This is a genomic window from Mariniflexile sp. HNIBRBA6329 (genome assembly GCF_043558645.1).
Taxonomy (GTDB): Bacteria; Bacteroidota; Bacteroidia; order Flavobacteriales; family Flavobacteriaceae; genus Mariniflexile.
The window spans coordinates 1-53389 of the sequence record NZ_JBIFXS010000016.1; the positions used below are offsets into that span (position 1 = coordinate 1).

Annotated in this window: 31 protein-coding genes and 2 pseudogenes; 5 read left to right on the forward strand and 28 right to left on the reverse strand. The window is 33.7% G+C overall.

Features of this window, described 5'->3' with window-relative positions; genetic code table 11:
• The coding region (locus ACGK9U_RS14190; protein WP_394467138.1) for a hypothetical protein at positions 1-108 on the forward strand (108 nt) is incomplete at its 5' end.
• A 63-nt stretch (positions 109-171) separates the two neighbouring features.
• On the opposite strand, the gene ACGK9U_RS14195 is transcribed toward ACGK9U_RS14190, so the two are convergent.
• From ACGK9U_RS14195 to ACGK9U_RS14250, 12 genes are all read right to left on the reverse strand, one after another.
• Positions 172-1107 carry a glycoside hydrolase family 43 protein gene (locus ACGK9U_RS14195; RefSeq protein WP_394467086.1) on the reverse strand — a complete coding sequence of 312 codons (936 nt, stop codon included), beginning with the start codon at positions 1105-1107 and terminating at the stop codon, positions 172-174.
• Between the two features lie 62 nt (positions 1108-1169).
• A complete protein-coding gene (locus ACGK9U_RS14200) occupies positions 1170-4088 on the reverse strand; it encodes a sugar-binding domain-containing protein (RefSeq protein ID WP_394467088.1) in 2919 nt (972 codons plus the stop codon).
• 31 nt (positions 4089-4119) lie between these two features.
• Positions 4120-6537 carry a beta-galactosidase gene (locus tag ACGK9U_RS14205; RefSeq protein ID WP_394467090.1) on the reverse strand — a complete coding sequence of 806 codons (2418 nt, stop codon included), beginning with the start codon at positions 6535-6537 and terminating at the stop codon, positions 4120-4122.
• A 51-nt stretch (positions 6538-6588) separates the two neighbouring features.
• Complete coding sequence (locus tag ACGK9U_RS14210; RefSeq protein WP_394467091.1) at positions 6589-9507, reverse strand: glycoside hydrolase family 2 TIM barrel-domain containing protein; 2919 nt, start codon at positions 9505-9507, stop codon at positions 6589-6591.
• A 375-nt stretch (positions 9508-9882) separates the two neighbouring features.
• On the reverse strand, positions 9883-10968 hold the full coding sequence (locus ACGK9U_RS14215; RefSeq protein WP_394467093.1) for an aldose epimerase family protein: 1086 nt from the start codon (positions 10966-10968) through the stop codon (positions 9883-9885).
• 41 nt (positions 10969-11009) lie between these two features.
• The gene (locus ACGK9U_RS14220) at positions 11010-12626 is read right to left on the reverse strand and encodes a family 43 glycosylhydrolase (protein ID WP_394467095.1); all 1617 of its coding nucleotides are present in this window, start codon (positions 12624-12626) and stop codon (positions 11010-11012) included.
• Positions 12623-15916 (reverse strand): DUF5107 domain-containing protein, encoded by a 3294-nt coding sequence (locus tag ACGK9U_RS14225; protein WP_394467097.1) that lies wholly within the window; start codon positions 15914-15916, stop codon positions 12623-12625. Before ACGK9U_RS14225 ends, ACGK9U_RS14220 begins: the two co-directional genes overlap by 4 nt.
• A gap of 110 nt (positions 15917-16026) precedes the next feature.
• Positions 16027-18798, reverse strand: a complete 2772-nt coding sequence (locus ACGK9U_RS14230; RefSeq protein ID WP_394467099.1) for a sugar-binding domain-containing protein — start codon at positions 18796-18798, stop codon at positions 16027-16029.
• 8 nt (positions 18799-18806) lie between these two features.
• Positions 18807-20198, reverse strand: a complete 1392-nt coding sequence (locus ACGK9U_RS14235) for a sugar porter family MFS transporter (RefSeq protein WP_394467100.1) — start codon at positions 20196-20198, stop codon at positions 18807-18809.
• A gap of 37 nt (positions 20199-20235) precedes the next feature.
• Positions 20236-21654 carry a glucuronate isomerase gene (gene uxaC, locus ACGK9U_RS14240; RefSeq protein WP_394467101.1) on the reverse strand — a complete coding sequence of 473 codons (1419 nt, stop codon included), beginning with the start codon at positions 21652-21654 and terminating at the stop codon, positions 20236-20238.
• Positions 21655-21781: 127 nt separating this feature from the next.
• Complete coding sequence (locus ACGK9U_RS14245) at positions 21782-24766, reverse strand: hypothetical protein (protein ID WP_394467102.1); 2985 nt, start codon at positions 24764-24766, stop codon at positions 21782-21784.
• Positions 24767-24817: 51 nt separating this feature from the next.
• The gene (locus tag ACGK9U_RS14250) at positions 24818-27736 is read right to left on the reverse strand and encodes a glycoside hydrolase family 2 TIM barrel-domain containing protein (protein ID WP_394467103.1); all 2919 of its coding nucleotides are present in this window, start codon (positions 27734-27736) and stop codon (positions 24818-24820) included.
• Positions 27737-28201: 465 nt separating this feature from the next.
• On the opposite strand from ACGK9U_RS14250, the gene ACGK9U_RS14255 reads away from it, so the two are divergent.
• Complete coding sequence (locus tag ACGK9U_RS14255) at positions 28202-29347, forward strand: DNA-binding transcriptional regulator (RefSeq protein WP_394467104.1); 1146 nt, start codon at positions 28202-28204, stop codon at positions 29345-29347.
• A 20-nt stretch (positions 29348-29367) separates the two neighbouring features.
• Here ACGK9U_RS14255 and ACGK9U_RS14260 read toward each other — a convergent pair whose 3' ends face one another.
• From ACGK9U_RS14260 to ACGK9U_RS14285, 6 genes are all read right to left on the reverse strand, one after another.
• Positions 29368-30552, reverse strand: coding sequence for a UxaA family hydrolase (locus ACGK9U_RS14260; protein WP_394467106.1), 1185 nt, complete (start codon positions 30550-30552; stop codon positions 29368-29370).
• Between the two features lie 16 nt (positions 30553-30568).
• Entirely contained in the window at positions 30569-30838 is a 270-nt protein-coding gene (locus tag ACGK9U_RS14265; protein ID WP_394467108.1) for a UxaA family hydrolase, read from the reverse strand.
• Between the two features lie 2 nt (positions 30839-30840).
• Positions 30841-32139 carry an MFS transporter gene (locus tag ACGK9U_RS14270; protein ID WP_394467110.1) on the reverse strand — a complete coding sequence of 433 codons (1299 nt, stop codon included), beginning with the start codon at positions 32137-32139 and terminating at the stop codon, positions 30841-30843.
• Between the two features lie 25 nt (positions 32140-32164).
• Positions 32165-32920, reverse strand: coding sequence for an SDR family NAD(P)-dependent oxidoreductase (locus ACGK9U_RS14275; protein WP_394467112.1), 756 nt, complete (start codon positions 32918-32920; stop codon positions 32165-32167).
• A 14-nt stretch (positions 32921-32934) separates the two neighbouring features.
• Positions 32935-33627: an RraA family protein gene (locus tag ACGK9U_RS14280; protein WP_394467114.1), complete on the reverse strand. Its 693-nt coding sequence runs from the start codon at positions 33625-33627 to the stop codon at positions 32935-32937.
• A 382-nt stretch (positions 33628-34009) separates the two neighbouring features.
• Complete coding sequence (locus tag ACGK9U_RS14285; RefSeq protein WP_394467116.1) at positions 34010-35206, reverse strand: DUF4861 family protein; 1197 nt, start codon at positions 35204-35206, stop codon at positions 34010-34012.
• Positions 35207-35849: 643 nt separating this feature from the next.
• Between ACGK9U_RS14285 and ACGK9U_RS14290 the strand changes: the two genes are divergently transcribed.
• Complete coding sequence (locus tag ACGK9U_RS14290) at positions 35850-36539, forward strand: hypothetical protein (protein ID WP_394467118.1); 690 nt, start codon at positions 35850-35852, stop codon at positions 36537-36539.
• A 15-nt stretch (positions 36540-36554) separates the two neighbouring features.
• Positions 36555-36728, forward strand: a pseudogene (locus ACGK9U_RS14295) (helix-turn-helix domain-containing protein); the annotation flags it as partial.
• A 77-nt stretch (positions 36729-36805) separates the two neighbouring features.
• Here the strand turns inward: ACGK9U_RS14295 and ACGK9U_RS14300 are convergent.
• The 4 genes from ACGK9U_RS14300 to ACGK9U_RS14315 all read right to left on the reverse strand — a co-directional run bounded on the left by ACGK9U_RS14300 (position 36806) and on the right by ACGK9U_RS14315 (position 39613).
• Positions 36806-36958 (reverse strand): hypothetical protein, encoded by a 153-nt coding sequence (locus tag ACGK9U_RS14300; protein WP_394467120.1) that lies wholly within the window; start codon positions 36956-36958, stop codon positions 36806-36808.
• 165 nt (positions 36959-37123) lie between these two features.
• Positions 37124-37258, reverse strand: coding sequence for an SDR family NAD(P)-dependent oxidoreductase (locus ACGK9U_RS14305; RefSeq protein ID WP_394467139.1), 135 nt, complete (start codon positions 37256-37258; stop codon positions 37124-37126).
• Positions 37259-37610: 352 nt separating this feature from the next.
• Positions 37611-38450 (reverse strand): 5-dehydro-4-deoxy-D-glucuronate isomerase, encoded by an 840-nt coding sequence (kduI, locus tag ACGK9U_RS14310; protein ID WP_394467122.1) that lies wholly within the window; start codon positions 38448-38450, stop codon positions 37611-37613.
• A gap of 11 nt (positions 38451-38461) precedes the next feature.
• Complete coding sequence (locus tag ACGK9U_RS14315; RefSeq protein WP_394467124.1) at positions 38462-39613, reverse strand: glycoside hydrolase family 88 protein; 1152 nt, start codon at positions 39611-39613, stop codon at positions 38462-38464.
• Between the two features lie 267 nt (positions 39614-39880).
• Here ACGK9U_RS14315 and ACGK9U_RS14320 point away from each other — a divergent pair.
• A pseudogene (locus ACGK9U_RS14320) lies at positions 39881-40056 on the forward strand (IS3 family transposase); the annotation flags it as partial.
• Between the two features lie 429 nt (positions 40057-40485).
• Here the strand turns inward: ACGK9U_RS14320 and ACGK9U_RS14325 are convergent.
• From ACGK9U_RS14325 to ACGK9U_RS14350, 6 genes are all read right to left on the reverse strand, one after another.
• Positions 40486-41967, reverse strand: coding sequence for a RagB/SusD family nutrient uptake outer membrane protein (locus ACGK9U_RS14325; RefSeq protein ID WP_394467126.1), 1482 nt, complete (start codon positions 41965-41967; stop codon positions 40486-40488).
• A 9-nt stretch (positions 41968-41976) separates the two neighbouring features.
• Positions 41977-45060, reverse strand: coding sequence for a SusC/RagA family TonB-linked outer membrane protein (locus ACGK9U_RS14330; protein ID WP_394467128.1), 3084 nt, complete (start codon positions 45058-45060; stop codon positions 41977-41979).
• A gap of 430 nt (positions 45061-45490) precedes the next feature.
• Positions 45491-46102 carry a DUF2225 domain-containing protein gene (locus tag ACGK9U_RS14335; protein ID WP_394467130.1) on the reverse strand — a complete coding sequence of 204 codons (612 nt, stop codon included), beginning with the start codon at positions 46100-46102 and terminating at the stop codon, positions 45491-45493.
• A gap of 189 nt (positions 46103-46291) precedes the next feature.
• Positions 46292-50812, reverse strand: a complete 4521-nt coding sequence (locus ACGK9U_RS14340; RefSeq protein WP_394467132.1) for an autotransporter-associated beta strand repeat-containing protein — start codon at positions 50810-50812, stop codon at positions 46292-46294.
• Between the two features lie 234 nt (positions 50813-51046).
• Positions 51047-51421, reverse strand: coding sequence for a GntR family transcriptional regulator (locus ACGK9U_RS14345; RefSeq protein ID WP_394467134.1), 375 nt, complete (start codon positions 51419-51421; stop codon positions 51047-51049).
• 97 nt (positions 51422-51518) lie between these two features.
• A complete protein-coding gene (locus tag ACGK9U_RS14350) occupies positions 51519-53270 on the reverse strand; it encodes a RagB/SusD family protein (RefSeq protein WP_394467136.1) in 1752 nt (583 codons plus the stop codon).
• Positions 53271-53389 lie beyond the last annotated feature (119 nt).

Here is a 53389-nt window from a genome sequence, read left to right on the forward strand (position 1 = left end):
GCAAGCGTTAAAAAATTTATGGTAGGCTATGAAATGTTCGGGTCGCCACAACGCGATATTACTGCTGAAATTGCTTGCGGTAAATTGAAAGAACTTATTAATCTTTGATAAAATACTGTTCATTTGAATTTTTGATAATATCTACAATACTAAATATCTAAGACATATGGATTATTTAAATACTATTAATAAACTATCTAGTTCTTTTTGAGTAATACCAATTATACTACCATGACGAATACCTTCAGGAAACTCAACATTTTCATTATAATAAGGTTTTTTTTGATTGGTTACTCTATTCCAATTTTCAAAGTCAGAAGAAATTAACAAACCAAATCCATTATTTCCTCTATAGTAATCCCATGTTATACCAAATTCATTTGAATTGTTTAAATGAAAGGCATAGGGTCCTTCAACATTTTCCTTGGTTAGTTGATATGAATCTGAATATGGTCCCAAAGCATTCTTAGAACTAGCTACCCAAATTCCATTTTTACGATAAATTAATTTATACAATCCATTTACTTTGATAATGTTGGCATCTAAAATACCATCATTATCATCACTGTATAAAACTTTAGGTTCTGAGAATTTTATAAAATCCTTAGTGGTAGCATAATAAATAGAAGCTGTTTTCCATTCGTTATTAATTTCTGCTGTCCAATAAATAAAATACAAATCATTTTCCTCATCATAAGCCAACTCTGGAGCCCAAGTTTTTGAAGCGTTTTTAGGAGCAACATCAACAAGACGTTCATTTTCCCAATGAATTAAATCATTTGAATCCCAAACCGTCAATGGGCGGTTTTTCCACGATACAGTTGCCACCATGTGATAAACGCCATTTTGATCTTGAAAAACCATAGGATCTCTAATTAATTTATCATCAAAAGATGCAGATAAAATTGGTTTACCGTTATTAATTTCTTTAAATAAAAACGTATCTGTTGCTATAGCATAATACATGTGTTTTTCATCTTTAGCTTTCATATATGCTGCTAAATACGCTACTTTGGGTTCTTTTTTATCATTACTGTTTTTTGTGATTTTGCAACTAAAACAAACTACTATAAAAATAAACGTTACACTTTTTTTTATGAATGTCATTATTTTCAGATTATTACTATTGACTTCTTTTTATGATTATAATTATAACCTATATTAAAACCTTACTTATTTTGATTTGAATCTGGTTTCAATTCATCGGGACTATCTTTGGTATATGTATTAAATATTTCCTTTGATGGCGTCTTAAATAAGTGTTCAATCACTTCCATATCCAATTTATTTTGAGGTTGAAATTCATCGGAATCCATATAAGTTATAAGTGATTGATACAATTGTAACTTAGTAAGTTTGTTATTTATATTTGAAGAAATATCTGCACTAGAAACTATTATTTTTCCATTTCCTACTTTGGCCTCAAAAACCAAAGCCAAACGTCTGTTCATAAACCAAGTGTCTATAGGCTGAATTAATGGACGGAAATCTGCTGGAAAATCTTCAAGATTCATTACTTGTGCCCTATTCTGAATATCCCACCATTGTAAATCACTATGATAACTTGTAGGGAAATCTGCAAAAGCAGGACTTTCTTCCTGAATCAACATTCCGGTAACATGTGGCGGCCTCATTTTAAACCATGAAGTATTCCAAAACACTGGCTGAAAGTACATTTGTACTTCTTTTCCTTTTACTACTTTACCAGCAGCATTTAAAAATACGTTTCCTCCATTTTTCAAAACCTCTTTTGCTTTTGTATCTAACTCTGTGGTATAATAAACCGAAGAAGCTCCTTTTTTAAAGTCGGTTGGATAGACCCAAAAATCCCAATCATTTACAAAATCGGTTCCTTGAACACTGACTTCTAAATTTAATTTAGAAGCTTTTTTTATTTTATGTAAATCAAAATCTATTTTGCCAACAACTATTCCATTTCCATTGTGATAGGTCTTAGGCTCAAATTGATCAGAGTTTAAAATTTTTCCTTCTTCGTTTTTAATAGTCCAACCAATAATTGCATTTTGTAGAGGTGTTTTTCCTGAATGAAACAATACAGTCTCTGCACTAAATTTCTCATTGTTCTGATAAACAAACTTTTCAATTTTTGCTAAAGGAACAGTTTGGTTACAAAACCTCCTGTACTCTTTAGCTGTTATATAGCCTTTCTCTTGCCAAAAGGCATCCAACACACCCACAATAGCAGATCCTTGTCCAGGGAAATCTTGTAATCCTAACAATTGAAACCCTGCATAATCAGGAGTTCTTAGCATCTTTTCTATTTCCGTTTTATAACTCAACACTTGTAATTTCCCTGAAGCATTTAAAAAGTCTTTTGCCTGATCTCCCATATGATGGTCTATCAAATCTTGTTGAAACATTTGGAAGTTTTTGGCTTTGTAAACACCTGTATATTTCTTGATTTCATCAAAATTTGGAAACACACAATACTGACCAATTTCATGAGCTACAAAAGGCACTTTAAAAGGAGTAATCCCTTCAGTAAAATCAGACACCGTTTCGGGTCTGATATCTTTCCAATTCAATCCTCTGACACCACCTCGTACTTGAAATTCGGCATTTGGAACTACTGGCCAACTCCCTCCTACGGACATTCCCGTATAAACACGTCTAGGGTCTCTCTCTTTCCAAAAATCCACAAAATCATTTAGGTACTCCACTTGGTTTCCTGCCGGTTCATTCCCAGCAGACAACATGGTAAAAGAAGCATAATTTCCAAAGTTTTTTACAATACGTTTTGTTTCATCATATAAATAGGTATCTATAGGCTCCCCCCTTCCTATTTTAGGTCCATGGTTTGGCCAACTTGGTCCTTCTGGTTGTAAATACAACCCGACTCTATCAGCAGCAATAAACGCTGCTTCTGGGGGACACCAAGAATGAAAACGAACATGATTTAAACCAAATGATTTTATTTTCTTTAAAATTGTCTCCCATGCCTCTACCGTAGTCGTAGGATAACCTGTTAACGGAAATTCACAATTATTTAAAGTTCCTCTTAAAAAAACAGGATTTCCGTTAATTAAAAATCTATTTCCTTCAATGTTAAAAGATCTCATTCCGAACTGAACCTCTTTAGTTTCTTTACTTTTTTTTGAAACCAATTGTACCTCTAAATGATATAACGCAGGATCAAACTCATCCCAAGTTAACATCCCATTTCCAAAAGGCAGCTCCAATTCAATTTCCTTTTGCTCTGCTTCATAAACCACTATTTTGGAAACTATTTTTTTGGTTTCATCCGATTTTTCAGAATTAAAACTTTTTGCCGAAAGGATTAGTTCTCCTTTGAAATTTTCTGAAGAGGTATTATTCACTTTAACTTTTACAAGTGCTTTTTTATTGACAACATCAGGATAGACTTGAATGTCTTCTAAAAAAGTCAATGGAGATGATTTTAAAGCAATTTTACCAATAATACCATTCCAGTTCCCTTGTGTATGATCACTTATACTATGAGAATCGGGTCCTACATTAATTTTATCTCTATTGTCTACTCTAATGGTGATGCGTTGTTTTCCCTCCGTTAAATAAGGACTCAAATCATATTGATGAGGAGCGACCAACGAATTTTGCATGCCAACTTCTTTATCATTCACCCAAACTCTGGTTTCGATATGCGTTCTTTCTAAATGAAGAATGACACGCTTTTTTGACCAGTTTTTTGGGATATCCACTTCCTTTTGATACCAAGCGGCTCCTACATAATGTTTTACAGGTGTTAACCAAAAGGGGATGTGTATGTTACCTGGTTGACGGTATTTTTCTAATCGCGGAGTGTAATAAAAAGAACTATCATAAATAGTACCTGTCCATTCCGTCTTTAAAGTTATATCATCTCCTTTTAAATATTCGGCCATTGAACCAGGTAGTTGTATTTCATCCGATAAATTGCGGTGGTACCATTTTTCAGTTATACCTTTATCATTTCTATCTATTTCAAAATGCCAAATTCCTTTTAAATCAATTTCATCATTACTAAAACTGCTCAAGGTGAACAATCCCAGCAAAAGCAGACAAGCATAAATACTTTTATTGATCATATGTAACGGTTTTAATAATATCATATCTGTTTTTTTACAGATTTCATTTTTATAATTATTTAAGATTTATACTTGTTTTGTATTCCGAAACAACTTCAAACCCATTTATTTTTAAGTATTTACCATCTTCAAACTTTGGTAAGTTATTTAAATCTTTTAAATAGGTATAATTATCATACATTGGATGGAAGACAAATACCATTTCATTGTTTTTTAATTTTGAAGCAAAACCTTTCAAGCTAATTTCCCATTTTCTTTCTTGATAAAAATGATCGTTAATCATTTCTCCATCAATAAAAGCCAAACCTCTATCTCCTACATAATCAACATTTACAAAGACATCGTTTAATTTAGAAATATCAGAATCTAACGTTAAGGCATATTTTCTATCACTTACTTTAGTAATTTTAACTGCTGGTTTTACCTCTTCAAAAGTTAATTTATAGGTTCCGAAACCATTAAATATAGATTTTTGCTTTTTAAAACTTGTTACTTCATCATCAATACTCAATTTTATATCAGGAAAAACATGTAATATATTATCTGTATTTTGACTTGTAATTTGAAGCTTGTTTTGATCTTCTACAATTAAAGCATCAGAAACATATAATGCTTCACCAATTTTTAAGGCATTAATAGCCATGTCTTGTGGTAAAACAACCATATTTTCACCGTTGGCTGTGAATGAAATCGGTTCATTTCCTTTGGCTTTTACTAATTTTAATCCGTCAACAGAAACAACTGAAGCGTTCTTCAATTTTGAGATTTTTGTATCCTTAGTAAAACTTAACTCAGCATCTATTCCATTTATAGCACTAAAAATATAATGTTTACTATCATTATTATGCAACACCGTTAATGGTTGAACTGTAGCAGATTTTATAGTTACTTCATCAAGCTTTAAATTAAAAGGTAAAATAGCACTTGTATTTTTAAGGATGTTAAATACTCCTTTTGATGGAAAAGAAATGGTTTCACTACCTGTTTGTACCTTAATATTTACATTATTAATATCATTTATAGCTATGTCATCTTGAAAATTAATTAAAAACAAAAAGCCAGAATTCCCATTTGAACGCACTGCATATCGTAAAGTTTCATTGTTCTCTGGAGTGATTGAAGTATTGGTTTCTGGAAGAATTGTTTGCATGGGAGCCAATGTTTCTCCATAAGCATTTACAAACTGATGAAGCATTCTTAAATGTTTGTAATGATAACGCACCTGACCGTATTGCCCTAAAGGAGCCTGAAAATCATAGTTAATACGTGGAAGCCCATTTACTTCTTCATTATAATATTTACCATTAAACTGAGGAGTAGAACCACCGTGATACATATAATATCCAATCCCATTAGAACCACTACCTAATATTCTAACCATCAAAGGGTTTACACTTTCATAAGGCACAATTGGTCTACGTGAAAACTTCGCTTGAATCCCAGGTCCTATTTCTGCTGGGATAGATGGGTATAGATCTGTATTATAACTTACTGCACCATAATCTGGACTTTTACGAATATCCTTAAATAGATAAAATTTTGAAGCATTTGGCTCAGTCCAAAACGGATACGCATAACCTGCCGTTACAGGTAAACTCCCTTTTTCTACAATGGTAGCATTTCCCCAACCCGTTGCAGTATATAATGGAACATCTATACCATGTCTTTTGGCAATTTCTTTCAGGTTTTGCATGTGTTTTTTACCATACTCCCATCTTGGATTTTTTCCATCCGTAACCGTAATCTGTTCATGACTCAAATCAGCATCTAAATCTGCTACGGTATATTCCTTTTCACTTCCAGGGTAAGTAAATTCCCATGGAGCTGAAGTGTGTTGGTACTCGTTTTCTAACTGAACACCTACTACTGCTCCTCCATCTTTAAACAAATGATCTTTTATTTGATTCGCAATTTCTCCATACAAAACATCGACATATTTTAAATATTCCGGATCATTACTTCTTACTTCAAAAGTTCTTCCATAGAGCCAATCTGGCATCCCTCCATTTCGCATTTCTCCATGACAAAATGGCCCCATTCTAACAATAACATCTATATCATGTTTTTCTGCTAATTCTAAAAATTTTTTAAGATTTAAATCTCCACTCCAATCAAATTTACCCTCTTCTCTTTCATGAATATTCCAAAAGACATAAGTTGCAACTACATTAATTCCTCCCGATTTCATTTTCAAAAGTTCCTCTTCCCAATAGTCTTGTGGAAATCTAGAGTAATGAAATTCTCCAATAATTGGAATAAACGGTTTACCGTTTCGTTCTATATAAAAATTATTTACAGAAATCTCTTCTCCATCAGCACTTTTTCCTCCTAAATCAAGATGCCCTCTTATGATTTCTTTTTGTGGTTGATCAATATTTATTTCATATGTGTCTTGAGCATCCATGTTTAATGATCCATAGTAACACAACAGCAATACAAAAAGGGATAATCTAAAACTTTGATTTGATTTCATATATTTATATTTATTATTAGAATTATTTTTTTAACTTTTTAAAACCTGAAATTACTTAGATTCATAAACAATATATTCAACAACATAGTTTCCTGTTCTTTTAGATGAAAATCTAAATGGTTTTAATTTATTTATGCTTCTTCCCTGCTCTAATGATATATTAGAAAATTTCTTAGTTTCTACAATTTTTCCATTTGGGGTTTTTAGTTGAACTGTTAAATTTACTTTTCTAGCTTCTCCAATATTCATGATTACCGGAGTTATCATATCATTGGGCCCATAAACAACATCCACATTGTCACTTCCGGCCACAATATCCTGAAATCCCATATTATGTGAGTGATAAGCTAACTTTGCGAACCCTAAATAATCAATTAATGGTTTTTGATACGTAGCGGTATTTGGTCCTCCACGTAGATTGCACCAGCTAATGCCGTCATAATCCATCAGTCTGTTTTTCTTAAGTGTTTCATAGGCAATAAGTGCTTGCCAAGCCTGACTTGCTTCCCACTCATTAAATTCTAAACGCCTACCTATACTTCCAATATCATAATCCCATTCGTATGAAGGAACATGATACCACGGTTTTCCCTTTGAAAGACTCCAATTGGGTTGTCCTATAGATTCATCTTGTTCAAAGTTAAAATACGCCCTATCCCTACTATTGAGAAAGCTGGTTTGAAATTCGTTGGTTTCATAATAAAGTGGTCGTTCGTCTTTTTCCAAGAAAGGCCATTTACGTAATGTGGTCCATTCAGCGCCATAACCACCAATATAGTCCATGCTACCCCTTGTTATAAGTGGAGCGGTCCAAATTGGATCAGGGGTTAAAATATTACCGGAATTATCCTTGGTTCCCTCATCATTTGGAATATCGTACATGATTCTCATATCAGCACTAGGAGAGATAAGCCGGGAGGAATCTATAGCTACGATGGGTTCGTATATTTTTTTATAGGTAGTTGTAATTCCCTCCCAACCATACCAAGAATAGGGGTGGTTTGCCGATTGCCAAATAATTATAGACGGATGATTTCTTACAACTTTGGCATCTGCTTGAAAACGTTCAAAATCAATGTTAAACACATTTCCTTGTCTGATCCATGCAGAAGTTTGCCAGATGAGCATCAACCCCAGTTGATCTGCCAATTCTGCAATACGCGGATCATTTATCCCTCCGGTTTTCGAATCATGAACACTCATACGAATACCGTTGCCATTCATGTTCTTCACCATCATCATTTCTTGGACAAGGTACTCTAAAGGAGGACATTTGTCCCACTGGGCAATTTTTTCAAGAGGCGCTCTATTCCCAAATAACAATGGTGCTTTTAAAAATTCTGGCTTGTTATTTATTTGAAAGGTTCCGCCTTGTTGTGATATAGTTCTTATTCCCGTAGTTACAACATAATCGTCTATTACCTCTCCCTTTTCGTTTAACAACTCGGTTTTCACAAGATATAACTGTGGATCATCAGCGGTCCATAGCTTTGCATTTTCAATAATTAACTTAGTTATATTAAGTTTATCAATAGGTATGGCATTTAGCGATATTTCTTTAAAAGCAACTACATTTCCTTCATTTGGGAACCATGGAGCCATGCTTATACGTAATTTCCCTTTAAATCTATCTTCATTTAAATTACGATAGGTAACTTTTATTATTTGTTCTGCTTGGGTATCAGATATAGAATCTGTATAGGTAAACACATCTTTTATATATGCATTTTTTAACAAGTCTAGGTGAATTCTTCCCGCAAACCAACCAGTATGTACATCTGTAGAGGTATGTGTCATAATCTGGTCTGGAGCAACCTGGTAAGCATCTACTTTTATGGCAATTAAATTATTACCAGACCTTAAATATTTACTAATATCAATATTTACAGGACCAGCATCATGGATGACCTCTACGGTCACTCCATTAACATAAACAATTCCTGAAGGTGTTAAAGATTCTATATAAAGATTTGCCGTCTTATACTCCTTGATATTTTTAATATTGATGGTTTTTCGGAGGTAAAGATCTTCTCCCTTATAACGTTCCCCTCCATGGACTACTGGAAGCTTATTACTCTGCCAATCTGAGTCATCATAAGCCAAACTATTCCAGTCTCCAATAGCTTTAGATACAGAAAAATCTTCATCTATAAACGTATTGATTTCAAATGGATAATGAGCATCCGCATCTAATTTTTTATAACCTATACCAAGAATATTATCTATTTTTAAACCTTTTTGCCCCTTAATAACCAGAGTAGAAAAAGCATTTTGTGTACTGTCTGAAAAAGCTGTATAATCTGCAATTAACCGATCTTCTATGTAAAGATTATAGCGATGGGTCGTGAAATCCAAATCGATTTTAACAGGAATCAATCCTGAAGCATTGCTTTTAGGTGTAAAATAAACTTTCTTTCCATTAACAACATAATAGTATTTCCCTGAAGTATCTTTCCCTATTTCGGCACAATTATCTAATGAAAGACTAAAGCTTTTAGACTGAAACAAGTCAATATCAACTTCAAATCTACAACGCCAATTTTGAGTATCAACAGCCCTTGTCAACTCACCTTCCTTAACAAAAACGAGTTCAGAATTTTCAATTTGGATATCTTCCGTAGATTTCCATTTGTTGAGCTCCTCTGCTTCTTTAATTTCTTTATTAGCTTTATAACCTTTATATAGCCATTCATCAGTTAACAATCTATTTCTAACTTTTGAAACAGGGCGTGGTTTTAGGTTTTTTAATAACTTTTGGGCATTTTCAAGAGGATAAACTTCCTTATTGAGCTTTTTATCATCCCAAAATAGTTTGCCATAGTTTGCATAATCATTTAAAAAAGCAACCCTTTCTTTGGTAGTAAAAGTTTCTGTTTTTCCTTTAAAATCTGTTTCCCCATCGGTCGCCAAGGATTTTGAAAACGCTCTCATTTCAAATGATTTTGAAATCATCTGGGCAGGCATCTCCATGCACGTGAAAGTTAAAACCCCACTTGCAATAAAGCTAACAACCCTCTTCTTAGTTACAATTTTATTCACAGAATCTTTATTATTTTTTAATTATTAACTGAATGTTTGGTTTAAGCTACCGTTCTTTTATCTGGGAGACCTAAAAAACAAAAAAAAAATCACTTTGTTCCAATCTACCATATATATAGTAATTAACCTACTTCTTCAATAACACGTTACCATTTAATCAGACATTTAATGATAGAAAAGCAAAATTAAGATACTAATGCCAGCCCGTATAGCCAATTTTTGTAGTTTTATAGCCATATTGCGCACAATTTATGGCCGGCCTTATTTATGAACCCTAAACATACTAGGGCTTTAATTAAAATCCACTCATTTTTTTAAAAAAAATTTATATATGGTAATTTGGTTATAGTTTTCTCCTGGCTTTAATGTTGTTGAAGGAAAATTGTATTTATTTGGTGAGTCTGGAAAATGTTGTGCTTCTAGACACAAGCCCATATTTTTATTTAATACAACGTTTTTACTTCCCTTAATAGAACCATCTAAATAGTCTCCTGTATATAACTGTAAACCAGGTTCTGTAGTAAACACTTCTAAAACCCTACCTGAGTTTGAATCGAAAACAGAAGCTGCTTTTGTTAATTTTTTATCATCTTCTTTTCGAATCACAAAATTCACGTTATATCCATTGGGAAGGTTATGAATCCTTTCTTTAATTTTTCGAGGTGAGGTAAAATCAAAATCCGTATTAGCAACGGGAACTATGTCACCAGTTGGAATCCATTCAGCATTTGTTTTTGTTATATAGTCTGCAAAAATAGTTACCTCATGATCCAAAATATTTTCTTTGTTCCCCGTTAAATTAAAGTAACCATGATGCGTTAAATTAACTACGGTTGGTTGATCCGTTTTAGCTTCATAAGAAATCTTAAATTCATTATTATTATCTAATTCAAATATCACTTTAACATTAAGATTCCCTGGATAGCCCTCCTCCATATCTTTACTTAAATACTGAAGAACTAAGGCCACACTATTATTTGTTGACATATCTGAAGCCTCCCAAACCACTTTATCAAAACCTTTTTTACCGCCGTGAATATGGTTAGGATAATCATTATTGGCTAAATGATATTTTTTTTCATCTAACACAAAACTCGCATTTGATATTCTATTAGCATAACGCCCAATAATTGCTCCCATATAAGGCGTATTCTCTTTTTGATATTGTTCTAAGTGATCAAAACCTAATACAATATTTTCAAATTCTCCGCTAAAATCAGGTGTCAAAATGCTCGTTACAATACCTCCATAATTGGTTATGCTTATAGTTATACCATTTAAATTTGTTAAATGATATAACCATACATCTTTACCATCAACACAACCCCATTTTTCTCTTTTAATAGACAAGTGAGGTGATAATTGAACTAAATTTTCATGAGATATTGACACAAAAAAGCGTTTTAAAATATATTAAAAAATCAATAAAAATATTAGTTGTTGTTTTTAACAAATGACACATCATCTATTTGACAATTAGCCTTTGCAACTCCATCTGCCATAAACCCTATTTCTACTTTTCCATCTTTAACAACAATATTGTTTATACTTATTGTTTTCCAAGTAGCATTTTCTTGTTCAATTTGATAGCTATTCTTTTCACAACTACTTAATGCATACATCTCTAAAGACTTAAAACCTTTACTGTTTTTTACTTTAGCGGTTAAGGTATATTCTCCATCTGATAATTCTACATAAGGTGAGGAACTAATGGTTTGAGTAACTTTTCGTTTAAAATCAACCATATCACTAATGTTTAAACTTTTTTCTCCAATAACTGTCTTTCTATCATATTCTGTATTAAAATAGTTTAAGACTGGAGAATGCTTATCATTTTTAATTTTATTTCCTTTCAGCACATTTGTTGTCCAACCCGTTAATTCGGTTTGCACAGGTTTAACTGGACTAGGAATAGCTTTTCTATCAGCTTCAAAACTTCCATTTTTTACAAAATCATTATCTTTTGCCACTTGCCATGTTCCAGTTTTCTCGTTTAAATTCCAAGAATTAAGTGAATTAAAGTAAGGCACATCTCCTTCAAACGAAAGTGGAATCCATTGGTTATATCCGAGTCCATTTCCGGCAAAATTAGACCAACGATCCCCACAATACACAACCGTTTCTTTTTCTGTACCATTTACTTTTACAAAAAATCCTGTTTGCGTAATATGTGCATAATCTTCTGAAGCACCTTCTGTAACCAACATTTCGTTAGTTGGTAAATAAGGTCCTCTAATATCATCGGCTACCAAATAATAAGCAAGTGAAGCGTCCCAACCATAAAGATTTGATGCAAATATATAATATTTACCATTTAACTTAAACATACAGTTTCCTTCTCGCCCTGTTCCTCTGTAAACCTGAGTGCAATCTATTAAATCTACCTTTCCATTTTTTATTCCAATTTCAGAAACATATATTTTGTGCCTACCTCTACCATATGAGTAAACAAGATAGGATTTTCCAGTATCTTCATCTGTAAAAACAGTTTGATCTCCCGTGTTTGGGGTACCAATTGTTTCTGTCATATCTAAACGTTGATGCCATTTAAATGGTCCTGTGGGAGTATCTGATACGGCTATTAAAACACCTACATTATGCTGAATAAACATAGCATATTGGTTGATTTCCTTAATAAAAGCCACCCCTAATCTTCCCATCCACCTGGTATCATCAGCATGTTTATTTACTTCCTTTCTATCTAACACATTATTCTCAAAACTCCAATTCACTAAATCTGTGGACGTATAACAAGTAACGGCTACAAAATTATCTGTAATTTGTGTTACAGATGGATCTTTACGGTACAATTCAGCTTCTTTATAAAAAGCACCATACCAATAATATTTTTCAACGCCATCTTTGGGATCATTAAATTTAAAAATTCCTCCACCTTGACTGTAAATAGGCTTACCGTCTATCGTATTCCAAAATTGGTCATTTTTTATATTATTTGATTGGGCATTCAAAAATTGATTTGCACTTATTACTAGGATACAAATCAATTTAAGCATCGTATTATTTGAAGTTAAATCTTTTCTTACCCTCATATCATCTCTTTTTTTGTGTTTACCATGAAGGATAAATGCACCTGTACTCCTTGATGGTTGACATCCATTTTAGCAGCCTGTTCTAAATGAGGTATTGCTTTAGAGGCGTCGCCTAATCCATAATACCCTAATCCTAACATGTAGTGACAGTGAATTTTGTTACGGAACGTTAAATCATCATCCCAAATCAATAAATCTGGCAGGGATACCGCGAAATAATCTAACTTGATGATTTCATCCATATGCTTTTCTCCAAAGGCAATCAATGCATTAAAACGTTGTGCTGCTTCCTCTTTTCTACCTAGCTTAAGCAATGCCAATCCTTGATAAAATATTTTATCTGGTTTTTGATCGTTATAAAAAATAGCAGCAGCAGGTTCAGTATCTCCGTCTTTGGCTAATTCCCAATAATGACAAGCTTTTTCTATGTTTCCTAAACTTTCATGAGCACATCCTAACCAATAAAGGAAATCATTTTCTTGTGCTCCTGATAATTTACCTTCCCCTAAATTATCGGGATATATTAAACATTGCTCTAACAATTCAATAGCTTCCTCTTCTTTTTTATCAGCTAACAATTGTTTGGCTAACTCTACCCTTGCTATTTGATATTGTGTAGGAACCTTTCCTTCTCCTCCTTCCCAAGGATGGAAGATTCTTTGATCAATCAACTCAATAGCTTTGGTGTATTTTCCTAATTGATTGCATAATGTTGCGTATTCTAAATAGACATCGTCACGTTGTAAAACCAAATCTATGTGTTTCTCTAAAAAGGCAAATCGTTCTGAAAAAGGTTTACACAAACGCTTATACAACTGATCTAATTCCATGAGAATACGTGCATCTGTAGTATCCAATTCAAAAGCTTTTTCTAAAGTAGGAAGTGCCTTTTCTTCTCGTTGTAATTTATTAAAATAAGCCAATGATAAGTTTCTATGAACCGTTGGAAATGTACCATCAATGCTTACCGATTTTTCCCAACAAGCAATGGCTTCTTTATATTGACGTTTGTCATACCACAGATTTCCTAAATAATAAGGAGCTTTGGCATCATTTGTATTTAATTCCTGAGCCGCTTTTAAAGCCAAAATAGCTTCTAAACGGTTTGGAAAACAATATTCCGGTGCATGATCGGCTGCCATTTTAAATATAGTTATACTATCTTTATTTGCCAAACGCAATGCCCAACCCATATAGTAATAAGTCATTGGAGTTGTTGGACAAACTTTTGTTCCAGCTTCTAATAACAGAACAGCTTCATCATACATTCCTGCAGCAATATAATCTAAAGCAACCACTTCATAATTGTGGATTTCTCCTCGCATTACTTGGTGCATTTCTTTTAATACTGTAGCTTCTTTTGTAATTAAATAAGATTCAAATCTACATCCAAAATTGAACAAATCTATTTTTATAGAATCATTGATTAAAGTCAAGGCTTCTTGTTCTCTTCCTAATTTTCTTAAAATAGCAGTTTTTAAAGTTCTAGCTTTATGGTTGTGCCAGTTACGAATTAAAGATTTTTCTACTTCGTATAAAGCTTCTGTAAAATTATTATTGACACATGAAATTTGAGCACATCCAAAGTAACCCGCATCTTGCATGGCAGCGTTCCAGCATGATTTGTAAAAAGCATCATACGCTTCTTTATGTTTTCCTTGGTATTGTAAAGACAATCCTAAATTATAATGAGGTTCTCCATCATATGGATTTGGATTGCGTTGTAATTGGGTTTTAATGGCCTCTTTAAAATAATTTTCTGCCTCTGTAAACTTTCCTCTACGCAATAACCAAAGTCCCATGGCATTATTATTTCTAACATCTGATGGGTCACGTTTTAAAGCTTCTAAATAATAATCGGTAGCAATATAAGTGGCATGTCTGTACTGCTCTAAATGTAAACCGGTTAAATACAATTGTTCACAAGTCTCGGTCTCCTCTGGAGAGAATGCTGCTTTGGCTGCTTCTGGCGTTTCTTTTCCTTCTTGTTCTTCTGTCTTAATACTCAATAATTCTCTTCCATTTTCAGCATAAACGGCTAGGACTAAATTAATGAGATCTACGTCTCCTATAGTTACTCTTCGTTCATAAACTTGCTCAGGACTCAAATCCAAGGTTTCCTCAAAATAACCTTCCAAAACAATTCTCATCTTTTTTTGTAAAGAGGTTACAAACACCTGTAAAATGGCTTTATCATCCTTTTTATGAATGTTTAATAATACATCTTGAGTAGCATTTTTAACCACACCTAACTCACGATATGGTAAGAAATACTGGGTAAATGTTTTTTCTTCATAAGGTTGCATCCATGAAAAATCTGGTTGATTATCAGTAAAAACACCTGCCATTAATTCTATATATGGTCCATCCTCGTCGGTTAAATTTCTATCCCACGCTTTTCCAAAATCACCATTTCCCCAGGTCCATTGTTTCTTTCCTGGCGATATGTGATGATTAGCAACATGCAACACGCCCGCTTGGGTATCATTTTCATAACCTCCTACAAAATTGAATTCTGAATTAATAGCCATATAAGATGTAGGAACAGGAATATTTTTATAGTTAGAAATATCTACGCCCTCTGAGTAATCCACTTTATAATAAGTTCCCGTGGCAATTGGAAAAGTGGACACATCTCTTTTTCCATGGTCAAAAACAGCATGTACATCAGGAGGAAATACCGATTGATAATCTTCATTTACCGCAACGGCAGGGTTGGCCCACCATAAAAAAGTCTGTGGTACTGGTGTTGGATTGTATAATTTTCCTTTAATTTCCAAATAAGCTTTTCCAGGATGTAAAGTAAATCCAGCCATCCCTTTTTGTTGAAACATTTTTTCATTTTCGCTTACCCAGACAGTAATACTTCCATCTTCATTATTTTCAATGGTATGGTCGACTGGTAAAAAAGTACTAGGTCGGTGGTGTTGTGGCCAGTTGAATTCGATTCCGCCCGAAATCCAAGGACCTGTCAATCCTACCAAAGCCGGCTTAATCACCTGATTGTAATAAATAAAATGGCGTTGTTTGATCTTATCATAAGCCATTTGCACACGACCACCCAGTTCAGGTAAAATCATCACCTTGATATATTCATTTTCCAAATAAACTGCCTGATAGCTTTTATTTTTTTTTTCATCTTCAATTTTCTCTACCACAGGATACGGATAAACTACTCCGCTACTTCCCTGATATACACGTTTTTCTAGAAAAATAGGGTTTTTTTCGGCTTTCCCGATTTCGTATGTAGGGATAACTACCTCCTCTTGCCAAGCTTTAACACTCATCATTTTATTTTTTTAAATTATTTATCAGTCAGTTTTTTTATAGCTTCTATACCAACTGTAACTGTTGGATCAAAATCTACACTTGCCATATACTTTTTCAAGCTATAGAGTAATTACTGTGCTTCCAGACGTTTTTCTATATCTTGATTGAAATCAATTCCGGATACAAGTAACTTTCCTTTACCCACTTTTACTTCGAACAATAGAGCTAATGAACGATTAGTAACCCAATCATCGATTACCCTAACCAAAGGTTTTATTTCAGAAGAAATTGAAGTAAGCATAATAGGATTGGAATGTGTCATCGCATCCCACCATTGCCAATTACTATGAAATTCGGTTGGAAACACAGCTAATGCCTTGTGATTCGGATCACACAAAATACCCAAAGTATGAGGTTTTTGTCCTTCAGTCCAGGCCGTATTCCAAAAAATACTGGAAAAACCGATTCCAATTTCACCACCATATTCTGACTTTAATGTACCTTTTTTAAGGGTTAATAATACTGAACCTCCATTTTCAAGATATTTTTGAGTCTGGGCATCAATAGAGGAAACTAGTTTTATTTTTTCTGAGTCAATGATAGCTGCTTTTTTTGCAGGATATACCCAAATATCCCAGCTATTAGAAAAAGAACCTACTGTAACTTCCAGAATTAATTTTTCAGCCTTTTGTATAGAAGAAAGAGCTACTGAAATTTTTCCCAATATCATACAATTCCCTAATTCAATAGTAGTCTGAGGCAGATTGCCTGAGAAAACTGTTTCTCCAGCTACATTACTGATTTTCCAACTTGGAATAACTTCAGTCATTGGCTGATCGCCATAATGGGCAACTTCAACAGTTGTCGAAAGTAGCTCATCATTAGTATAAATATGTTTTTTTAAACGAACCAGTGGCACAGTGGAATTACAAAAACGACTGTATTCTTTAGGCGAAATATATCCTTTCTCTTCCCAAAAACTATCCAGTACACCTACAAGTGCTGTTCCCTGTCCAGGGAAATCATGCAAATCGAGTAATTGAAAACCTCCAAAATCCTTGGTACGCAATGCTGCTTCAATATCTGCTTTATAGCAAAGAGCCTGCAATTTACCAGATGCCTGTAAAAAACTATCCGACAATTCTCCCATGCCATGCTCTTTTAATGTTTCCTGAAAAATTTCAAAATTATTCGCTTTCAATACGCCATCATATTTTGCAATTTCCTTGAAATTAGGATACACACACCACTGCCCTATTTCGTGACTAACCATAGGCTGAGTAAATTTATTGGTAAAGGAACTCCAATCAAAATTAGCTGATGGAGCTTGCGAATTAATGATGCTTTTCAAACCTTGATTCCAATGCTGTATTCTTGGTTCTGAATCGCTCAAATAATCATTAACAGGTAAATTAGGCCATCCCGCACCAGAGGTATAAATGCGTCTTGAATCTCTTTCTTTCCAAAAACTCACAAAAGACGATAAAAATTTATTTTGATTGGATCCTCCTGGCTCATTGCCATAAACCAGCATACAAAAGGAAGGATGATTCCCGTAAGCTTCAACCATTCGCTTACTTTCTTCATACAAATAGGCATCAAAAGGCTTTCCATCACCAATAGTTGTAGACTGGTTTGCCCACGAAGAACATTCCACTTGGAGATAAAACCCTAATTGATCCGCAGCCTCAAAAGCAGCTTCTGGAGGACACCATGAATGAAAACGAAAATGATTCAATCCGTGTGAACGGGCTACATTGAAAATACGAAGCCATTCTGCCTTATCTGTTGACGGAAAACCTGTTTTAGGAAAAATAGCGCATTCCAATGTTCCTCTCAAAAAAAGTGGTTTACCATTAATCTGAAGTTGTTTGCCAACCGCCTTTATTTCACGCATTCCAAAGGTAGTTTCGTAAATATCATTTGATTTTTTTGTGGAAATTTCAGCTTTCAAGTTGTAGATATTGGGATGAAACTCACTCCATAATTTCACATTATCCCCCATAGGATATTCTACAACCAGTGAATCCAGACCTACAGCAACTGTTACATTCAGATTTTTAGTAGGAACTTCATTTGCGCCTGATGCACTCAAAGCAATAATTGCCTTTTGCTTCTCTTTTGCCGAATTTTCTAACTTTATCTTCGCTACTACTGTTTTCTTGTGAATATCTGGAAATAGCTGTATATTTTTAATTTTCACTAATGGTTTTGCTTCCAGATAAAGCTTACCCACCATACCGTTCCAATTGCTTTGAGTATGATCTGAAATACTATGTGAGTTTATACCGGGATCTATTGATTTGGTACGGTTATCAACACAAATTGTTATACGGTGTTTCCCAGGAGTTAATACATCTATTAATTTGTAAATGTGCGGTGTACCTAATGAGTTACGAATTCCTATTTCCTTATCATCAACCCATAAGCGGGTTTCCCAATGACAGCGTTCCAGAAAAAGTTCAATGCTTTGATTTTTCCAGTTCGTAGGTATTACCACTTCTTTTTGATACCATGCTGCACCAACATAATATTTTACAGCTTGTAACCAAAAAGGAATCTTTACGTTTCCGGCAACTCTGTATTTAGCATATTCAGGATTTTTATAAAAAGAACTATCAATAATCTGTCCAGTAAACTTGGTATTCACAGTGACCTCATCCCCTTTGCCGTTGGTAGCCATAGAACCTGGCAAATAAATTGTATCAGCCAATCGTTTTGTAAACCATTCCTCTGGAATGCCTTTATCATTAACATCTATTGCAAATTGCCACTCTCCTGCTAGGTCTATTTTTGATTGTGCCGTTAAGCTCTTTATGGAAGCTAAAAACAATATAAATAGAAACAAAAAATTACTATTCTTCAAAATGTTTAAATAATTATGATTTAATTTAAATTCCAACACAGATATTATTTCACCAATTCTTTTTCAATTTCTTCTAAACTTTTCCCTTTGGTTTCTGGAAGATTTTTACGGATAAATAAGAAACCTAGTGTGCATATAACTGCATATACCCAAAAAGTACCCGCTGCTCCAAATCCTTTATTTAAAAGAGGGAAGGTATAAGTAAGAACAAAACAAGCAATCCACAAAGAAAACGTAGCAACAGCCATGGCTCCTCCTCTAATTCTATTTGGAAATATCTCTGATAAAATCACCCAAGTAATAGGTGCTAAAGACATGGCATAAACACCAATACCAATCACAACTAAAGACAATACGGCAATTCCTTTTAACTCAAAATAAAAGGCACTACCTAAAAGAAGATAGGTAATAGCCAACCCTAAAGAACCTAATAACATTAATTTTTTACGTCCCCATTTGTCTACTGTAAACATGGCTACCAAAGTAAATACTAAGTTTACACTTCCTGTAATTACAATATTAAAAAGGGTATCACTAACACCATAACCAGCGGCTGTAAAAATTTCATCGGCATAATTAAAAATAATATTAATTCCACACCATTGTTGAAAAACAGCCAACACAATTCCTAATACCAATACCATTCGGTACTTAGGGTGAAACAATGCTTGAAAGTCAACCTTCTGAGCAACATCATTCAAAGTAGCTTGTATATTTTCTATTTCCATTTTAGCATAAATCTCTCCCCCTATTTTCTCTAAGGTAGGATATGCTTTTTCTTTTTGATCGGCTTTCATTAACCAACGTGGACTTTCAGGAACAAAAAAGGTAAAAACAAAAAAGGCAATTGCAGGTACTAACTCTGCCCAAAACATCCATCTCCATCCAATAGTTCCATTCCATGAAGCTCGAATATACTCATCCGTTACATCTACAGGAACATCCTCTGCAATAAGAATATTAACTACTTGAGCTGCTAATATTCCTATCACAATAGTCATTTGGTTCAAAGAAACAAACCTCCCTCTAAACTGAGATGGAGAAACTTCTGCAATATACATGGGCGATAGTGCCGATGCCAATCCAATTCCTAAACCTCCAATGACTCTATATATGATAAAGCCTTCATAAGTTTCTGAAATACCAGTTCCAAAAGCTGAAATGGTAAACAACAATGCCGCTAATAACAAAGGACGTTTTCTACCTAACTTATCGCTGATCACACCAGAAATCACAGCGCCTAAAATGCATCCTATTAAAGCAGAACTCATGGCCCATGCTTGTAAGTTTGCTGACTCGGTAATATCAAAAAAACGTTCATAAAATGGTTTTGCACCACCAATAACTACCCAATCGTAACCAAAGAGCAAGCCCCCCATGGCAGAAACCATAGAAATAGATAATAAATAACCTTTGTTAAATTTTATATTTTTCATAAACATTAATTTGATTTATATAGTGATCTTGTTTAACCTAAATTTTAAAATATTCTTTAGCATTGTAATAAGATATATCCTGAATAATTTTACCTAGCCATTTTTCATCCGCCGGTAATTCCCCGTTCATTACATCATTACCTAAAAGATTACATAACACTCTCCTAAAATATTCATGCCTAGGAAAGGACATAAAACTTCTCGAATCAGTTAACATACCCACAAAACAACTCAACAATCCCATATTAGATAAAGCGTTCATTTGCTTTTCCATACCATCCTTTTGGTCTAAAAACCACCATCCTGAACCAAACTGAATTTTTCCCTTAATACTTCCATCATTAAAATTCCCTATCATGGTTGCCATTAACTCATTATCTGCCGGGTTTAAATTATAAAGAATTGTTTTGGTTAGTTGATTGGTACGGTCTAGATAATTTAAGAACTGGCCCAACGAACGCGATTGTGGAAAATCTCCAATAGAATCCCAACCAGAATCACGCCCTCTTAGTTGTAACATTCTAGAATTAACACTACGTAATGCCCCTAAATGAAATTGTTGTACCCATCCTCTTTTATGGTATTCTTTACATAGGTATTTTAGCGTTTCGCATTTAAAATAATCGATTTCATCTTGAGAAAGGGCCATATTTCTTTTAATCTTTGAAAAGATTTTAGCTATATCAAAAACTCCTGTTTCAAAATAAGGAAGCAATTCTAGACCATGGTCGGATAGACGACAACCATTATCATGAAAATAATCTACTCTTTTTTCTAGCGCTTCTAGTAAATCATAAAAATTGGAAATAGAAACAGCCGATACTTGTTCTAATTGTTCTACATATAGAAGAAATGCGTGTGTATCTTCAACAGCAAAAGCCTTATCTGGTCGGAATGCGGTGGACATACGTAAGGAAACATCTTGATTATGTAATTTTTTATGATGTTTTAAATCGTCTAATGGATCTTCGGTTGTACATATCACTTCTACATTTTGCATTTCCAACAAACCTCTTGTACTGTGAGACTTTTGCTGTAACTGACGTTTCGTTTCATCATATATAGCATTAGCATTTTCGCCAGTAAGTAATTCATCAATACCATAATAGCGCTTTAGTTCTAAATGACTCCAGTGGTATAGAGGATTACGCAGGGTATACGGTACAGCCTCCCCCCATTTCTGGAATTTTTCTTTATCTGTCGCATTCCCTGTAATATAATTTTCATCTATCCCCAAAGTTCGCATTGCACGCCATTTATAATGATCTCCCGATAACCAAACTTGGGAACAATTTTCAAATTGATGGTCATTTGCAACAGCCTCGGGAGGTAAATGATTATGATAATCTATAATTGGAAGATGCTTAGAATAATTATGATATAATGATTTTGCCATTTGCGACTGAAGCAAAAAATCGTCATCAAAAATTGTTTTATTATTAGCAATCTTAGTCATTACAAAGTAAATTTAGTGTTGCTTTTTAATTTAATTTTCATTTTACTAACTTTCATTTTACTAACTTTCATTTTAAACCTTTGTTAAAACTTATTTATACCTTTTTTTTTATTAATTATGGCTGTTATTATTGCTCAAAAACCAAAGCTTTCTCCATCATATTAAATAAAATCTGGACAGCTGTTTCATCATAACGAATATCATAAAGTTTTTCTGTTCTTGGATGTGGAACTAATCTATCCTTAGTAAGTAATTGAGAAATCAACATATTTCCTTTGGCATCACCAAACTCAATCATCATCACTGGTGCTTTAGTCAAATTTTTACCTGCATTTGCCATTATAGCAAGGCTTTTTGCCATACCAACATTAGCATTTTTATACCCAGAAACAATATCGGTAGATTTTATTGGAACTGACATATCTAAGAATACTGCCAACGATGGAGCATCTTCTATATGTTGTAATACTTTGTCCTTAAGTCGCTTTTTAGTTCCTTCATCATCTGCTTTTTCCGAAAACTCATAGTACCCATGCAGTTCATATGCAAAGTATGAGTTTCCTTTTGTAATGCTTTCTTTGTTAGCTCCACGTCCTATCCATTGTTCTAAAAACAAATCGGCATTAACGCCTTGCACGTCCATCTCCCAAGCAGGAACCATAAGGTTCCCTCTTAATCCGTTCCACATTCCCGAAAAACTTTTAGGAAGGTTCTTCCAAAGCGAATTGTCTTTTACACTAGGAAAAATATGGGTTTCTGCCTCTGCACTCTCCCTGAATCTTAAAAATATACTACCAAAAAGAGGATTGTCTATAACCCTAGGCCTTTTTATTGTCCCTGTTAAATCCATTGCTACAAGCTCTCCTTCCTTTTGAGGATAACCACGCCCAAGACTTCTTGGTCCAACATCTAACATAACAACAGATATACCATTATTAATGGCGTTGTTAATCATATTTATTATATGCTTATCGTCATTGGCTATTTTTTGCCAAGAACTGCTAGAAAGTAAAATGATATTTGCTCTTGTAGGTTTATTTACTTTATTAAAATCATAATTCTTAATAACTGAGTTTAGTTCTTTTTCTTCTTCAGGAACATATATTTTAGCTGCCATAAGTTCATCTGAAACTTTTGCTCTAAATGTTCTAATATCCCAAGATGAAGTAACAGGATATTTTACTCCGGCCGGACGATTGATTAACTCAGCTGTAAGTTTATAATCTCCAATAAACTTCGGCAATTTTAATGTAATACTATCCGTTACTTGGGAAGTAGCGGCTACCTCTTTATTCAAGTATTCTTCAAAAAATATTTTACCATTCTCATCCTTAAGTGTTACTTTAACTTGAAGAGTTTGGTTATAAGGAAAATCATTGAAAAAATAAATTGGTACTGTTACCTGCTCATTAGGCACAAAGTTCTTATCCCAAAGCTCTAAACTGACTGAAAGAGGAGACCAAGATGAGGTAAGTGCATTCCAAACAGACATAGGATTACCTTCTTTTAAATTACCTAAAAACCAATTATTTCCATCTTCATAACTTCCTAATGCGGTAAAAGGAGTCCAACCTGCAACGTCAACACGTCTCCAATATTCTGCAATTTTTCCGTTGGATAGCTCAAGATGCTTCATACGCATCTCCTTAGTGTGGTTTCTTCCCAAAAAACGTAAATATGTTTCTTTAACTGCTGGATATCCACCTTCATCACCATCGGAATTGAGGTAATTACCCCCAAACTCATCTGCAATTACTGCTTTTTCAAACTGATTATAAGAATCGTATGATAATCCAAGGTTTTCAAATAGACTCCACCAATACTTATGAAGATGAATGATATCTCTATGAGAGAAAACCAAAGGAGGATATATTTTTAACACTTCATCTAATGCGCTCCATGCCGTTTGCAATTCCTTACCATCCGTTTCATTATATGGGTAATACATATTTATACTAGGATGGTTCATTGATGAAGCCATCCATGAAGCGTATTGCTCAACACAACTCTCTCGAGAGGCAGGCATACCATGAAAAAAACTCCATTCATAACGCACCAAAATACCGTACTGATCGCATAAGTCGAGAAGTCTTGAAGGCGGTGGACCTAGGTGAAAATTCACTGAATTCGCGCCATGTTCCTTTAAACGAAATATTATGTTTTCTTTAAACCAATTGGTGTCATAACCTAGCTTAGGACCATCTTCCGTTCTCATCCATCTATGCCAGGTAACAGAACTCCCTCTAAACTTAAACAAGTTACCATTTAGGTACAATTGTTTATTGTTTACCTCAAACTTTCTAACTCCAAGTTTACGAGAAGTTTTATGTACAAGGTCACCATTTTGCTCTAAAAGGATATCCATTTTATAAAGAGCCGGATTCTCAGGAGACCATTCCTCTAATTTATTTTTATAATTAAAAGTAACTGTATTTTTCCCTTCTGTGTATTTCCCCTTTTGTTTTAATATTATATTCCCTTCATTATCAACAACATTAAAATAATAATCACCCTTTGCTTTTTTTGATTTTACTATGTCCTCAACATAAAAATCAACACTAAGTGTTTTATTTTCTGACGTTGCGTTGGGTATTACATTACCTATTTTATGTTCTCCATGAAAATGCAGAATGACATCGTCCCATAATCCAGATGAAATATTTGAACGCCAATGGTCGGTTTCAGGAATGTATGAAGCATCTGATTTTGGTAGATTTTTTAAGGAAGCAAGGGCTATTTCTAAGGTTATTTTTTTTCCTGGTTTAACTTTATCACTCTTAAGTAGATGGAATGTTGGTGCCATCCCTCCATTGGCACGTGATACAGAAATGCCATCTACAAATACCTCTGGAGCAAATCTAGCACCTTTCAATTCAAGTGTAGCATATTTCCATTTGCCGTTAGGCAAAACTATTTCACGTTTGTACCAAAGCGTTTCATCATTCATTTTGGTAGGGTCACAGTGAATTCCGGGAACCATTACTTCTGATTTATAATTCTGGTTTTCTCCCATTAACCACTTACCATTAAGCAATTGTTCTTCTTGTCCAAATAAGGAAATAGTAGAAAATAGTATCACTAAAAACAGTGAAGGAAAATATTTATTTTTCATTATTGGATAATTTTTAATACTCATTTATATTCTTGTATACTTTAAAACCTTTTATTTTAACTCATAAACAATATATTCAACAACATAGTTTCCTGTTCTTTTAGATGAAAATCTAAATGGTTTTAATTTATTTATGCTTCTTCCCTGCTCTAATGATATATTAGAAAATTTCTTAGTTTCTACAATTTTTCCATTTGGGGTTTTTAGTTGAACTGTTAAATTTACTTTTCTAGCTTCTCCAATATTCATGATTACCGGAGTTATCATATCATTGGGCCCATAAACAACATCCACATTGTCACTTCCGGCCACAATATCCTGAAATCCCATATTATGTGAGTGATAAGCTAACTTTGCGAACCCTAAATAATCAATTAATGGTTTTTGATACGTAGCGGTATTTGGTCCTCCACGTAGATTGCACCAGCTAATGCCGTCATAATCCATCAGTCTGTTTTTCTTAAGTGTTTCATAGGCAATAAGTGCTTGCCAAGCCTGACTTGCTTCCCACTCATTAAATTCTAAACGCCTACCTATACTTCCAATATCATAATCCCATTCGTATGAAGGAACATGATACCACGGTTTTCCCTTTGAAAGACTCCAATTGGGTTGTCCTATAGATTCATCTTGTTCAAAGTTAAAATACGCCCTATCCCTACTATTGAGAAAGCTGGTTTGAAATTCGTTGGTTTCATAATAAAGTGGTCGTTCGTCTTTTTCCAAGAAAGGCCATTTACGTAATGTGGTCCATTCAGCGCCATAACCACCAATATAGTCCATGCTACCCCTTGTTATAAGTGGAGCGGTCCAAATTGGATCAGGGGTTAAAATATTACCGGAATTATCCTTGGTTCCCTCATCATTTGGAATATCGTACATGATTCTCATATCAGCACTAGGAGAGATAAGCCGGGAGGAATCTATAGCTACGATGGGTTCGTATATTTTTTTATAGGTAGTTGTAATTCCCTCCCAACCATACCAAGAATAGGGGTGGTTTGCCGATTGCCAAATAATTATAGACGGATGATTTCTTACAACTTTGGCATCTGCTTGAAAACGTTCAAAATCAATGTTAAACACATTTCCTTGTCTGATCCATGCAGAAGTTTGCCAGATGAGCATCAACCCCAGTTGATCTGCCAATTCTGCAATACGCGGATCATTTATCCCTCCGGTTTTCGAATCATGAACACTCATACGAATACCGTTGCCATTCATGTTCTTCACCATCATCATTTCTTGGACAAGGTACTCTAAAGGAGGACATTTGTCCCACTGGGCAATTTTTTCAAGAGGCGCTCTATTCCCAAATAACAATGGTGCTTTTAAAAATTCTGGCTTGTTATTTATTTGAAAGGTTCCGCCTTGTTGTGATATAGTTCTTATTCCCGTAGTTACAACATAATCGTCTATTACCTCTCCCTTTTCGTTTAACAACTCGGTTTTCACAAGATATAACTGTGGATCATCAGCGGTCCATAGCTTTGCATTTTCAATAATTAACTTAGTTATATTAAGTTTATCAATAGGTATGGCATTTAGCGATATTTCTTTAAAAGCAACTACATTTCCTTCATTTGGGAACCATGGAGCCATGCTTATACGTAATTTCCCTTTAAATCTATCTTCATTTAAATTACGATAGGTAACTTTTATTATTTGTTCTGCTTGGGTATCAGATATAGAATCTGTATAGGTAAACACATCTTTTATATATGCATTTTTTAACAAGTCTAGGTGAATTCTTCCCGCAAACCAACCAGTATGTACATCTGTAGAGGTATGTGTCATAATCTGGTCTGGAGCAACCTGGTAAGCATCTACTTTTATGGCAATTAAATTATTACCAGACCTTAAATATTTACTAATATCAATATTTACAGGACCAGCATCATGGATGACCTCTACGGTCACTCCATTAACATAAACAATTCCTGAAGGTGTTAAAGATTCTATATAAAGATTTGCCGTCTTATACTCCTTGATATTTTTAATATTGATGGTTTTTCGGAGGTAAAGATCTTCTCCCTTATAACGTTCCCCTCCATGGACTACTGGAAGCTTATTACTCTGCCAATCTGAGTCATCATAAGCCAAACTATTCCAGTCTCCAATAGCTTTAGATACAGAAAAATCTTCATCTATAAACGTATTGATTTCAAATGGATAATGAGCATCCGCATCTAATTTTTTATAACCTATACCAAGAATATTATCTATTTTTAAACCTTTTTGCCCCTTAATAACCAGAGTAGAAAAAGCATTTTGTGTACTGTCTGAAAAAGCTGTATAATCTGCAATTAACCGATCTTCTATGTAAAGATTATAGCGATGGGTCGTGAAATCCAAATCGATTTTAACAGGAATCAATCCTGAAGCATTGCTTTTAGGTGTAAAATAAACTTTCTTTCCATTAACAACATAATAGTATTTCCCTGAAGTATCTTTCCCTATTTCGGCACAATTATCTAATGAAAGACTAAAGCTTTTAGACTGAAACAAGTCAATATCAACTTCAAATCTACAACGCCAATTTTGAGTATCAACAGCCCTTGTCAACTCACCTTCCTTAACAAAAACGAGTTCAGAATTTTCAATTTGGATATCTTCCGTAGATTTCCATTTGTTGAGCTCCTCTGCTTCTTTAATTTCTTTATTAGCTTTATAACCTTTATATAGCCATTCATCAGTTAACAATCTATTTCTAACTTTTGAAACAGGGCGTGGTTTTAGGTTTTTTAATAACTTTTGGGCATTTTCAAGAGGATAAACTTCCTTATTGAGCTTTTTATCATCCCAAAATAGTTTGCCATAGTTTGCATAATCATTTAAAAAAGCAACCCTTTCTTTGGTAGTAAAAGTTTCTGTTTTTCCTTTAAAATCTGTTTCCCCATCGGTCGCCAAGGATTTTGAAAACGCTCTCATTTCAAATGATTTTGAAATCATCTGGGCAGGCATCTCCATGCACGTGAAAGTTAAAACCCCACTTGCAATAAAGCTAACAACCCTCTTCTTAGTTACAATTTTATTCACAGAATCTTTATTATTTTTTAATTATTAACTGAATGTTTGGTTTAAGCTACCGTTCTTTTATCTGGGAGACCTAAAAAACAAAAAAAAAATCACTTTGTTCCAATCTACCATATATATAGTAATTAACCTACTTCTTCAATAACACGTTACCATTTAATCAGACATTTAATGATAGAAAAGCAAAATTAAGATACTAATGCCAGCCCGTATAGCCAATTTTTGTAGTTTTATAGCCATATTGCGCACAATTTATGGCCGGCCTTATTTATGAACCCTAAACATACTAGGGCTTTAATTAAAATTTTATATGAAGTAAGAGTTCATAAACATTTAAAACTAATCCTTATATTTATTGCAAATTAGATTTTTCGAGATTAACAAGATAAACCTAAAAAAATGAAAAAAGTTTTTGTTCAACTTGAATCAGGGCGTGGTTATGGGCGTGACTTATTAAAGGGTATTCATGAATATAATAATCAGTTTTCTAATTGGGAAATTATTTTTGAACCTGCATATTACCTAAAAGATTCAAAATCAAGCGATTTAAGTAAGTTAATAACCCTTATAAAACCTGACGGCTGTATTCTAGAAAATATTATCAATATGCCAACTGTTGCTAAACACAGAATCCCATTTGTTCAAGCATGCGGTTTTCAACATATTGACAACAAACCATATCTAATGGGCAATTATGACGCTGATAGTAAACTAGCTGTTAATTATTTTATATCACTAGGATTAAGAAAGCTTGCATTTTTTGGTGAAAAAGATTTAGAGTGGTCCAACAAGAGGAATACTAGCTTTAAAAATCATGCCAATTTAATGGGCATAGATGTTTTTGATTATTCGGCTAAAGTTAAATCAAGAAAAGGATTAAGACATAATTTTGAGGAAATAACCGCTTGGTTAAAATCTTTACCTAAACCTATAGGTATCTTATGTTGTAATGATGACTTTGCCAGAATATTAATTAATGCTTGTTCTATTGGTGGTTTAAAAATACCTTATGAAATAGCAATTTTAGGTATTGATAATGATGAATTACTATGCAATTTAACGCATCCAAAACTGTCTAGTATAGCTCGAAACCATATCAAAGCTGCTTTTAATGCCTGTAAAATTTTAGACAGAATGATGAACAATGAAATTATTGAAGATTATAACATTCCAACAGAACCCCTTGATGTAGTTGAACGCACCTCTACAGACACTATAGCTTGTAAAGATGAAGAAGTCATAAAAGCACTCCATTATATTAGAAATAACACTCATTTAAATATAACCGTGACGGATGTGGTTAAAGTAACTAATATTAGTCGCAGAAGTTTACACTCTAGATTTAAAGAAGTGACAAAAACCACCATTCATGATGAAATACAATTATACAAACTTAAAAAATTTAAAGACCTACTCCGAAATCAAAATTTATCAATTAAAGAAATTGCCTATAGCCTTGGCTTTGACGATGCAACACATATAAGTAGATGGTTTTCAGCTATTGAGGGAGTCCCTCCAATGAAGTGGAGACATGAAAACATTTGAGAAAAAAATTATAAATACTATTATATTTCGCAATTTTTCTTGCCATACTCAAAATATTTATAACCCAGACTAAACTCTTGATGCCCTAATATTTCAGATTTTGTTTTTTCACCTGCAATTACGTCTTTAATAAGTATGTAAATTTCATCTCCAAGTTCGTCTAATGAAGCTCCTTCTGTAATTATCTTTCCTGAATTGATATCCATATCACCTGAAAGGTTTTGATACGTTTTAGGATTTCCACAAACTTTAATGACTGGAGATATAGCTGAACCAACAACAGAACCACGCCCTGTTGAAAACAGAATAATATGGCAGCCACTGGCAATCATTTCTACAATTTCAGTATTGTCGTTAATATTTGGAAATCCCCATAAAGCATCACCATCGGGAATCACATCCATAAAATACAAACCAGATTCTGTAGGTATTTCTCCAGGACGAATCAAAGCCTTTATAGGCAAACTACCACTTTTTGAATAGGAGCCTAACGATTTTTCTTCAATAGTTGTTAATCCACCAACAGCATTACCTGCAGAAAAACTATCGTGCCCCATCTTTTTATAATAATTATCGGCTTTTTTGATACAAGCTACTAACTCTTTACCCACTTCCTCATTGGCTGCTCTTTCTGCCATCAAATGTTCGCATCCCATCAGTTCACCAGGCTCTTCAAACATACAAATAGCACCTTCAGCAACCAATTTATCAAAAGCTTTCCCTATAGAAGGGTTTGCTGTAAATCCACTAGTGGCATCAGAGCCACCGCAAATGGTTCCAACCATGAGATCGGTAAGTTTAAAATCTATTTTTTCTACCTTTTTCAATTCTGAAAAAAAGTTACTTATAATCTCTTTCCCTTTTTGCACTGAGGTAAGCGTGCCTCCACACTCTTGTATCACTAATTTTTCAACGGGTCTACCACTTTCTGAAATATGCTTGGACAATCTATGTCTATTAAAATTTTCACAACCTAAAGACACCAACAAAACTGCGCCAACATTCGGGTGTGTACAAAGATTTTGCATCATTTTATGAGCATAATCATTAGGCGCACAACCACTAAAACCAATTAAATGAACTTCCTGACCTGAAAATTCTGCAACAATTTGGCGAGCCACATGATGAGCACATTCAACCAAATAAGCCACAACTATAACATTGCGAATCCCTTTTCTTCCGTCTTTTCTTAAATACCCCTTCATTTTGTGGATTTAAAAGTTATTGATTAATTAAATAATCTGTTTCCAAATTATGGCTATGCACATGTTCACCTGGAACTATATTTTGTGTGGCGCTTCCTATTGAAAGACCATATTTTAATATTTTATTTTTTTTTGAAATAGGTTTTATTGCTATTTTATGACCAAAATCTATAGACTCCTTTAATGGTATCTCTTCTCCGTTCACGTTAATAATATCACCTGTCTCAAACTTTTTTAAGGCAATTACAATATTATCATTGATATGCAATTGAACAAATTTTTCCATTTTTATTGATCAATAGGTTTTATTTGAGGAATCATTAATTTTAATATTAACCAAGCCAACAAATACATAGTACTCGCTATAATAAAAATAAGGGTATAACTTCCGCTAATATTTAAAATAAGTCCAACAAACGATGCTGCTAACGCTCCTCCTATTGCACCAGAAAATCCAGAAAGCCCTACCATAGTGGCCACAGCCTTTTTAGGATAAACATCAGACACAATAGTAAAAATATTAGATGCCCACCCTTGATGAGCCGCCGTTGCGAAACCAATTATTATAACCACAACCCAAAGATTATCGAACTGCGTTGCAAAAATTAAAGGTAATACTAGCATCGCACAAACTAAGATGGCTGTTTTTCTTGCAAAATCAATAGTTTTACCAATTTTTATAAGTCTAGAAGATAGCGCACCGCCAAAAACACCGCCAAAACTTGCCATTGAATAAATTATAATAAGTGGTACGATAGACGCTTTAAGATCTATATTCTGTGTTTTGTTTAAAAAATCGGGCGCCCAAAAAAGAAAAAACCACCAAACCCAATCTGTGAAAAAACGTGATAAACAAATAGCATAGGTTTGTCTGTATTTAAATAAAGCTCCCCAAGTTATTCCCTTATCATTTATAGTTTCTGCAACAGTATCATTGTCTGATAAAATATATTCCAACTCTTTAGCTGATACGCGTTTATGCTTTTCAGGAACTCTATAAATTAAAACCCAAAAAATAATCCAAATAAAACCTAATAGTCCTGTGATTATAAAAGCCCATTTCCAATTTAATGTAAGGGTTATACCCCCTACAATTATAGGTGCAAGAATGGCACCAACGGTAGCCCCTGAATTAAATATACCTGTAGCAAGAGCTCTATCTTTTTTAGGAAACCATTCTGCTACAGATTTTACCGCAGCAGGAAAATTTGCTGCTTCACCAATGCCTAAAACAGCCCTTACAATACCAAAACCCATAACAGAATGTACAAAAGCGTGTAATATGGCTCCTATACTCCATATTATAATAGCTAAAGTATATCCCAATCGAGACCCTAGCTTATCCAATAAGCTTCCGCTTATTAAAAGCCCAATGGCATAGGCAATTTGAAAGGCTGTAACGATGTAACCATAATCGGCTTCAGTCCAATGTAAATCTTTCTCTATAAAGGGTTTTAATAGGCCTATTACTTGCCTGTCTATATAATTAATAGTTGTTGCAAAAAATAGTAAAGCCACTATAGTCCATCTTATTTTGGAATCTTTAGTGTTTGGATTAGTAAATGTGGTGGTGGTGTTAGTTGGCATTTTTTTTTTATTGTTTGGTTAATTTTTAAAAACCTCCTGCAGCTCCTCCATCAACAGGTAGAAAAACGCCGTTAATATATTTACCAGCATCCGATGCTAAATAAAGCGCCGCATAACCAATATCTTCTGGTTCTCCAAAATTACCGGATGGTATTCTGCCTAAAATTTTAGTTTTTCTTGGCAAATCATGATCTATAGCTTTATGAAGCATTGGAGATTCTATCCACCCTGGGGCTATGGTGTTGATTCTAACATTATCAATAGCAAGTTCAGAAACCATACTTCTCATTAAACCTACAATAGCCGTTTTTGCAGTAGAATAGGCAACAACTTGTTTCATTCCCATTACCGCAGTCATCGAACTTATGAGGATAATAGAACCTTGCTTCCTTTTTACCATGCTTTTCGCAAACTCTCTAGTAAGTGCAAAAACACTCATTAGATGCACATTTAAGACGCCTAAAAACTCACTATCAGTGGTGTCAACTGCATTTTTTTTTAAATGAGTTCCAGCGCAATTTATTAATATGTCTATATGCCCCCAATTAGTTTCTGTTTCTGCTACTAAATTTGGGATTTTATCTAAATCGGTAACATCAAATGGTTTGTAACTACAATTATTGCCTAATGATTTTTTAGCTTCAATCAATTTATCTTCACTTCTGCCTATTAACAAAACTTGAGCTCCAGCTTCTATAAATGTTTTGGCAATGCCAAGTCCTATACCACTTCCACCGCCTGTTATGACCGCTTTTTTTCCTTCTAAACTAAATGCTTTCATTTTATTTTTATTTTTTACATGATACCAAACTTCTCAAAAGCCTCAACGGTACTCATACCCTCTTGAAGGGCTTTTAAAACTAATTTTTCTCCTCTAGCTTTTTCTAAAGCCTTTTCAAAAACTTCATCTTGAATATCTTGTGGAACGATAACCACGCCATCTAAATCGCCGTAAATAATATCTCCTGGATTGATTCTAACATTCCCAATTTCTATAGGCACTCTATAATCAATCACTTTTCCTCTTGGCCCCTGATCTTGCGCGTAAGTCCCCATACTGAATACTGGAAAACCTAACCTTAAAACTTCATTGGTGTCTCTTGAATAACCATCTACAACTGCTCCAGAAGCCTTTAATTTCATGGCTCTTGTACTCATTAAACCTCCCCAAAGCGCATAGCGCAAAGAAGATCCAGTACAGATGTACACTTCATCTTCCTCTAAACTATCTAGTGCTTCGAACATGATACCAAAAGGTTTATTGATATAACTATTATGCGATTTTTCTAATTGCTCTCCAAAAACATCAGCTTCCACGACAGGCATTGCTTTACCAAAAACAATTGATTTTGAATCAACTGGTTTCAATTGTGCGGGCAAAAACTGATGTAAATACCCCATTTTATCCATTACATCTCCTACTAAGGCAGTAAAAAGCTCTGAATGAGCCAAATCTTTTAGTTCTTTAAAACTATTGTAATACTTCATTTTATTTTCATTTATCTTTTTAAGAAATTTTCAATTCAATATAAAAAAAAATTCCACTTTTAAGCAAAGCAATGTTTTTCCAAAAATAGTTAGACAAAACATTTATTGTCAGCCTATTTCAGCTTATTAATAGCCATTTCATGCAAAATAGAGTTTGAGATAATAGAGTAAATCGAATTTTGAATAGCTATATAAAGAAGTGATTAATTAGCAAAACCTATATAAACACTTATGAATTAGTTAAATAGAATAAAAAAGAAGTCAAATATCCAATTTTCAGGGTTATACTAATTCAATCTATATTGGAACATCAATAGAACTCATTGTAGCGTTATAATTAGTTTATTTCAATTTCTAAAAAATTCTTTATCTGCAACATTGTCTATAGTTTTTCGATTTTTATTGATAATTGAGTCTTGTTTAGTCTAGATTGTTTTTCTACAAATTCATTCCATTCACCTAGTGAAGAAAAATTACCAGCCTTATTCCATCCAAAGCCAGACCAATAGGAAAATGAATTATTTTTAAGTCCAAAATTTATCCAGTTATTATCCTTGTCATTATTTATGGCTATCTCGATAGGTGACAAAGTACTAGTATCAAGGATTACAGCTGTTCCCAAAAAACTATCATCTAATGATTCCCAATAGGTGAAATAATCCTTATTCGTATTAAAATTTACCATACCATTGCTGTTGTGATGCGTAATTCCCACAGCAGCTTTTTTTAACACTTCCTTACATGCGTATTTAACATCGCAACGATAAAAATTAGCCCCTAAATCTATCGTAAACCTTTTTATCTCAGTTACTTTTAAATCATCTACCTTATAAGCAGGATACTCAAGTTCGAAGATTGAACGAATTGGTCCATTGGCAATAATCTTCCAATGTGCGTAGTTTTCACTTAAAACATATCCTTCATCACTTATTAGGGCGGTGCCTCCACACCCCCTTGTTGTTCCAACATGATAATTGTCCAAACCTTCGCCATCATCATTATGATACGAACCTCCATTAAGTTCCTTTTTGTACCATTTGTCAATAATCAAATAATCAACACGTTTAAGCCAACAGTCTATTCCACTTGAAATCAATCCACCGGGAGTGCCTTCTTGAAACATTTCCTGACATCTTGGTCCATAGGTACGAAAAGCAACCTTATCGTTTTCCCATGCAAAATCGTCTATACGTTCGGGTACAGAGCGACAGAATGTTTTTAGGCTATTTTCAATAACCATGTCCTTGGAAGTATCAATTACCAAAGTAAATATTTTAGTTTCATTCCCCTTAAAATCGGCTTGAAACAAGAGACACCCAACAATTGAATCAAGGTTGGAATCGATAAATTGAGTAAAGATTATATTACCTCGCTCATCTTTTACCAAAAGATCGGATACAGTATTACCAGTAAAATTCGATAGTTCGTTCCATTTTACTTCTACAGTTTCTGATTTTCTTGACAATCCACTGGGGTTTGTAACACTAATCCTATATCCAATTAATTCATCATTACATGAAAAAAGAGTAATGTTAACAACTAACAACAATAAGACTCTAGATAGTAATTTTTTAAACATGGTTCTGATTTTCAGTACTACTTTTTCCTACTAGTGTTAAGAGCAATCTGTCCTCCTAGCAGTAGATAAACTTCCGATTCTACCTCCACAAATGCACCGATTCCGTAGACTTCTGTCACGTCAGTGAAGGAATCACCAGGTGCGACCCCCACAGGCTGAACATAGCCTAACAATCTCATGCTCCTACTACCGTCTGCACGTAGACACTTCTTGATAGCTGTCGTCATTTCCATTAAGTTTTCATAAATTATTCTTGCTTTGCAAGTCTTCCTATTTTTAATCATTAGATCTGCTTTAACAATTACTGAATGCGTTCATTGCGCTATTTTTGGGTATTTTATAAAATATAGTCTCAATTAGGGCTTTCCGAATTAGTATCGTAAATCCTCAACGACATGCCCTCTGTTCCTGTGTAAACAGGTTAGTATATTCGGTATAATTTAATTGAGCATGAACACTTAAATGGCTAGTAAAATATAAAATCACTAACTTATGTAATGCAGTCATATCTTCTTTTTTTAGTTAAATTAATATTACAAAGTAAGAGAAAAAAAGTGCTAAATTAATATGATATTTTCCAATAATATATTAATTTTTGCAAATTGAACATTAAAAATCCGAATACTGATAACTTTAAGATATTATGTCTAAACCTAAATTTTTATCATCGGGGTATTGTCCGGGAACAGCAGTCGCTATTCAATATTTTGAGGATGCGCATTTTCCCAACCCTTTACATTACCATAAAGAACTGGAATTAGCCTATATAATTTCGGGTTATGGAACACGTATTATAGGAAGTAGTATAGAACCCTACAAGAAAGGGGATTTAGTTCTTGTTGGAGAAGAACTGGCCCACGTATGGAAATCCAATGATGCCTTTTATGAACCAGATACGTCCCTTTTAACCAAGGCTTATGTTGTAAAGTTTCATTCTGATTTTGCTGGAAAAGATTTTTTTAATCTTCAGGAATCACACCCAATTACAAAGGTGATGAAAGATGCAAATGGGGGAATAAAAATTAGGGGGAAATCAAAAAGTGTAATTTTAACAATTTTAAGAGAGATGCTCAACCAATCGCCCCTAGAACAAATACTTTCTCTATTACAAATATTAAACCTCATTTCAAAATCGGAAACTACATCCATATTATCTCATTTCGATTTGCACCGGTCATCTAACCCCAAAGAGAAAGATAGAATGAACAAAATTATTCAATATACTATGCTAAATTTTAAACGCAATATAACTCTGGAAGAAATAGCAAACATTTCCAACTTATCGAGAAGTGCTTTTTGCCGTTATTTTAAAAATACTGTAAAAAAGAGTTAAACCGCTTTTGTTTATGACATTCGAATTGAATATGCATGTAAACTGCTTTTGGAAGAGGATATGGGGATTATGCAAATTTGTTATGAATCTGGATTTAATAATCCCTCGGCATTTTCACAGATTTTTAAGAGCCTAACTGGAGTATCTCCAAGCCAATATCGAAAAGCTATAAAAATAAATAAAATTTAATAGTAAACGTTGCTTTTATCTGGCATCTTTTTTTTCTATATTTAAGGATAAAAGATATAATGTCTTTTAAACTAAAATTAATTATTCTCGCCAGCCATGTATCCAAAATTAGCTATAATTCCAACATCAACAAATAACACTTGCCCTTTGATATAATTCCCTGTATCCAAGCCAAAAAATAGCAGTCCACAAAGGTCTTCCACTTCAACGTGCGTGCTGCTGGTATGCACATTATTACTAGTTTATTAAACGGATGAATTTCATTTTCAAAGTCAGAGGTTTTGGGTTTTTATTATATGTCGATCCAATTGCATTTAACTGAATATTATGTTTCCTCCACTCTACTCACATGTTTTTGGTAAGCATCATTAATCCACCTTTTGCAGCAGCTTATACTAAAACTGTATTACTCCTGCCATACTAAACATCAAAGAACAAATATTGATGATTTTCCCACCCCAATTTTTAATCATGTCTGGCACAACAAATTTTGTAACAACCAAAGGCGAAACTAAGTTAATATCCAGTATTTATTTGAAATCCTTAGTTCCTATCTCCAAAATTGGAATATGCTTAATAATTCCTGCATTATTTACAAGAATATTAATATCTTCAATATCCAATCTTGTTAAACTTTCATTATCCACTGCCAACTGATTTTTCATCATTCACATCAAAAGCAACGGTATAGATAGCGATACCATTCTCTTCAAAAATGTCTTTGCCTTTGCTAAGTTACATTCCGATAAATCATTAATAACAATTTTGGCTCCTGCTTGTCTCATGCAATCGCTAATTCGCGTCCAATTCCAGAAGATTCTCCCATTATAAGCGCTACTTTTCCATTTAACTGGAAGCGCTCTAATATATTTTGTGTTATTTTTATTTTAATTCTGTGACTTTGACACCATCCATATCCATAAAATCTAGATTTTCGCCTGCCATACCCCAAACAAAACTATAGTTTGAAGTACCAACTCCTGAGTGTATTGACCAATTGGGAGAAATTACAGCTTGATTATTTGACATCCAAATATGTCTGGTTTCTTGTGAAGTTCCCATAAAATGACAAATTCTTTGATTAGTATCTAGGTCGGTGTAAAAATAAACCTCCATTCTACGATTGTGAGTATGAGGAGGCATCGTATTCCAAACATTGCCAGATTTTAAGGAAGTAATTCCCATTTGTAACTGGCAGGTTTCTGTTGTAGCTTTTACAATATACTGCGAAATCTCTCTTTTATTTGCCTCTTCTTCCTTGCCAAGATCCATTGTAATTGCTTTACTCTTAGAAATTTTTTTCGTTGGAAATGCACAATGCGCCGTCGCAGAATTGATAAAGAACATAGCAGGAAATTGTTTTTCTTTACTTTTTAAAACAATGGTTTTCACAGTTTGTCCTATATAAATGGCATCCCTATGTTTTAAGGTATGCTCCTTACCATCCACAACAACAGTTCCTTCACCTCCAATATTTATTATTCCCACCTCGCGACGGTCACAGAAATGCTTTGCTTTCAAAGGGTCAATAGCCTCCAGCGAGAGTTCTTTATTTATAGGCATGGCTCCACCTATTATAAAGCGGTCCAAACCAGTGTAAGTAAGGTTAATCTTTTCAGCTTCAAAAATATCTTCAATTAGAAATTCATTTCGCAATTTTTCTGTATCATAATTCTTTACATCATCGGGATGAGAGGGATATCTTTCCTGGTATTTAATCATAACATCTTACTTTATTCGTTCTTAAGGTTCATTTTATAAATTTCACTGGCGGCTAGAAGAAAAGTTCCCGTCACATATTCATGCGAATCATCTGCTGACAAATTTATTGGCCTGTCTCCCACCAGTTGTCCCCATTGTACTTTTCCTTCGGCACTAACTGCGTCGCAAACCGATTTCCAGCCTTTACGGATAACAGGTGTGAATTCATCTTTATCAAGAAGTCCGTTGTTTACTCCATAAGCTAAACCGTATAAAAAGAAGCTTGTTCCACTTGTTTCTTTAAGATGAACATCATCTGGATCTGCAAGGTTAGGATACCAGAATCCTTCTTCCGATTGGCACTCTTTTAACGCTTGTGCCATTCTCTGAAGTAACTGTTCGTATCTTTTGTAACTGGCATGTTCTTTTGGAAGGTATTCTAATATGCGAGCAATACCTGCTATAGCCCATCCATTTCCTCTTGACCAAATTACTTTTTTGCCAGAAGCAGTTAACTGCATATTTCCTTCCCTGTGTGGGTCATTTTTGCGTTGCTCAACATTTTCTGGAAAATATCGTTTGTCACGATAAAACAAATTTTCTTCTGTATCGTATAGCTTTCCATATACATCCCAAACATAAGTTTCCATCCATTGCAGGTATTTTTCATCTTTGGTGACTTTATATAACATGGCCAAAGCTGGAGGACCCGTAAATAAACCGTCAACAAAACGTCTCCCTCCTTCCCAATACCATTCTCGCGGATTTGAAATTGGATTCTTTATTTCAGGGTTTTCAAGATGTGAAATGATATTTTTTATCTTGTATTTTTTCTTACTCACCATATAACTTTCAATCATGATTTGCCCACACGTTAACAGGTTACCGCCACTACCTCCATTATCGGGTGGTATAGCTGGAAGTGTCCATTTTAATGATTCACAAAGGTCATTACACTGATTCAAATATGCTTCATCTTCAGTAGCTAAATAGCAAGCCATAACTCCTATATAATAGGTACCACGTATCCAATTGTCATCATATTCACTCCATGGATTAGCTAATTGATAAGCATTAGTTTTGTCCATGAACTCTTTAATGTTCCTTTTCTCAAAATAATTTTGACAATAAAATGTCGGTCCAAATAAAATTCCTAAGCAGAACTGCAATATGACTTTCTTCATTTTTTTATTGATTAAGTGTTGTTTTATTAATTATATAACTTTTTTAAAATAAATCTATATTAAAAAGAAGGAGAGATTTCTCCTTAATTGTTTGCTCCAACTTGTGTGTTTGTTTTTCTTTTCGAAAAATTAATTGATAAATAATTTTGCAATGATTAATTTCATCTACAAATTTAAAGTCTAATCAAATCAAAAAATGTATATATATTGAGCTATTCTATATCAATATTTGCTAAGTTTATTTAATTATAGTAAGAAAAGTTTAAAGAAAATACTGTAGTAGAATCCTTTTTTAAATCCTTAAATTAAAGGAGCTCTATAGACATAAACACAAGCTATGATTTGAAATTGAATTATCAATTTTTCAGTGGATAGAGGACTTGTTCAATAACAAAAGAAGATATTATTATTTTGGAAACAAAACAATCAAAGAATTTGGATAAGATATGTATAACGTCAAACTAGCTGCTTAATAATTCAACTAATTGCACATTTTTTTGTTACAAGCCCACAGATGTGTTCAAAAACTTAAGGAAAACAACCATACACTGCAAGAAATGACACATCACAATTAATATTTACCCGTTCAACTATACAAGTTTTCAACATATCTCTTTTTGTCTGAAAGGCTTTTTGCATAAAATCTATGATATAAACACATTAGAATACATTTTACTCCTATTTATTATACAAAAAATGTGGAAAAGAAAACTTATTTCGAAAAGTATTTAAGGGAAGTAAACTTCCCTTAAATACCAATTCAAACTACTAAACTAAACTAAACTAAACTAAACTAACTCACTGTTAATTAATAAATTCAATATTTTAATACAATGAAGTAAACTTATTTGATTTCTACTATTTGTATATTTCTAATTATTACCTTCATTTGGAGCAACTCCATAGTCTAAAGCAAATTGAGGTATTGGGTAATATGAAGATGAACCTGGATTCTTACCTGGAATTCCTTCCAAAGCTTGAGGCCATTTGTTATGCCTTCTTAAATCTTGTAATCTAAATCCCTCAAAATACAATTCCCAAGCTCTTTCTCTTAAAATGGCATCATTAAATGCAGCCATAGAAGAAGTATCATCACTTGTTAGCCCTCCTGAAGGATTTGATCTTCTATGTACTTCATTTACCAAATCAATGGCCTCTTGAGTAGGACCATTATTATTTTCGTTTATTGCTTCGGCTAACATTAACATTACATCTGCATATCTTGCAAGTACATAATCATTACCCTGATAAGCATTTGAGCCTTCTGCAGGATATTTTTCAATTACAACACCAGCCATATTGCTACGATTCCTAGATCCATAAGAACTTACTAAAAGCGCCCTTCTATCATCGGTTGGGTCAAATGAATCATAAAATTCCCAAGTAGCCATATAAGGTGCACTTGGCCCAAACCATCCTGGTTTTCTAGGAAAATCATTAGGAAACGAATACCAACTATAAGGATTAAAACTACCGTCAGCTGCTCTACCTTGAGAAGTTGGATCACAAGAGACAGCAAAAATTGTTTCTGTATTCCTTTCTGTTGCTTCTCTAAACAGGCTAGCGTAATCATCTACTAAAAGATACCCTAAGCTCTTAATCTCCCTTCCAACGGCTTCTGCTTGTTGGAAATTTCTATCATTTAAATATAATCTCATCAAAACCACTAAAGCAGCCCCCTTATTAAATCGACCATATACTGGTGGAGTTTGAGGTAAATTATCTGCTGCATAACGCAAGTCAGCCGCAACATTTGCAACATACTCATCATTACTAGGCTTTGTTACATCTGCTTCAGCTTCAGGATTACCAATTAGTTCTGGATCCAAAAGCACTGGAACTGGTCCATACATCTGTAACATTATATACATAGTCCAGCCTCTAGCCATCCTAGCTTCGGCTATTAATTGTCTTTTAGAATTCTCATCTGTAAATACAGTAGCTTCTTCTAAAGTTTTGATTATTCCAGTCGCTCTAGTGACAAATCTTGTTTTTTCAAAATGAGAATATGATCTACTATGAGCTACTATAGGACTAAAATCACCTATGCTTTTAGATCTTCTAAAATCATTACCTTCACCACCAACCCATGGAATCATCAAATCAGTTGGTAAATCAAATAATTGCATAGTACCCTCAACAGGGCCAAAGAAACTATATCTAAATGAACCATCAGTATAGCCCCAACTTAATTTAAATGGTTGATACAAATCTAAAGTCAATAATTCATACTCGCTTTCAGTTGACGGAAAAGTCAATGGGTTTAAGGTGCCAAAAAGCTGTGGTTCTAATCCATCATCACATGATGACACTGCTAGAACAAATACTGTTAATAATAAAAATATTCTTTTCATTGTTTTTTTTTAAAAATTAATATTTAAGCCTAGTGCAAAAGATTTCACGATAGGATAAGGAGCTGAAGCACCTTTTACACTTGGAGTAAAAACTTCCGGATCTCCTCCTTCATAGCTTGTAAATAAGAAAGGGTTTTGAATATCTACATACACTCTCATGTCATTAAAGAATACAGATTTTAGCTGTTCTGATGTAATTGTATATCCTAAATTGATACTTCTTACCCTTAAAAAATCAGCATTGGAAATAGTTATGTCTGACCCCCAATTGACTGTATCTCCTATATTTCCCAGAGCAGTTTCATCATACGTCACCCCAGGCAAAGTACCTTTAGGGTTTTGGCTAGACCATACATCAATTGTATTGCCACTTCCACTAGTATTCAAATCTAACATTGAGATTGGGTTTGCCCAGTTTAAACTATAATTTTGCTTAAAAGACCCGACTTGTCCATATAGTGCAGTTGAGATATCAAAATTCTTATAAGTAAATTTAGTTGTTAATCCAAAAGAAAGATTGGGGGTTTGATCATAAATAATTACATCATTCCTATCTAATACATTATCCCCATTTTGGTCAACAAATCTTGGAGCTCCTGCTATACTAGCAGTAGCAGGTTGATAATCTGAAATCGCTTCTCCAATTTGTATAATACCATTTGTTTCAAAAGCATACATACTCCTTACGGGATCATTCACATTTAAAAATGTTGAAGGATCATCTTGAGCAAACCTTTCAACCCATTTATAATCAAAATGAGAAAGATTAACCGCCATGTCCCATCTCACATCATTTGTTCTTATAAGGTCGCCTCCAATATTTATATCAAACCCTTCACGTACTTGTTCGCCACCGTTTGCAGGTCTTGTAGAAATAGCTGATAAAGCCGATGTATTCACAGAACCTCTAAGCAAATTGGTAATATTATCTTGAAACCACTCAAAAGAGCCATACAGTCTTCCTTTAAACATTTCAATATCTAATCCAATATTTTTCATTATGGTTTTCTGCCATGTTAGGCTTGGGTCGTCAAGTTGAGAAAGCCTATAAGACACATAAGACACACTACCATCTTCAAAAGCTATAACATCACCTATAGGATTATAATATCCATAAGCTGCTCCAGATGGCAAAGTCTCTCCTGTAGTACCGTAACTCCCTCTTAACTTTAAAAGATCAATATTATCTTTTAAACTTTCAAAAAATGGTTCATTAGATATTTTCCACCCAACAGAAATACTAGGAAAAGACGCGAATTTACTTTCTGGGAAAAACTGACTAAAACCATCATGTCTAATAGCTCCTTCAATTAAATAACGATCAAAGAGATCAAACGACGCACGCGCAAAATATGATCTTGTTTTATTAATATATTTCCAAGAATTACCATTTGTGGGAGCCCCTGAAATATTAGTAGTGTTTATGTTATCTAACATATCAAATGCCTGTACCCCAAAACCAAAACCTTTATCTATATATTCTCCAAAACCAGCTACTGCATTAATTTTTAGATTTGTAAAATCTTTTACAAAAGTTAAATACGATTCAAACGTATGTCTTTCTCGATCAGATTGTTGTAATGAGGCGCGTGCCCTATTATCATCAAACCAGTTAGTTGTAGATGGTATAAAAAAGTCTCTAAATGATGATTCCTCATTGTAGCCATACAATACTTTACCCGTTAACATCTCAGGTATAATCGTTAAATCTAAAGATGTTGTTGTTAATAAAGAGCTGTTTTTAGATTCATCTTTTATATCTAATTGCGCAACTGGATTACCTATTAAACCAAATTGCGTGAACTCTCCAGTATTAGGATCTTTAACAGGCAAATAACGAGGATAGGCAAGAGCCGCTTGCAAAGCACCATAACTATTTGCGCCGCCACCTCCTGTTTGCTGACCAGCTACAGGATTGCCATATGTTGAACGATTACCATTAGCACTAACATTTAGTTTAGCAAAAGGCAATATTTGAAAAGACAAGCTCAATTTACCTGTTAGCTGCTTAAGCCCTGAATTCTGAACGGTACCCTCCTGATCAAAATAGCCTCCAGAAAAATAATATGTTGCTTTTTCAGAACCTCCACTTGCGTTCATATTGAGATTATTTATATATCCAGATTTTAATAACTGATCTAGCCAATCCGTGTTAACTGTATTATTAATATCACTATTTGAAAAAGTAGGCACATAACCCGATGGTGCAGTATTACCAAATGGCTGCATATTATTTTGAGCAAGATACCTATCCTCTTCAAACCTGTTATAAAATTGCATATAATCTTTAGCCTCTAACTGCTCTAAATATGGCGCATTTACTTGCAATGAATGGCTTAAATTCACATTCACCTTCATAGCACCCGATTTTCCCTTTTTTGTAGTAATTAAAATAACACCATTGGCAGCATTTACACCATAAATGGCTGCACTAGCGTCTTTTAATATTTCAACAGACTGAATGTCATTTGGATTTACGCCTCCCAAATTACCTCTATTAACATTATTAGTTTCGGCGTGATTAACACCTGACTCCAAATTACTACTAGGAACAATTACCCCATCTACTACAACTAATGGATTGCCCCTACCTCTAATTGACAAATTAACCCTACCTCCAGGTTGAGAGCTTGACTGATTCACCTGAACACCAGCCGCCTTACCAAACAACAAATCTGTAACACCTGAATTTGATGAGTTTGGTATATCAGTAGCATCTACCGAAACTACCGATGTAGTTATGTTTTTCTTAATGGTGGTTCCGTATCCTACAACCACAACTTCATCTAAAGCTGTCGTGTCCTCTCCCAGTTGAATTAAAAATTTGTCTTTTCCAATAACAGAAACTTCCTTAGACAAGTACCCAATGTACGAAATAATCAAAGTAGCATTTTCATTATTAATATCAATAACAAAATTCCCGTCAAAATCTGATTGCACCCCATTAGTCGTACCTTTCTCTATAATTGATGCCCCAGGTAATGGCATACCTGCAAGATCTTGAATGCTACCTGAAATAGTTTTCTGAGCAAACACCGCTGACCAACTAGTAAGGACAGCTGTTAAAATAATTAACTTTAATTTCATCTTCATTAATTTTAGTTGTTTTATTGGTTATTTAGTTGTATTAAATATTTCCATGTAAAAAACCAAAGATTACGTACAATAATTTCTTAGTAAAGAATATATATAGTCTTAAACTTTTTTACATTAATATTTAAACAAATTTAATTAAACAAAAAAAATACAATTAGCCTATTAGTGATATTTAATCGCCATTTCTTGCAATACGTAATGTCTTGGATTTAAACTGGAATTACTACATTAGACAGGAGATAAAATAAGAGAACATGCTTACTAATTTAAAAAATGGGATTGTACACCACTAATAGCGAATTAAAATAAACCGCTAAAAATCGATTCTATATGTAAAGATTTAAACTTATGACATGATATTAAAAATGAAATATATTACTCTAGTTTATTTATAGAATCTTAGTTATATTACTATATTTTTAATATTTTAAATTCGATTATTATCATTTCTTTTCATAGCTAGCTCTTTTTGTATAACAGCCATTTCTTCAACCCAAGGGCTTTTTTCAGGGTTATTTATAGCTATATCATAATATGATTTAGCTTTTCTAAAATGACCGGTTCTTCTATACATTTCCCCTATTAGGTAGTTTATGGAAGCTATTTCGGTTTGGTTAGTATATTCTTTATTTTTTATTGCTTTGATTAAATAATATCTTACCTTATTTTGCAACTCTTTTCTGTATTTGTCTTTTTTTACATTTCCTTTTATTATATATGTACCAATTAAATAACAATTTGCAATGTGATCTGCGTTTTGTTTAAGACGTTGCTTAATTTCTGCCGCAATTTGACACTCTAGTACTTCATCAACTTTCACATCATGGTACCTTTTCAAGAGCTTCTTTATGTTGTTTTTTTCATCCTCATTATATTCAATCTCAAAATCAAACAGGTAGCCCGAGAAATGACATTTTGAGCAACTATTAATTTCTTCTTTATAATGATCATCTGAATCTTCCTGTCTCTGAAAATCTGCATAATTGCCAAAGGCAGCCGATCCCATTGTTACGCAAAACTCAACTGTTGTACCATCCATTGGGCACTTCACTTTTTGAGGGTGGCAAACATGAGCCCACGACATATTAAACACTAAAAACATTATAAAAGTTACAAGCAATTTTCTCATTTTAATATTTGTTTCATGGTTAATACATATTAAAAAAATAAGGATTTGTACTCTTAATTAAAAGGGTAACAAATCCTTTTTACTTAATTCGATCTCAACCTACTGTTTACTTATTTTTTTACTAAACGACGCATTATCTTTTAAAATTTTTAAAAGATAAATTCCTTGAGAGTAGTCTTTCATATCAACTATAACTTGACCTTCTTTTGTTTTAATAGTTATTAATTTTGTACCTAGAATGTTATATAATTCAATTTTTGCTCCTATAAGTTCGTTTGGCAAATGAACATTAAAACTATTTAATACAGGATTTGGATAAACTTTTATATCACTATCATTGATAGTTGCTTCAACTGATAAAAGATTAGTTACGCCAATAATACCATTGCTTTTTAATAGAGAGGTGTCCCACGCTAATCCATCACCAGGCGTTGCAGGATCAATTGCATCAAAATCACCAATGATATTAGAACCACTAAAAATTGTAAAGGAATTTCCATTTGCATAATCCACACCGCTTTGATTTACTATTTTAAGAGTCCCATTTAAAGTAAATTGATTCGCTCCCATTTTTAAAAGATCTGAAGTGTTTGTTTCTACATATACATCAGCTTCATACGCACTTCCATCCTGCATGGTTACGGCTTTGTTTACCGTAAGTGTTCCTAATACTGGATAACCCGGCGCTAGAGTCCCTCCGCTAGCCACATTAATTGTGTTAGACAAAATACCCGTTCCAGATAAAGTTCCTCCAGTATTAATCATTAAGGCACCTGTACCAGCACCACTTCCTGTTGTATTATTTACAATTAGTTTCCCTCCATTTACATTAGTAACACCTGTATAGGTATTTGCATTTGTCAATATCAAAGATCCTGTACCTATTTTAGTCAGCATATTACTAGAAATCACTCCGTCATATTGCGAATCAATATTTTTAGCTCCAATTTCCCAATTAGCCGAAGTTAAAAAACTTGCTGCAACCCCATTTAAGGCTCCAAACTTCACTGTTCTATTGGTACTTGTCGACAAATAGGCTTTTCCATTTAAATTAATAATTGCATTGGCGTAACCAAAGGTGTTGTTTAATCTAAAATCTCCATTCACATTAAGAATTCCTGTAAAAGCTGACCAATCCCCTCTAAATTCTGTACGTATGTAAGGCATAGTTACATTTAATGTACCCGCACCAGTTAATTCACCTAATAAAACAGCTCGCCCATTGGGAGTAAAGGATCCTGTTTTACCTAAAGGAACTTCTATATCCCAAGTTGGAGAATCATAAGCCCCTCTATCCTCCATAATTAAAGAACCAGATTCTATGATCAATTTACCCAATGTTCCAAGTCCGCTTGTATTTCCTAAAGCACCTCTTAAATAAATAGAACCATTTTTTAAAGTTGTTGTCCCCGAATAAGAATTGTTATATAATAAATACAAAGAACCTGAACCGTCTTTTACCAAATTACCTGAACCGGTAATATCTCCAGTAAAAATCGCATACTCACTTGCAGAAGGAATATTAATTGTTGAAGTTCCTGTAATGGTTAGCACCCTGTCGGTAGTACTATTATGGTTGATTTGTAAAGTGGCATCATTCACAACAAGATTACCCTCGTTGTTAGCTGTCGTTCCTAGAGACGAAAGTTCTCCACCGTTATTTATAACAGAAACCGCTAAGGTTCCACCATTTACAATAGTTTTTCCCGTATAAGTGTTATTAGTTAAATCTAATGTTACTTTATTGGTATTCGATTTAATTAAATCACCAGTTCCATCAATTGCTCCCGTTCCACTTATAGAATAATCACTTGTTGCATTAAAGCTTACCCCTGAAGTATTAGCTATAACAGAAAGTTGAACTGATTTGTTTAACCCTGTTTCATCAAAAACCACGGCATCTTTTGGTGTAAAAGCTTCTTGAATACCATTCAAATCAAAATTCTTTGTACTGGAATCCCATTTATCATCAATTGTTCCTTTCCAAGTTATTGTACCTGGATCACGCAAACCTTCAATTTTAAGTTTGATTTGGTTGTTTTCAATGATAATCTCATTAGGAATACCATCTAAGCCTTCAACAATAAAATCCTCTATTATCGCAGTAAGAGTAGCTGTTGATTTTATCAAGGTGTAAATACCGTCTTTTGCAACACCATCTTTGAACGCTACAATAATTTTATTTTTACCTGAAAAAATAATATTTCCATTTACAATTATATCATCATTTAATGTTGCTGATTCTGGAACAATATCAAATGCAAAGTTATTATTACCAGGAACAGCTAAATCTCCATTTATAACCAAAGAACCTATTAAATCGGCTGTAGTTCCGCTTCCTGGATTAATTCTACCTCCATCAATATTAAAACCTTTCTCTAAAACAACTCCTCCATTGTATGTTCCAGTACCACCAATAGCTCCTCTAGGTTTTACAGTTACTTTGCTCTCTATACTTCCATTAACATTCAAGGCTCCTTCAGAAATTTCTGTTGCTCCTGTATAATCATAATTCCCGTTAAAAGTAACTGAACCTGACAAAGACTTCACCACATCCATTGCCCCAGTAATTTTTCCTGTTCCCGAGAAAACATAATTTTTATCTTGAGCATTCATAAACCAAATCTTCTTTGGAGAAAAATTATTACTTAACACAATTGGATTAACATTGTTTCCTCTTGAATCAAACATGATAATATCATCATTTGTAAATAAAGCACTTTCTCCATTTGAATACCAGTTAGTGGTAGCAGTATCCCAAACAGCACTTGTAGTTCCTGTCCAATACTTATCTGCCTTTTGAATAGGCGAAATAGACGGTTCTTGCATACCATCGCCAATATAAAAATCAGTCAAATGCCCTTGGTAATAGCCTCTAACATGCATACTATTTAAATACCCCGGATTTTGTGAAAGGGTATATATTCTTTCTGAAGTAGGAATTGGCGTGGTATAAATTCTTAACTCAGAAAAGCTATAATCCTCATAAATAACTTCTTCTCGCCAATCTCCTAAAATATCCCCCACAAAACTGGGTGTATTGGGACCTACATTATGACCTGAAAAGGTGCTATTTCCGTCTATTCGAATTCGTTCTTCTCCATCAGCTAAATAATTCCATTTAGTCATTTTAGTATTGTCTAAATTTTCTGTTAACAAATCACCATCCCAAAAAATTCTAAAATTCGGATACGAAGCTGGCATATTTACTGAGGAAGTTGGTGCTCCAGACACATTATAAAGATGATCTACAAAAGTGTGAAACTCGTATCCCGTAAAACGGGGATCAAAATCTCCCACATTACCTCTTCCCATATCAACATTATTTGGGTTTTTTTGAGTTAATAAAACCTTACCTGTTTTGGCATCATGATAATACCACATAATACCAGAAACACTATAACCCTGTTGAATTCCATAACCTTCCAAACCTGGTCGATTAGGATCTAAATCACCAATAAAAAAACGATCTCCATGAAAAATATCCTGCTCTGCTAAAGTATATAGTAAAGCCCCATCATCATCAATAACATAACCCTGTACGCTTATTTCGTCTTTTCCATCACCATCTACATCTATAATTCTTATTTGGTGTCCCGTTGGAAGCGTTTTACCTTGATCTCTTGAAATAAACTGCCACCTTTGAGCTAATGTTCCGTTTTTCCAATCCCAAGTGGTAGTCATATCATTAAAACCTTCACTGCCTGTTCTATTTTTAGCTTCCCAAACTACACTTGGATGAATACCATCCAAGTAAGCAATTCCCATATGACCATTCATAGGCCCTTCTGCTAAGAAAGGGTTATCATATTGCGTTCGTGATATCTCTGCTCCGGTTAATCCGTTTAGAACAGACATAAATTGAACATTATTATCTGAAGGGTAGTTCAAAACGGAGCCATCTCCAAACTTCACTCCATTAGCTGTTCTAATAATAACCTCGGCTTTTCCATCCTCATTGATATCATACACCTCTAAATTATCACCATGACCAACATCTACTGTTGAAGAGCCAGGTTCATTATTGTATTGATAAAGACTGTTTGGGCCGCAATCCAACTGCCATAAAAAAGTACCGTCTTGTTTATAAGCTTCTACTATCATTGGATTTGCGGCAGTATTAGTTCCTGAATAATCTAATGATGACCTAACTATAACAAAATCATAATCACCATCACCATCTAAATCTCCAACACGTACATATCTTGCCGTATAATTAACGAGATCTTGATTCAAGGGTATACTCATATAGGATCGCACAGGAGTATGAGCCGGCATTATAAATGAACGACTTGCTTCTTGTTCGACATCATTTATAACGGCTTTTACAAAATATTCATTAGATACATTAAAATTAGCTGTTGTATCTGTATAATTCGTTCCAGTAGTAAGAATGGTAGTATTCAATTTTACTGCAGTTCCACCTCCTGAGGAACGATAGAGATTAAACCCTGTAGTTGTTGGTTCTGTGGCAAATAAACGCCAAGAAATAAATGCTTTTGAACTCTCTGATCGAATAGCTACAACGCCTCTGTCCAAATCTTGTACTATACGCTGAGTATTCCCTTTGTATCCTAAAATAAATACACAAGTAATTATTATTATTTTAATATGCTTCATCTTTTAAGTTTAAATTGTAGTTCCAAAATTAAACAGGGGAGGATTAAATCGGCTTATCAATTCTTGTCAAAACAAGTCATTTTTTCCTCAAACACGTTTCTATAAAATTGTAGTTCATCCTATAAATCAAACAAACCTGTACAAACTATTAAAATGAGGTTTTATTAATAGTTTTTTTGCAAGTACACACAATAAATAATTATAAGGTCATAAACCAAAATTGACTTTTATTATCTATTTACTACCATGCTCCATTAGTTTCAAGAAAGTTGATTCATCGCAATTGTAAATTTTTAATTCTAAGTGATAATTTGTATTTATATTTTTAACATAAGATTTGTATATTTTTAATTCATTTCTAATATAACTAACATACGTTCCTTTTCCTTTTTTTCCTTCTATTATCTTTCTATCCTTAAGGATACGATAAGCTTTTTCTACAGTATCTCTTGATACACAATAATCTTTACTAAAGGCATTAATTGAGGGAAGTTGAGCACCTCTACTAATTTCTCCTTTGGATATATTATGAGCAATACAATCTACAATTTGTAAATATTTTGGAATTTTAGAGTGTAAATTAATATTTAAGTCCTTGTGTAAATTCATAAATATATTATTTAGTTTTAGAAAAACAGATATGGAACATTTAGTTTTTAAATAAATCTAAATGGGCTCTATCTGTTATTTTTTTTACTATTACTACCTATTCTTCAACTTTCCAGATAAAAGGCAAATACCAGTTGTTGGTATTCATTAATTTGGTATGAACCTCATTGGCTTTTGGGTTGTTATCTTTAACTAATTTATCATAAACTTTATCTGCTAAAAAAGCAGGATCATTACGGCGTAATGCAATACGAATTAAATCTCCCCAACGGTTACCTTCAAAGGCTAAATCTAAAGCGCCTTCTTTAATAAGATTGTTTTCAATTGAAATCAAACTGTCACCTACTACTTCTGCTCTTTGAAGATATGCACGCCCTCTTATCCCTCCATTACGGTGCCAATCGCCTCTGTAGCGAGGAAAATCACCATTTCTTGCATCAAAATCATAAGGAAAAGGTTGTTTCGTTTGTTCTATGTTTGTTTTATCTGTTTCTCCTTCAACAGTGTATGCAGATAAAATTCCAAAATTTAAAAGGGCATTTGCAATTTTATGCTGATTATCCCGATTTGCAGCCTCTGCATAACGCAAATGAAGTTTTGTTGCACGATACAAAAACCAATCTCCACCAGTATTAAATTCATCAAGAGGTATTTGACTAGTAGGATCTAGGTATTTAAGCAGATATTTTATGATAACTGGTTGACCGTTAATAATGTTATAAGAGAATTTTTGTCCTCTTGCATCATAAGGAAAACCATTTCGTTGTATTTGACTATCCCAAAGGTTCATAGCACTTTGCGAAGGTTTTACCAAATACTTTCCTCCTTGATTTGAAAACAAATCTATGAATGGATTTTTGGGAGCAAAATTACTATCAAAAGGGAGTGACCAAATCCATTCTGTATTCCAAAGCGCATCTTTCTCTCTCACAAACATTGATTTCCATCCTTGGGTATTATTATTTACTAAAGAGTAAGTATCTTGTGCTCTATTCCTCAAATAACCTACCGCTAAGTCATTATTATTGGCTATATCAGCATATTTAACACGATACGTATCAAAGCGTACCACATCACTACTACTTCCACTCCCCGTTTCCATTACATTTTTATAATGAGCTGCTGCTTGCAAATAGTTATTATTCCATAATTGTAAATCACCCAATAAACATTCTTTATTAATAAAAAACTTGGCAGTATTATTTCCATCTACATTAATAACAAGTGTACTATTTGCACTGTAAGGATCTGTGTAAGGAAGGGATTCCGCAAAAGACACAAGTTCATCGATCAATTGTTCAAAAGGAATTCTGACATAAGTATTTGGATCTTTTATATCATCAATTTTTTCTATGGGTTCAGTTATATAAGGTACCGATCCATAATGAATACCTAACTGTAAGTAAATCCAACTACGTAAGATGCCAATATCAGAATAACGCTCATTATATTCATTGATATCCATTCTATTATCTTCAACCATATCCTTAAAGTTCTTAAGGACATCGTTACACAGATTTATCACCTCGTAAAAATCTTTAGGATTTGCATACGGGTTGGCTTCACTTACTGAATGTTCGTTCAATTCTTGCAGAAATAAATCTGCATTATAAGTTGGACTAAGTAAATCTGCCCTTAATTCATTAAGGATTACATGTTTTTCTGCGAGTCCCATAAATTTACCGTAAATACCAACTACGGCCGCATCAGCATCAAAGATATCCCGGTATACCTGTTTTTTGTTCAATTTATCCTGAGGCTCTACTTCAATAAAATCTTGACAAGAGTTCAAGGTTAAAAAAAAGGTTAAAGCTCCTAAAGTTATTTTGCTACTAATATTTTTGATCATTGTTTTCATATTTTTAACTCTAAAATTTTTAATCACTATAGCCCTAAACGCAATCCTATTTGTACTGTCATGAATTGAGGCATAAGACCTATATCAACACCTTGTCCAAAAATAGACGA

What these genes read in the sequence shown, in the direction of transcription:
- ACGK9U_RS14350 (WP_394467136.1), bottom strand. Translation starts at nt 53,270, where the DNA reads ATGATCAAAAATATTAGTAGCAAAATAACTTTAGGAGCTTTAACCTTT.
- ACGK9U_RS14200 (WP_394467088.1), bottom strand. Translation starts at nt 4,088, where the DNA reads ATGATATTATTAAAACCGTTACATATGATCAATAAAAGTATTTATGCT.
- ACGK9U_RS14325 (WP_394467126.1), bottom strand. Translation starts at nt 41,967, where the DNA reads ATGAAAAGAATATTTTTATTATTAACAGTATTTGTTCTAGCAGTGTCA.
- ACGK9U_RS14210 (WP_394467091.1), bottom strand. Translation starts at nt 9,507, where the DNA reads ATGGAGATGCCTGCCCAGATGATTTCAAAATCATTTGAAATGAGAGCG.
- ACGK9U_RS14255 (WP_394467104.1), top strand. Translation starts at nt 28,202, where the DNA reads ATGAAAAAAGTTTTTGTTCAACTTGAATCAGGGCGTGGTTATGGGCGT.
- ACGK9U_RS14205 (WP_394467090.1), bottom strand. Translation starts at nt 6,537, where the DNA reads ATGAAATCAAATCAAAGTTTTAGATTATCCCTTTTTGTATTGCTGTTG.
- ACGK9U_RS14345 (WP_394467134.1), bottom strand. Translation starts at nt 51,421, where the DNA reads ATGAATTTACACAAGGACTTAAATATTAATTTACACTCTAAAATTCCA.
- ACGK9U_RS14220 (WP_394467095.1), bottom strand. Translation starts at nt 12,626, where the DNA reads ATGAGGGTAAGAAAAGATTTAACTTCAAATAATACGATGCTTAAATTG.
- ACGK9U_RS14290 (WP_394467118.1), top strand. Translation starts at nt 35,850, where the DNA reads ATGTCTAAACCTAAATTTTTATCATCGGGGTATTGTCCGGGAACAGCA.
- kduI (WP_394467122.1), bottom strand. Translation starts at nt 38,450, where the DNA reads ATGATTAAATACCAGGAAAGATATCCCTCTCATCCCGATGATGTAAAG.
- ACGK9U_RS14265 (WP_394467108.1), bottom strand. Translation starts at nt 30,838, where the DNA reads ATGGAAAAATTTGTTCAATTGCATATCAATGATAATATTGTAATTGCC.
- ACGK9U_RS14225 (WP_394467097.1), bottom strand. Translation starts at nt 15,916, where the DNA reads ATGATGAGTGTTAAAGCTTGGCAAGAGGAGGTAGTTATCCCTACATAC.
- ACGK9U_RS14250 (WP_394467103.1), bottom strand. Translation starts at nt 27,736, where the DNA reads ATGGAGATGCCTGCCCAGATGATTTCAAAATCATTTGAAATGAGAGCG.
- ACGK9U_RS14195 (WP_394467086.1), bottom strand. Translation starts at nt 1,107, where the DNA reads ATGACATTCATAAAAAAAAGTGTAACGTTTATTTTTATAGTAGTTTGT.
- ACGK9U_RS14280 (WP_394467114.1), bottom strand. Translation starts at nt 33,627, where the DNA reads ATGAAGTATTACAATAGTTTTAAAGAACTAAAAGATTTGGCTCATTCA.
- ACGK9U_RS14285 (WP_394467116.1), bottom strand. Translation starts at nt 35,206, where the DNA reads ATGTTTAAAAAATTACTATCTAGAGTCTTATTGTTGTTAGTTGTTAAC.
- ACGK9U_RS14335 (WP_394467130.1), bottom strand. Translation starts at nt 46,102, where the DNA reads ATGGATGGTACAACAGTTGAGTTTTGCGTAACAATGGGATCGGCTGCC.
- ACGK9U_RS14330 (WP_394467128.1), bottom strand. Translation starts at nt 45,060, where the DNA reads ATGAAGATGAAATTAAAGTTAATTATTTTAACAGCTGTCCTTACTAGT.
- ACGK9U_RS14235 (WP_394467100.1), bottom strand. Translation starts at nt 20,198, where the DNA reads ATGAAAAATATAAAATTTAACAAAGGTTATTTATTATCTATTTCTATG.
- ACGK9U_RS14315 (WP_394467124.1), bottom strand. Translation starts at nt 39,613, where the DNA reads ATGAAGAAAGTCATATTGCAGTTCTGCTTAGGAATTTTATTTGGACCG.
- ACGK9U_RS14270 (WP_394467110.1), bottom strand. Translation starts at nt 32,139, where the DNA reads ATGCCAACTAACACCACCACCACATTTACTAATCCAAACACTAAAGAT.
- uxaC (WP_394467101.1), bottom strand. Translation starts at nt 21,654, where the DNA reads ATGACTAAGATTGCTAATAATAAAACAATTTTTGATGACGATTTTTTG.
- ACGK9U_RS14260 (WP_394467106.1), bottom strand. Translation starts at nt 30,552, where the DNA reads ATGAAGGGGTATTTAAGAAAAGACGGAAGAAAAGGGATTCGCAATGTT.
- ACGK9U_RS14275 (WP_394467112.1), bottom strand. Translation starts at nt 32,920, where the DNA reads ATGAAAGCATTTAGTTTAGAAGGAAAAAAAGCGGTCATAACAGGCGGT.
- ACGK9U_RS14245 (WP_394467102.1), bottom strand. Translation starts at nt 24,766, where the DNA reads ATGAAAAATAAATATTTTCCTTCACTGTTTTTAGTGATACTATTTTCT.
- ACGK9U_RS14340 (WP_394467132.1), bottom strand. Translation starts at nt 50,812, where the DNA reads ATGAAGCATATTAAAATAATAATAATTACTTGTGTATTTATTTTAGGA.